This window comes from Paucihalobacter ruber (assembly GCF_006494535.1).
Taxonomy (GTDB): Bacteria; Bacteroidota; Bacteroidia; order Flavobacteriales; family Flavobacteriaceae; genus Paucihalobacter; species Paucihalobacter ruber.
Genome location: NZ_VHIQ01000004.1, coordinates 288,358 through 346,028, shown reverse-complemented (window position 1 = coordinate 346,028; position 57,671 = coordinate 288,358). Strand labels below are relative to the sequence as shown.

The window sequence follows — 57,671 nt, the reverse complement described above, 5'->3', positions numbered from 1 at the left end:
ACATTTGCCACATCATTTAAAGGCTATGAATCGGTACCAACCCATATTCAACAACAATTAATTAGCCAATTTACAACCGAAACATTAGAAGTATAACAATAAAAACGCAAACTTATGGAAACCACAACACCGTATCTAAACGATTTAAAGTTTAATATAGACACATGGAAACGCGAATTGAGATTTCATTTGGACGAAATGAATAATTTTAAAGAAAAATTAGACGAATTGATTGCCAGACAAGAATTAGATGTAATAGAATTAAAGAAATTAGATGTGTTTCAGAATCGGATATTGATAGAGAAAGATGCCATTGCCAAGCTCAAACATCGCTGTAAAAATTTGTTAGCCAGTATTAATAATTTAATCATTACTAGAGATTTAAATAATACCATTTTTGATGATCAACAAGTATTGCGTGAAGATATGCGCAATTACATCCGTTTACATTACGATTTAAAAGAGGAGATTATGGATTTTCTTTTAGAGAATTCTTAAGTAAAATTGATGTAATAAAAAAGGCTGTTTAAAGAACAGCCTTTTTTATTTATGTTTAATTTCAAACAGAATTAAAATCTATAACCTAGACCAATTTGAAAGTAATTTAATTTGGCTTTGACATCAAATCCATCGAAATCGCCTAAATCATCAATACGATCAGACAAACCAAAAGAATAGCGAGCATCAATAATAACATTATCAGTAATGTCGTAAGAAGCACCAACGGCCAGACCAAAACCCAATCGCTTTAAACCTTCAGAATCCTCTTCATTCAACAAATAGTCAAATTGTGGCCCTGCTAATAAACCAAATCTTTCATTTGGTTTATATTTCAATAAAACCGGTATTAGCAAAACGTCTGAGCTTTCACCATCCTCAGTAAATCGCGCATAGGTTAGTTCTGGTAATAAATTAAAATTATCGGAAAGATAAAATTCCGCAAAACCACCTAAATAGAAGCCTGAAACATCTTCATTAACGTTGGTGCCTTCAACATCAACTTTTAAAGCAAGAGAGGCAAAACCACCTTTTAAACCAAATTTTGTGGAAGTGTTCCCATTTGATTCATTTTGAGCTTGTGCATTTAAGGCCATAAATAACATTAACGCAATAAATAATTGAAATTTTTTCATTAGAAGTTTTCTTTTAAATTGAACGACGCAATAATAATTAAATTAATTGATATATATGAATAGGAGAAGCATCAGGAATTAAGATTATTTCTATTTTACATAATATAAATTATAGTGATATTTACAATCAACGGAAATTATGGTGTTTGTTCTTTTGGATCTTGCAAGTTGTTTATATACATTAATTTAAGAAATATAGGTAGAATATAGATTAATTAACAAAATACATTTTTAATTTTCCTCTATTCTTCACATCGAGTTCACCTCTATAATCGCAATTAAAATCGTTTTTTATGATCTCGTAGGTGTTTTCAGAAATATTAATGCGTCCCGGTTCTGAATTACTTTCCATACGCGACGCTATATTTACAGTATCTCCCCAAATATCGTAGGCAAACTTTTTGGTACCAACAACACCTGCTACCACAGGACCTGTGTTAATCCCAATTCTAATATCAAACGTCGCCGTTGTGTTATCATCTATTTTTGCCTGATTTACAAAATCATTCATTTCCTTTGCAGCTAACACCATTTCTTTTGCTTGATCAACGTTATCATAACTCAAACCACCAACAGCCATATAGGCATCTCCAATGGTTTTAATCTTTTCTAATCCATATTTCTCCATAATTAAATCGAACTTAGAAAAATAATGATCTATCGTTTGCACTAATTGCTCAGGAGAAAGATTCTCTGCATAACTTGTAAATCCTTTAAAATCTGAAAACAAAACTGTTGCCGAAGGATACTTCTTCGCCTCTACTTTGCCATTATCTTTAAGTTCTTGTGCGGTTTCTTCTGGTAAAATATTAAGTAATAATTTATCTGAACGGTCTTTCTCTGTGGCAATAATTTTATTGGTCGCTTTAATAAATTTATTCCGTCTAAATAAGCCGAAAGCTAATAAACCTATAAAAAATAAAACACCGGCTATTGAATACATGATGATGCGATTGGTTCTTCCCTTTTGAGTTTCTAGTTCTAATTCTGCTTGTGTTTTGCTGTTTATAGCATTAGAAATCTTCTGGACTTCGGCAATATTGCGCACACTGTCTCGGTAAACAATATGATTTTTAAAATAATCTAAAGCCAAATTTGCATTATCAGCATTTTCATAAAGTTCAGAAAGCTTAAGATTAGCTTCGCTTATTTGTTCTTTTAAACCATAGGCTTTTGCTAGGTCGAGACTGCGATAACCATACTTAAAGGCAACGTCAAAATTACCTTTATCAGCATATATATCTGCTAAATAAGTTAAGTATACGGATATTGGATAATAATCTTTTAGTTTTTCTAAAATATTAATAGCCTTATTTATATTCTCCTCTGCGAGCTCATCCTTGCCTTGTTCTGCATATACGATACCGATATTACCTAAGTTATAGGCAATTCCAATTGGTTTATTTTTATTGTTATAAATACTGCTAGACTCTTCAAAAAACTCCAGAGCTTCTTTATATCTTTGAATCGTTATTGACCAATCACCAGCATTTAAAAGTGCACCGGCTAAATTTGTTGAATCTGGTATTCTCCTCAACATTTCTATACCATTAGTATAATATTGCTCTGCAAATTCATGGTTTTCCATAGCTGCATAGGTGTCCGCAATAGAAATCTGAATTAATGCCATTGATCTTTCATTCTTAGTCTTTTCGGCATATTCAAGCCCTTTCAGAAAAGCTTCTATTGCTTTTGAATTATCCCCTTTTTTAAGCAAAGCATTTCCTTTTGCCAAGTAACCCAGTCTAAACGCTTTTAAAGCAGAGTCTTTTGGTTTTACAGCAATAGCTTTCTCAATTAGAACTTCTGCATAAAATAAAGCAGAGTCAGGATTAGTTTCAAAAAAACTGATTAGATCTAATTGTAGGTATTCAGACTTTTCAGAGTCACCAGATCTTAGCAATTCTTTAATACTATCCGCAACCTTTTGATTTTGGCAGTTAGAATTCTGAATACTGAAAAAAAAGAGACCTATACATAGGATATAGGTCTTAATTTTAATTAACATAGTGCTTAACTTGTTTGTTCTTGCATCCTTATTTTAGGATCAACAGGATATATGATAGGACTATCGTTGATAGAAAAATTAACTGTATAAGGCTCATCTCCATTTATGGCATTACCTCTAACTGTAGCTGTAAGTTTTTTACCTCCACCTTTAGGGTCCTGTATACCAGGTGGGATTGGTGTATTCAAGATGTCGATACCATCTGGATTTTTTTTAACAACACTCAAAATATTTATGATGTCTCTGCCATTCGCAGCAACGCCTTGCCACTCGCAGGTTGCTCCTTTATTTACAGTAGACACATAGGTCTCTGGATGACCCGGATTTTCTAACGGGTCACTTTGATTGTCAGAAAAAACAACATGATTATTGATGTTGTCTGGATCTGTGGTTAGTCCCTCGGTTGTTACAGTTAGCGTAATGATTGTGTTGGCTGGTTTTCCTCCCATGATTAGTCGGGTTTTTAAGTTATTAATAGTTAAAATTATAAATTTAGAATAGTTAATGTTTTTTGTATGCGCTAATCATCGACTTGTTATTAACTAAGATAGTTTTATTTTTTAACATTACAAAAAATAAATAATTTCTAAAACTAAATGCTCAAACTATGAAACTCTTGAAACGTACTCAAAATATCGAGTATTTCCTCTATTACCATCTGGCATATATTTAAATCCAATAAAGCGCAACCAAGAAAGCTGATTATCAATATGCTTTGATTCAGAATATAACCCTAGCGTGCAACCTTTATAATTATTAGATTGCTCCTCGAAGATTTTACGCATTTCAAAACTTACTTTTAAAGCATAGTTTTCCTCTTCCATATGCTTACTTGCAACAAAAAAGCCCTCTAGTTTTTTATCACTAACTATGATAGCTCCCAGAATAGCTAAAGGCAAATTATTTTCGATCTTCCATATTTTAGAATAGCCTCCATTGCGAGTTAATTCAACTTGTTCAATTAAATGGTCTAACGAACTCTTCTTATTATGTTCATTGTGTAACTTCCACTCGTAATGTGTAAATTTCCAGGGATTATTTAGAATATAGGAAATGTCTTTTGAAGTTATTGTTTCGAGTAATTTAGACATATTGTCTTATTTATATTTAAAAAAATTAATCCATCACAGCTTTTGAAGGGTTCGCTAATACTCCTGAAAAAAAATTAATCACCTTACACGCTAATCCTTAACTCCCGGCTGTTTCATTTTCCAGTTGGTTTCTGCCTTAGCCTTATCAACCATGGCCTTCACATCACTTAGCAAACGCTTGGCGTCATAAATAATACCGTCTTTAATGGTGTATTTAACACCACCCACTCGAACCACTTCGTTGTCTTGAGTTAGTTTGATTGCACCTGTGCCATAAAGTACTTTTAAATTCATCAATGGGTTTTCTTCAACAATCACAAAATCTGCAAGTTTTCCAATTTGAACAGACCCAATTTTATCGTCCCAACCAAGCGCCTCGGCGCCGTTTAAAGTGGCCGCTCTTATAATCTCTAAAGGATGAAATCCGGCTTCTCTTAACAATTCAAGTTCTCGCGGATAAGCAAATCCATACAGTTGGTATATAAAACCGGAATCGGTGCCAACCGTAACGCGGCCTCCTCTATTTTTATATTCGTTAACAAAAGTCATCCAAAGTTTATAATTGTGTTTCCATTCCACTTCTTGCTCGGTTCCCCAATAATGCCAATAACTGCCATGGCTAATTTTACTGGGTTCATAGAATTTCCAGAGTGACGGCAAGGTATAATCTTCATGCCATTCGGCTCTTCTGGCACGATGCAAATCTCTACTCGCTTCATAAATATTAAATGTTGGATCTATGGTGAAATCCAATGCCAATAACTCATTCATTACCTTATTCCAGTGCTCTGAGTAGGGCTCAGCAGCTTGTTTCCAGAGTTTCCCGGCTTCCTCAAAACGGTGCTGTTCGTTTTGGTAATTATAATCCAAACGGTAGTGTTGTACAGTTCTATCATTAAACAACGCTTCGGGTAAGCCATACCAATGTTCCATAGAGGTCATTCCTGCTCTGGCAGAATGTAATACATTCCAGCGCGCTACACTTAATTGTGCATGATGCGCTGTGGATCTCAAACCCAACTTTTTGTTTTCGTCTAAGGCTGCGGTCATAATATCGGGTTCAGCACCAAAAAACTTGACACCATCAGCGCCTTTTTTAGCATTTTGCCTTACCCACTCTCGAGCCATTTCAGGCGTGGTAATAGGTTGGTTGCTTCCGGATCCAAAACCGGTATATTCAAAAATTCTCGGTGCAATAATTTCGTTGGCTGCACTTTGTCGTTTTAGCTCCAATGCGTTAATACCACTGGGCTGTCTTACGGTTGTGACACCATGAGCCATCCAAAGTTTAAATACATATTCAGGGTCTGCGCCTTGAGCATTTCCACCTATATGACCATGCATATCAACAAAACCAGGTAGTAAATACATGCCATTGGCATCTAGTTCTTTACCACCGGACTTTAGTTTTGGTCGTTTAGAGTCGTCAATAGGGACACCATCATATCCAACAACTTGTATATTGACAATTTTGTTGCCTTCAACAACAATATCTATGGGGCCTTGTGGTGGTGAACCATCACCATTAATTAAAGTAACACCACGAATAATGAGTTGAGAATGTGGTCCATCGCCTCGATAATTATCTTGAGCAAAACCGTTTAAAATAAATAGGAACGAGAATAGAATGGTTAGTTTTTTCATAATATTTCCTGACTTGATTAGGTTTTTTTAAGTTAAAATACGGTTTATTAATTGCGCGCTCTTGGCACAGAAATATTACTACCAAAAAACAAGGCGTTTAAAAAGAGCTTATTGGTACCATACCAAGCACCTCTAAAATTAGGATTGTCTGCAAACATTACAACCCGACCACTTCCCAACTGACTCACAATAAGGGAAGCGGATGGTTTTAAATAGATGTTGAGGTTATCACCAGAAATGTATCCATCTATATGAGGGTTTTCTGTGTATTTGGCAACAGTACCATATTGGCTAGTACTTGGTGCCAAAAAAACATTATTGTTTTTGTAAACAGGAAGTTTACCGGCTCTGTAACCAAATCCTAAAGGATGCGTGACGTCTAAATCAACTTCAAAAATAGCGCCGCCAACTTGCTCTCTGCCTAAATTTTCACTAGCATCAACATAAGGCAGTCTTTCAACTTTTTCAGATGCTTCCTTTTCGTCTTTGTCTTTCGACTTAGGCTTAGTAGTTAGTTTTTCCTTTACCAATTTTTGGTCAATTACCCATTTTGAAGCAGATCCAATGGTAATTAAGGTATTGCCGTTGGCCGTCCAATCTCTGATAGTTTGACGTTGAATAGAATCGATCGTATTGTAACTTCCTGAAACCATCACAAGGGTATTGTACTTTTCTAACCAATTGCCACGAATGGTATTGGTTTGAAGTTTTGTAATTGGCATTTTGGCTCTGGTGTCTAATAAATGCCAAACTTCACCAGCTTCATAGCTATTAACACCATCACCAATTAACATGGCTGCTTTCGGCTTTTTAACGGCTCTGAAATTGTTACTTCCTAAATCAATACCTTTAATACTAAAACCGGTATTTGCTGAGTAGATTGGGACATTAAATTTATCTTGAGCTTCTTTTACTATTTGGTACACCTCGTCACTTGTTAGTTCTTGTTGTTTGCTTACCGGAATCATAATGCTGCCATAATTAAAATCTTTGTCTCCAGAATTAGTTTTACTGGAAAAAGGCTTAAATGCTGATGCCGCAATGATACCTCTTGACTGCATATAGTATAAGGCTGAAGGCGCATAATAGTCGTCCCAATCCATGATGTATGCATAATCGCTTTTTGGAACAGACACTACCTTGTTAATGCTTTCGGTTGAAGTGACTTCCTCACCAAGATTAGCGGTTTTTAAGCCGCTATAATCCATATTATAAAAGTTGGCAACACTCCAGGCAGAGGCATCATAAAAAACACTATCGCGATATTTACTGTAGGTTTCAAACATAGATTGTACCATTCTGCGTTGTGGTTGTTTTAGTGGTACAGTAAATTTGTTTCCGTTTTTGTATACTTTTATTTTATGTTTTAAAAGGTAATCGACAAAGGCTTTGTTTCTATTGTTGTCGTAAGCATCACCAAACTCATAAGCCGTAAAGCCGGTAGGTATTTTTTCTGATAAAGCGGTTTTAAAAAATGTTTGTTGATATTGTCGTAAGTATGCTTTATTTTCAACAGCTGCTTTTATGGTAGCAAAACTTGATGTGTACTGATTTCTAATGGTGAATGCAAAAGATATGGTGCCATAATCTGTATCCTGAAGGTGACCTCTGGAACTGGCTTGCTCAAACAATAAAGCCAGAGCACCCTGTAAATCCGGATAAGAACTTCCATAACCCGGGTAGGTGCCATCAAAGGCTTCTTTGGTGAAGTAAAACGACCCGATTTCGTCTAGCGCACTCACAAAATATTTAGCAAACATGTCGTTTAAATCTTGATAGTTTTCTTTTGGCATTATAGGGTCTAGTGAGCCATTAGGTTTCATTGGCTCAAAAAAGTGATTGCTATTGGTTCCCATTTCATGAAAATCGGTCACTACATTTGGATACCATTGGTGATACCACTTTAGTTTACCTTGACTTTCAGGATGAACTGCTAATAACCAGTCTCTGTTCAAATCAAACCAATAATGGTTAGTTCTACCTCTAGGCCAGGTTTCGTTGTGTTCTGCATCGGCAGCATCAGATACAATTTCTTTTGCCAAAAACTGATTTGCCCATTGTGTATGCCTGTCGCGCCCATCAGGATTGATGGTTGGATCGATAAAAATAACCGAGTTCTCCAAATAATTTTTTACTTCAGGATTATTGGAAGCCACTAAGGTGTAAGCTGTTAACAGCGCAGCTTCTGAACTTGAAGGCTCATTGCCATGTACATTATACCCCAATTGTATAAAAATTGGAAGTGCATCATAATTTGTGGGATTTTGGCTTGGATCTACAAATTTTAAATGCTCCTGCTTTAAAGATTCTAAGTTTTTTAGATTTTCAGGAGTTGAAATGCGTAGCATTACCAATTTACGCATTTCATGTGTTTGTCCGTAAATTTCAATTTCAGCACGATCTGAAAGCTCGGCCAGCTTGGTTAGATAAGCTACAATCAAATCATGTCTGGTGTGCTGTGCACCAATAGGCCTGCCTAAAAATTCTTCGGGAGAAGGAATCTCCGGATTAAAAGGTCCTTTGTTTTTTAAGAAATAATCTTGTGCCGATAGCGGTAATACCATGATCGCACAAAGCACCATGGTGAACAATAATTTTGAAGAAGTCATTCGGTTGGTTAATTTAATAATAAGTCTCTAAAATAGAAATTTATTCTAATTCCGCACCGATAAACCTTGCCCTTTAACAATTAAATAAGCGTTGGCTGGTCTGTTTATTCAAAGGGAGTTCGTTCAATTCGTTAAACTTTCTTTGAATAAAAGCTAAATTTATTGTTAAGTGAAAAGAATGAAAAATTTAATCGAAGAAATAAGAACAAAAGCAAATTAATTTAACGCCTCTAACGAAGAAGTCAAAATAATATCCTTTTGCACCACATTTAAACCGTCAACAACAGTTGGTTTTAAAATACGGCTTGGATCACCTTTTTTAGAAATGCGTTTACGACATTGTTTAGATAATAAAGGATCTGCATCAAAAAGAAATGAAGGAATTTCATAGGATGTATTATCAGCTTCAGTAATAAACACAAACAATTGTTGTTGCATATTAAAACGTCTGTCGTTACCGGGGATATAGGTGTAAAAGGTGTACATCCCACTGTCATCGGTTTTAATTGAACCACTATTAATGACAGATTTTTTGCCGTTTTCATCAACAACATTAAAATTACCATGTTCATCGGCCTGTTCAATACTTAAAATAACATTTTTAGCAGGTGTCACACCATCGCTTTCATAAACAACTCCTGAAATTTTAAGTTTATTGGGTTTGGAATCAAATCCCGGAATAGTATCAGTATTAATCAAATCCTGAGCAATTAAATTGTGGCTTCCAACCCCAAAGGATAGTAATAAAACAAAAAGTAAATTTAGAGTTTTCATAAGTTTTAAAATTTGAGACACACCAAAAGTCAAAAAATAATGCCCAAACCAATAAAAAAATTGGTAACACCCATAAAATCACGACTAACTGAAAAAGAATGCAAATTATTTCGGTGAAATGTATTTATATAGGTGCTGTTTGATCTAATAAATAGTTATATGACATTGCTCTCTCCTATTAAAAAATTATTTTCAACATACCTATCTACTTAAAATTATAAACGTGAATATGTTAAATTTAAAAATCCTAAAAACGGTTGCTTCAAAAGACTCCAAACCTTCAAATTCTGTTAAACTTTCAGCCAAAACTGTATTATTTATAATATATTTATAACATTATTAAATCCCTCTTAAAATGAAAAATACTATAAGTCTCGAGACTGCTCAAGCATGGGCAAATCGTTGGAAAGAAGCTCAAAACAACAACAAAACACCACACATTGCGGCATTTCTAATTCCCGGAACGGATGTTAGTGAAGCACTTAAGCCCGAAAAAGCAGTTGACGTAAGAACTTATATGGGTATCGATGAAACGAATACAACACGCCTTATTATTGTAGGTGTTGACGAAAAAGGGAACGATTTAATAGACGAGGTCAACGGCTATTATATTTATGATTTTACCTTACCTTGCCCCGAATATTGTAATAATATTCCACCATTTATAGTTTCAAAATAGTACTTAAAATAGTTTTGATTATTTTCAATATATACGATGTTTTTTAAAGAGCTTTTTGATTTCTTGAAGTTTGCCGCATCTCCTTCTACCGTATTATTAACAATAAATACGATTCTATTTGCTTGGTTCGCTCTTAAAACAAAAATAAAAGTTTATAGTATTTTAGCACTGTATTTAGCCACCATTTTTATTATTCAAAATTATGGTGCTTGGTTGGCATTTAAAGGCACTAACAATCTTTTTGGCACACATTATTATTTCATATTGCAGCTATTATGGCTGGCTTATTTCTATCATGAAATTTGTAAGTTACAAATTCAAAAAAAAATTATCCGCTACAGTGTTATTTGCTGCTTAATAGTTTTAGCCGTTCAATATAGTTTAAAACCTGAGTTATATTTTAAATTTAATGAGTTAGAGGTATTTTTGTGTTCGTATTTATTAATTATATATGCGTTGTTTCATTTCTATAATTTACTTGGAGCCAAAAGAAAGTTTTTATTTTTTAACATTGGATTATTCGTTTATTTGTTTGGCAGCACCATTTTATTTTTAGTAGGAAACCTTAATTTAATTTTAAAACTTGACAGTATCAACACTGAACTTAATAAATTGATTTACACAATATTTCAGTTATTTATTTTGGCAGAAGGGATTTATATTTTTTACATGTTAAATGCCATTAATGTTAAATCTAAATTAATCCATGGAAAACATTGAAAACGTTGAAATTATCAGGGTTATCATTTATATATTCTTCGCTTTTATATTGATGGGCAGTGCTGTTTTGGTGTTTGTATACTTCTCTAGAAAAAAAATTATCGAACAAAAAATCAAAAATAGAGAGAAAGAAATAGCCCATCAAAAAACCCTTATCAACGCCATAATTGAAACTCAGGAAAAAGAACGCAACCGTATTGCACAAGATCTGCATGACGATATTAGTTCCGGTTTAAATGTGGTAGCCATTAACTGTTATATGCTGAAAACGCCCAATTTAGATTATAACGAACAATTAAAAATCACTAATACCATTCTGGAATTAACCAATAAGGTTTTACAAAGTTCTAGACGCATCGCACACGATTTGTTACCTCCTGTAATTGATAAATTTGGTTTACATGAAGGCATTAAGGAATTGGTTGAAAACATCAATAATATCGGACAGCTTCAGATTAAATATAATAACCATCTCAATTTTGATGATTTAGCACATGAAAAGCACCTGCATGTATTTAGAATACTTCAAGAGCTTATAAACAATTCTCTTAAACACAGTGAGGCCAATACCATTACTATTGACTTTAACCAAGACTCCGATGGTATTAAATTACACTATAGCGATAATGGCAAAGGTTTTGATGTAACAAATTCGGTCCATAAAAAAGGATTAGGGATGAAAAATATTGAAAGTCGCATATCACTTTTGCAAGCAAAACTGACTGTTGACTCAAAGTTGAATCAGGGCACACATTTTTTAATTCATTTCTAGGTAAGTATGGAAAAACAAATTGAAATTATTCTCGTTGATGATGAGGCCCTATTTAGAAGCGGAATAAAATTTATTCTCGAGCGTGAACCTAATTTAAAAGTGGTTTTTGAAGCGTCTAATGGCAATGAATTACTAAATTACTTAAAACGTGCCAAAAGACTTCCCGATATTATTTTAATGGATTTAAAAATGCCCATGCTTAATGGCGTAGAGACTACTAAAATTTTGAATACTTTATATCCACAATTAAAAGTAATAGCTTTATCCAGTTACGATACCAGATCTTTTATTATCAACATGATAAACGAAGGCGTTTCATCTTACATTATCAAAAATTCTACGCCGCAAGAAATGATTGAAACTATTAATAAAGTTCACCAAAAAGGGTTTTATTACAATAAATTAACATTGAAAATTATAAATGATGAAAAGAAAAACAAGAGCAATACAGCTGTAAAAAGTGTCTTGGACCCCGATTTTCTTACTAATAGAGAATATCAGATTTTGGAACATATTTGCCTTGAATTTAATACTCAGGAAATCGCTGAAAAATTATCTATAAGCCCACGTACCATTGAAGTCCACCGCAATAATTTAATGGAGAAAACCAAATCAAAAAATGTTGCTGGGTTGGTTGTTTTTGCACTTCAAAATGATTTAATCTCTATTGAAACGCTCTTAAAGATGAGTTAGACTAACCTTACAAACAGTAGTAGAAATGATTTCATTTTCTTTATTAAACCAAAGTTATAAAGCACTATTTATAAATAAGCATATATAGATCATATCTATTATTTTATATCGGTCGAGGCCTTTATCGTTTCTAACTATGTCTGATTATAATGTTGGATATGGTAGGTAGTTTATAAATATAATTGAGAATAAAAACCTCATATAAACTCTAAATAAATCACCTTTTAAGGGTAAAATGATTAATCTTGGTTATTCCACTATTAAAAACCGCTTTAAACCAATAATCATTTGAAGGCATCATTTGTCCTTGATAAGTACCATCCCAACAGTCATTTTCATCATCTAATAATTTTAAATTTTTACCGTATCTATCAAAAATATAAACTTTAAACTTTTGATTTGAAATACCACTTAAACTCCAGCAGTCGTTGAATCCGTCACCGTTTGGGGTAAAATATTTAGGATAATCTAATATTGGAATTGGCAGTTCTAATACACCACAACCATTAAGTTCTCGCACATAAATAGTGTAATATCCTCCACTTAAATTAAAAAACCGGTTATTTCTTTGCCAAGATATACCATCAATTGAGTATTCAAAATCAGAATTAGAATTAATATTAACCTCAATTGAGTTGTTATTGCTAAACTCAGTTACAGAAATTTCATAATTTGAGATTTCCGAGCTATTTATTACAGATATAGTTATTTGTGAAACAGCTGTTTCACAGATGCTGCCGGTTACCGTGTAGTTATATTCACCTTGTGAATCTAACTTTGGATTGAAAACACTTGTCCCTGAGGCCAGGTTCGGAGACCAATATCCATCAGTATCTGGCATACCTCCTAGTAATTCAAATAGGTTTATTGGATTTTCAGTTATACAAACTTCAATTTCGGTACCTACACCGGCATTTGGTGGATGTTCTAAAGTAACGAGTACAGTTGATTCATCAGAACCACATGTTGCGCTATCTACTACATATTTGTATACTCCGGCTGTATCTCTCTGAGGGTCGAAAACAGAAGTTCCGCTAATTAAATTGGGAAACCAATAACCATTAGCGTTTGGATTACCTCCTAAAATTTCGAACAAATCTATAGGTTCACTATTTGAACATAATGCTATTTCACCGTCTTCACCTGCATAAGGCAAATCATTGACCGTAATATTAATTTCTGTTGATGAACTACCACACCTTTCTGAATTCACAGAATAAACATAAGTTCCCGGCAAATCAACTGATGGATTAAAAATGCTATTGCCGCTTGATAAAATGGGTGTCCAAAAGCCATAGGTATCCGGAGATCCTTCTAAAAAATCAAATAAATCTAATGGATCTTCGTTAATACATATCTCTAAATCTGTTCCCTGGCCTGCGTTTGGTAAATTGTACAATAACACAGTTACCGTTGAAACATCATTACCACAACTTTCATTATATACGGTGTACAAATATTCCCCTGAACTATCGACGCTTGGATTAAAAATAGATGTACCACTTGACAAACTGGGGGTCCAATAACCATTAGAATCCACATCACCTCCTAATAAACCCAATAAATCTACTGCAGGATCATTAAAACATAGCTCAATTTCAATGTCTTCGCCAGCATTTGGTATTTCATTTATCTTAACCATAACACCATATTGTAAAGACTCTCCGTCGCTATTTATAAAGGTGTAGGTATAAAGACCCGGCGAATCAATAGCAGGATCTAAAATACCTGATTCGCTCGATAGTGCTGGTGACCAAGTTCCATTAAGTAATGGTTCTCCTGGTAATAAATTAAATAAATCTAACGGCGTGTCATTTATACATATATCCAAATGATTTACTTGAATTACCCCACAAATTTCTTCTACTTCGGATAAACTGCTACAAGCTGATGGATTACCATATATATTTAGGTTTCCAATAACACCGTTATTTGTTAAAAGATTACAAATCGCTGAGCAATCTAATAAACTATAGTTTCCCACAATGTAAGAGTCACTATCAGGAAAACCAATTTGCTCTAATGATTCTAATCCTGTTAACGTAGTTAGAGATTCATTATTATTAATTGAGAGAATACCACCAATAGATAAAAGTGAATAAAAGCCACTTATATTTTCTAATGCCTCATTTCCAAAAATTTGAACACTGCCACTAATAGAAGTCAAATTATTAAAGCCATTAATTTGAACAACACTTGGGTTATCGTGGAAAATAAACCAAATGTCTATAGTTTGCAACGAATTAAATCCGGAAACACTCGGAAGGTCTGTATGAGCAATTTCAAACCCACCCGATATGTCATTTATTTTATTAAAATCTGGTATGGTACTTAATATTGGACAAAACATAATTCCAAAAAAGCCATCTACCGATTTTAAATTTGAAAAGCCTTCAACAGAGCGAAGATAAAAATTAGATACTATTCGAAAACTAGTATGAATTTTTTCGAGCTTGTTAAAGCCACTAATAGTTTCTAAATATAAATTGTTAGAAAACACAAAAGCATTATTATAATCATTTTCACCATCCATTCCTGCTCCAACCGTTAATAACGAATCAAATCCTACAACATTTGTTATTTCGCGATTATTAGAAATACTGAACCAACCATCTACTTTTGTTAAATTTTCAAATCCGGTTAGAGATTGCATCGTATTATTATGGTTTAAAAAAAAATTACCTCCAACATTCTGTAAAGCCTCAAAACCGGAAATCGAAATGATGGTTGGGTGATTTTCAGAAATAATAAAATCACCTCCAACAGTATGTAAGTTGTTAATACTGGCAACTGTTTCAACTTTAGAATTACGAATAATAAAGTCGCCACCAACGTGTTCTAGGTTGTAAAAATTCGAAACACCGTTAACTTTTGCATAGCTTAATTCGAGACTGCCACGAATAATAACAATTGAAGTTAACTCAGAAATATCAGTAACATCAAAACCAATTTTTAAATCGCCATCAATTGTATTACAACTACCAAAATTATTTAGAAATTCTTGCACATCACTTTGATTATCTAGAATGACATCACCGCTTGGACATTGGGAATATAAGAATGTATTAAATAATAAAAAGCAGTATAAAAAGGTGTTTTTTAGCATGATTAGATCTGAGGTGCATTATTTTATAAGTGCTAAACTATAAAATATTCTTTACAAACTGTCCATTTTTTATTATCAATAATAACGCCGTCTGTGTATTGGTAAACAACTCCAAATTTTCTAAAGGATTTCCATCGATAAGTAATAAATCTGCCAAGGCACCTTCTTCTATCACTCCTATCCTACCCGCATACGGACTCCGTTTTCCCGACATGGCCAATATATCCGCATTGTTAGAAGTAGCCATTTTTAAAATTTCGTAGTTGTTAAACCATCGTTTCATTTTAAGTAATTGAACACCCGGTTGTGCGGCTTTTTGTCCATCAAAGAGCACATCGGTTCCATAACCTATTTTAACGTTATATTTTTTTGCTAGTGCAAAGGCAGTGTCTGTTCCGTTGTACATTTCTAACTGTTTAGCTCTGCTTTCGGGCGACAATACACCTTTGTCGCCCTCGTCAATAAAAGGCTGTAAACTCCAGGCCACATTGTGTTCTACCATCATTTTAACGGTTTCTTCATCTATCATTTGTCCGTGATCAATGCACTTCACTCCTGCCCTGATTGATTGTTGAATGGCTCGTGGCGTATAAGCGTGCACAGTAACATAAGTTCCCCAATTTTCGGCTGCCTCTACAGCTGCTCTAATTTCAGCTTCGGTGTACTGCGTCACATCTAAAGGGTCGTACATTGATGAAACACCGCCGCCGGCCATTAGTTTTATTTGGCTGGCACCTAACATGAGTTGTTCACGTGCTTTAACTCTTACAGCATCGGGGTTATCGGCAATTGCCGCGGCATTGATGCGCTCGGCATAGGTTAACCCTTTCGTTGGATCGGCGGGTATGTCATTTGGCAATCTGAAATCGCCGTGACCACCGGTTTGAGAAATAAACGCTCCCGATGGCCAGATTCTCGGACCATTAACCAATCCGCGATCTATGGCTTGTTTTAATCCAAATACAGGTCCGCCCAAATCTCTAACACTTGTATAACCGTTCATCAACAAATTTTCAATGTTCTTGGCGGCGGCAATGTTCACAAATCCAATATCTGAAGTCAATAAGGCTATTTGAGGCAAACCGGCAAACATAGCGTGATAATGTGCATCTATCAATCCGGGCATTAAAAATTTACCACCACCATCGATAATGGTTACCAAAGCACTTTTATTGGTAGCAATAGGTTTATTGGAAATTTTACTGATTTTATTACCTTCAATTAGTACATTGCCTTTAATGGTTTTTTGGTCAATGCCATTAAATATTTCAACGTTATTAATAAGTATGGTTTGAGGTTTTTGGGCTTTTAGCGAGATACTCAACAACAGTAAAATAATTAAGCTTACCCGGTAAATTTTCTTTATCATTTTGAGTGTATTTAATTGAGGGTAAGATAACAATAGATGTGGTAATAAACAATGAATATTTTAAAAAAACCAAATCGTCTAAATTGCCATTAATTTAAAAATAGTAATTTCGGGTCTTACATTAAATCGAAGTTGCAGCGTATGCCCCAATGCGCGGTTGATATAAAGTCGTCTGCCATCGTTCAAATCAATTTCACCTTGAGAATAACGTTTGTTTTTAACAGGAAGTATAGGTTCTGATAAAAACGGCAGTTTTATTTGTCCGCCATGCGTATGACCCGATAAAATCCAGCCTTGATAACCGTTCCAAACATCCATATCGCAAACATCCGGATTGTGGCATAGCACTACAGTGGACTCATTTGACCTATGTAAAGCAGTAGCTTTTTCAGGTTCAAAATGCAGTCCCCAAAAGTCGTCTATACCAATAAAACTTAAACCGTTGATATCAATTTTTTCGTTTATAAGAATGTCAATACCGTTATTTTGCAACCTTTCGGATACACCATCAGCCACCCATTGTTCTTCCCAACGGTGTCCGTAATCATGATTACCTAAAATGCCAACTGTACCCAACTTACCTCGAACGGTATATTTTAAAACCTCATCGAGTTGTTCAAACTGGCGCTTACCTCTCCAAGTAACGTAATCCCCGGTATACGCAACAATATCAGGCTTATATACTTGTGCCTTTTTTAAAGAATCTATTATAAATTGGTAATCAAACTTATCACCTACATGTAAATCGCTTATTTGCATCAGGGTCTTGCCATCAAGGTGTGACGGCAAATTTTTAATGGGCATTAACTTTTCAACGAATTCTAACCAAAATGGCTCAACTTGCCAGGTGTAAAAACCTGTAAAAGTGCTAAGCGCTACAGTTCCTAATGCAGATTGTTTGATAAATTTTCGTCTGTTCATTTTATAGGTAAACGAATAAAATATGGTTTTGTTTCAGAATTTCACAAATACTGTACAAACTTGACATTCATCATCTTTAGACATCTTCATTTGAGCTAATTTTGCGATATCTAACCTGAGTTTTTACAAAAGTACAAAGCAATCATGACCACCGAAAGTTTAATCCAAAATCTAAATCAGATTCTTGAATATATCATAGATAATGATTCAAAAATCGATACATCTGTTGCTGAAGTACACCCTAATTACCGGTTGAGCGCCAAGAATCTTTGTAGGTATTTAATGTTGAGAAGTGTCGATTTAAGAACTTATCACGATAGTTTATCAGACTATGGTATTTCTTCACTCGCTACCTCCGAGGGTTACGTTTACAGCAATCTTTTTAACGTGGTTAAAAACTTAAAACTCATTCAAGGTCAACCGGTTCAAGAACCCGCTGCTATTGAAATGATCGGTTATAAAAAGAGCAAAAAAATACTCAAACGCCATACGCGTCATTTGTTTAAGGCCGAGGATAAAAAACATCAGGTACGCATTATGGTAACGCTTCCAAACGAAGCCGCTCACGACAAAAGCATGATTCAACAACTGGCCGATAGCGGTATGCAAATTGCCCGCATTAATCTAAGTCACGGTAATTTGGAAGAATGGTCAAATATGGTGAAATACATTAAACAAATAAATAAAGAAACTACACACAACATCATTATTTACATGGACTTATCCGGTCCAAAGTTAAGAATTGCGCCTATAGCTATTCCTCGAAAGAAAGGAAAGTTTAAAAACAGTATTTCTGTTCGTGAAGGTGAACATATTTGCCTGACAAAAACAGATTCCCGGGGAAAATCCTCTAAATTTAAAAAACACGGCAAACAAACCAAAATAGGTGAAATCGGGGTGCTTCTACCCGAAATAATTGAAGATATAAAAATCAACCACCGTGTGTTGTTTGATGACGGGATGATTGAATCTGTAGTGGTATCAAAAACAACCGAAGCGGCAGAGTTGCTCATTACCAAGTGCTATAAGAATAAATTAGCCTCAGAAAAAGGCATTAACCTACCCGACACCCAACTCAACCTGCCTGCACTTACAGAAAAGGATATAGAAAATTTACCCTTTGTTTGCGGCAATGCCGATATTGTTGGTTATTCGTTTGTTAGAACAGCATCAGACGTTAATTACCTGCATGAGCAATTAAAACTGTACAATGCCGATAATATTGGCATTGTATATAAAATTGAAAATAAGGAAGCCTTTGAGAATTTACCCTTTATTTTATTGGAAGGCATGAAGCGCGCCCCTATGGGCGTAATGATTGCCAGAGGTGATCTGGCTGTTGAGATAGGTTTTGAAAGAAGCTCAGAGGTTCAAAACGAAATATTATGGCTTTGCGAAGCTGCTCATGTTCCGGTTATTTGGGCAACTCAGGTGCTTGAAAATTTGGCCAAAACCGGTATTCCAACACGCGCTGAAATTAGCGATGTGGTGCAAGGTGTTCACGCCGAATGTATCATGCTTAATAAAGGTCCGTTTATCAACGATGCTATCGTACTTCTTAAAAATATTCTCACGCGAATGGAAGCGCACTCCTTTAAAAAGAAAAATGCGTTCCGTGCCTTACATGTAGCACAAAACGCATTGCATCCTATATTGGGAATCTCGAAACCGCTTGTAACGGATTAACCGAGATTAATATATTTTTTTTAAACCAAATTGATCTAACATTACTTTTTCTGAATCAAACGAAAAAGTAAGACCCAATTCCTTCCAGGCTGTACCTTCCAGTCCTTTTAATTCAACACCATTGGCTGTTTTGGTTATAGTAAACAGAAATTTAGTGTATTTATCATCTACTTCTTCCATCTTTTCGTTAACCGTTGTCATCCCGTAAGTATTAACAGCTTGTGGTTGATTTTTTAAAGCAGTAAACGATAAATCTGTCCAAACGGTACCTTCAACACCCTGCATTTTAAAACCATTGGCGGTATTTTCGATAACAATTTTAAAATCTTTTAGGTCTGATGCCTTGGTGTCTTGAGCATTTAGTTTGCCTACGGTAAATAAAACCGCAACTATCATCAAGAGTTTTGTGATTTTTAATCCGGATAAAAATAAACTTTTCATAATTGAAGATTTGGGTTAAACAATTTCAACTTTGTAAATATAATAAAATTCTATTAAACAAGCTATTGCATTTATTCCTCTACTACGGGCATAGGCGTAAATGGTTTGATTCCAAAAGCCGGATACACTTCAGTCGGATAATAAATCGTACCGCCGCGACTTACCATAGCTATGGTTTTTATGGCTTTGATATCTTCAACAGGATTCCCGGGAATTAAAAAGAAATCGGCTAATTTGCCCGCTTCAATGCTTCCAAGGTCTTCATCTCCCATATATTTAGCCATATCATAGCTGGCCAATTTTAAGAGTTCAGCGGGTGTATATCCCAATTGTTGGTACAACTCCAATTCGCGATGGTAAAAGAATGAACCACCCAAATCGGTTCCCGGTACAATAAAAATCCCTTTCTCTTTCATCATTTTTAAAGTCTCCACTATTTTGTTGTAACCTGCCTTATAAGCCAAATCATCTTCAGGTGTAGCCACTTCTGCCAAAGCCATTTTCGAGCTGCGTTGGACATTTGGAGGCATATGGTCTATAAAGTCTTTAGTACCTTCCATAACTTCACCGTTTCTAGCGGTCAGTAAAACTTCATGAATAGCTAAGGTTGGATCTATGGCTGTGTTATTTTTAACAAACAAATCCATGGTTTCTTGAACTTTAGCACTGTTTAAATCTATTTGAGGTAATCGTTTTAAAGCTGTTAATCTCAATAGGGTTCTCGTGTCTTCATCCGGTTCTAGCACCCAGCCCAACATGGTTTGATTGATATGGGTCATTTCGTCAAAACCGGCTCTTAACATGGCGTTGGCGTTTGAAAATGCCGGTACATGTCCACAAACAAACATATTGTATTCGTGCGCCTTTTTAACTATGGCGGGTGCCCAATCACCATTCATAGAGTTGTAAAGTTTCACGCCGTAATAGCCCTTCTCCCGATAGGTATCTACTGCCGCCAATGCCTCAGCTTCAGACCCTACTACAATACCATTGTTGGCGCTGTATTCACTTTTACCTTCAATAAAGCCCAAACGGTGTATTCTTGGTCCGGCCAGAATACCGGATTCTATTTTTTTGACCAATTCGTCAAGCACTTCGTTGTTATTACCCATATCTCTAAACGAAGTAACACCCGCCAACACATTTAACAAACCATCTTCATCACCGGCATGGGCATGCATTTCATACATTCCCGCTACCAAAGTGCCACCTGCCCCATCAATCAGAACTTCGTTTTCGCCTTTGGCATCAGCATCCTCAATGCTTTCAATTCGTTCGCCATTAATTACAACCGACGATAAATCTGAAAGCGATAAAGTCTTAGGATCAAATATTTTTACATTTGATATGCGTACTTTTTTACTGTAATTGTGAGCGAATTCTTTTTGCAGCGATTCAAATCGTTCTGCCGAATACTTCTCAGCATAGGCCCGAAGTTCTTTTTCTTTGGCTTCAAATCCTTCGCGCAAAATAACAAACGACGGACTAATAACAGCGAAAAGACGCATATCCTCATCTGCCATCATGTACGACGGATTCAAATCTGCTCCGGATATGGCGTAAGCCGTAAGATTAACAGTGCTTGAATCAACCGTAACGCTGGTTTTTTCCATTTCGGTTAACTTCAATGTTCCTGCCGGAAGCACTTCAGCTGAATTATCTTCAGATTTTAAAAGACTACGTGCCGTTAGAATCGCTGAATAAGGACTTCCCGATTGGTTCACATACCATTTAGTGGCATCAACTGCGGTGCTGTCGCTTCCTGTGGCGTCTGTCCATGAAGCCGTGGTACCGTTATAAGTGTAATGCTCATCTACGGCATTTCCAAAAGTAGTATTGCCTGTAATTTGCCATTGAATAGGAAAACCCGCTGCATTTAAAACAATGGTTTCTTTCATGGTTGGTCCACGCCCGTTGTCTTTATAATCGTAATCTACTTGAATGGTATCCCCGGAAATTTGAGTTTTTAAATACCCTACAATAGCACTTCCAGAGATGACCGAATAGCTTTCATTGCCTTGGTAATTTATTAAGGAAGACTCCTTTGATGGTTCCTGTTTGCAGGAAGTGAGCAAGAATAATAATAGAGATACATACAAAAAAGACGTTTTCATAATGGTTGGTTTAAGAATATGCATAAAGATAGCAATAAAGATGTTTAATGCAACAAGCTATATATTTTCATTGTATTAAAAATACCCTAAATTAATGTAAACTAGACCCTTATCAATTCTGTTTAAATTTTCACACTATAAAGCCCCGGGTATGAGACTAAAAAAAGCATTTTTTCGTAAATTTAGGGTTCTGAAATTAATTAACTTCAATACATATCCTCATGAAACATTTTAAGTTTTTGTTTGTTCTATTACTATTACCGCTATTCACTCTGGCACAATTAGACCTGAGTTATCAAACGCCTCACGATAACATTAAAAGCCTGGCCGATGTGACCATGCCACCAAGTATTAGCATTAATAACGATGGTAGTAAAGCACTCCTCATTTCCCGTGACCAGTATAAAACCATCGCTGAGTTGTCTGAAACCGAACTGCGTCTGGGTGGATTGCGTATCAATCCGGTAACCAATATTTCAAGCCGAGTGCGCTATAGCACTCAACTGGAATTGTTTGATCCAAAAACAAAAACCAGCTCCCAAATAGCCAATATGCCGGCAAATCCCAGAATTGCCAATATCAGCTGGTCTCCAAAACAAAACTACATTGCCTTTACCAACACCACCGAAACAGGCGTAGAGTTATGGGTGATTGATTACGCAGCCAAAAGCGCTAAAAAGCTTACCGATGACAACCTCAATGCCAATATGGGTGGCGCTATGGAATGGATTCCTAATGAAAGTGGATTTTTGGTAACAACGCTGCCTGCAAACCGACCTAAATTAATTGACACTTCTGTGAGTATCCCCAAAGGCCCAACCATTTCGGTTAATGAAGAAGGCCAAAAAGCCCAAAATCGCACCTATCAGGATTTACTGCAAAATAAAGCCGATGAAGCTAATTTTGAAACCCTGGTTACCAGCGAAATCTATAAGGTAAATTTAGATGGCACCACTACCCTATGGAAATCAGCCGGTATGTATTCAGGAATGTCATTCTCTCCCGACGGTAATTATGTGATGGTAACCGAAATCAATAAACCCTTTTCCTATATAGTACCTTATTCAAGGTTTCCTACCAATTATAACCTTTATGATCAAAACGGAAATTTTATAAAAACCATTACCGAAGTGCCGCTGATTGAAGAATTACCCAAAGGTTTTATGGCAACACGCACGGGTATAAGAAACGTGAGCTGGCGCAGTGATCAGCCGGCAACGTTGTACTGGGTGGAAGCCTTAGATGGTGGCGACCCTGAAACGGAAGTTGACTTTAGAGATGAAGTATACCAGTTAAAGGCACCTTTTACGGGTGAAAAAACGCCAATGGTAAAAACTAAATTACGTTATGCCGGGGTCACCTGGGGCAACGATCAACTGGCCGTGGTTTACGAAAGATGGTGGAACACCAGAACCAGTAGAACTTTATTTTTCAATCCTTCAAATGTTAATGAAGAACCTCAGCTGTTTGTAGAACGCAATTATCAGGACACCTATAGCGATCCTGGTTACTTTGTTACTACCAGAAACCAATTTGACCGCTCGGTTCTTGAATTCGCCAAGGCGAACACGCTTATTTTGATGGGTGATGGTTACTCACCGGATGGTAAATTCCCATTTATTGATGAATACAATGTAAACACCCAATCTAAAAAGCGATTGTATCAAAGTAAAGACGATGATTATTTAGAAGATTTGGTGAATATCATCGACATTAAAAAGGGACAGGTTTTGGTGCGATTGGAAAATGCGACTCAGTTCCCCAATTACTATATGAGAAACATCAAAACCAAAAAACTGGAGCAAATTACCAATTTCAGCAACCCGTTTAAAGCACTGCAGGATGTGCATAAAGAAATCATTACCTATAAGCGCGATGACGGATTAGAACTTTCGGGTACGCTGTATTTACCTGTGGGATACGATAAATCCAAAAAGGAAAAAATGCCAATGATTATGTGGGCTTATCCGGTCGAGTACAAAGACCGCAGCAGTGCAGCTCAGGTGACTTCCAATTCTAAAGAATTTACCTATCCGTATTACGGCTCTCCCATTTATTGGGTCAACCGCGGTTATGTGGTATTAGACGATGCGGCTTTTCCTATTATAGGCGAAGGCGATGAAGAACCCAACGACAGCTTTGTAAAACAATTGGTTGGCAACGCTAAAGCGGCTATAGATGCCGTTGATGCTATGGGTTATATAGACCGAAACCGCGTGGCTGCTGGTGGACATAGTTATGGTGCTTTTATGACGGCTAATTTATTGAGTCATTCCGATTTGTTTGCTGCTGGTATTGCCAGAAGTGGTGCTTATAATCGTACGCTAACGCCATTCGGATTTCAAAGTGAAGAGCGCAACTATTGGGAAGCACCGGATGTTTACAATACCATGTCGCCATTTATGAACGCTCACAATATGAAAACCCCCTTATTGCTCATTCACGGTGAAGCCGATAACAATTCGGGTACCTACCCTATGCAAAGTGAACGCTATTTTAATGCCCTAAAAGGCTTAGGCGCACCGGTAAGGTTGGTGATGTTACCTAAAGAAAGTCATGGTTATGCCGCCAAAGAAAGCATTATGCACATGCTCTGGGAGCAAGATCAATGGTTGGAGACTTATGTAAAGAATAAGCCGGTTGAGTAAATAATCGAATTTTATGAAATTGAAAAAGACCCGTATTTTTTAATATGGGTCTTTTTTATGAACTGCTATTTGATATTCTATTGAAAAACAAATGGCATGCACTCCTTTCTCCAGAACGCTATTGGAACGGGTGCACTCGGAGTGACAAATGAATGACGTTTATTTTGTCATTCCGACGAAGTGCCAGTCCGCCTTAGGCGGAAGGAATCGCATCACCTTAGGTCCAAATTTCCCGATTATTAGGACCCATTCAATGAGACTCCTCGTCGCTCGTGCCTTGCTGCTTTAGGGTGATAAAAATATATAGTATTGGATTTTAAATTATTAATACTGACAATGGCAAACCATTAATTTAAAATTATTCAGTAAATAGGTGTCTATAGCAATTATTTATTTTCCATGTGGTTCTATATGACATTCAAGCTTTACATTAATAAACTAAACTCACCACATTCATTTGAATCCAATTTTTAGAATCTAACCAAAAGTCCGCCACCCCAACCGTATTGGTTATTATAATTCCCTTGAATGGAGAAATTACGTGAAAGAATATACGACAGTCCAATAAGCCATTCTGTTTCTTCCTCGAAATCTGCGCCATTCTCAAAATCATTAACCCATCCAAAATCTGCCCGGTATTCATATTCTCCCTCCAAAAATATTCGTGGAAATAAAAGAAATTCTCTGTCGAGTCTAATTCTTGGTCGTAGTTGGTGGTCGATGCTCAAATCAAGACTAAACATATAAGGAGAAAAATATTTAATCCCCGATACAACCACTGTGTTGATTCTATCAAATGAATCAGGACTTTCGTTTTCTGCATTTACTCCCACATATAGTCTGACCCAGCTGTTTAAGTACCTATTGTAGCTTATTTCAATTTCTGCATTTTCTTTGTAATCAAATTCACCACGCAAACCAAACTCATTTCTAATGTTGCTTGACGTTAATACTACTTCATTAAAGTTAGACCCCAAACGAGCTAATCCCCAATGGAAATATTGATTGCTCTCGTGTATTAATTTTTTTACAGGGTAGGCTTCCATTCGTTCATCACGTGGCGTGTCGTAACTAAAAATGCGAGCCATTCCGCTCATCATATGGTAGAGAACGTGGCAATGAAAAAACCAATCTCCGTATTCCTCATTGTAGAATTCTATGGTTACTTGTTCCATTGGCGGTACATTCACCGTATGTTTTAGTGGTGAACGTTCTCCATTTTTATTAACCACCCTAAAATAATGACCATGCAGGTGCATTGGGTGGTGCATCATTGTAAGGTTATTTAAGGTTATCCTTGTAACCTCTCCGCCTTTGATTTTAATTTTATCAGTCTCGGACAAGGGAACACCATTAATACTCCATACGTAGCGGTTCATATTTCCCGTAAGGTTGAGTAATAATTCATTCACCTGAGCATCTACAGGGAATGTAGTTGGCTGGGTTGCTTTCAGAAAATCGTAATTGAAATATGTTTTTCGTGTATCGTAATCAAATTTGGCCGTGTCTTTAATTGAATTATCCTGATGCTGCATATGTTTATGATTTGTCTTCACCATTGGCATTTCAGATACTTTATTCGTATCCTTTTCCCTATGACCATTAATTTCATGATCATCTTCCATATTCATATGGTCGTGCGACATGTCCATCTTCATGCCGTACTTTTCCTTTAAGTACTTTGGCGTATTGCGTTTAAGGTTTCCTATGATAGCCGGTGCACCCATCTTCATATCCATATTGGCCATTTGCTTCATCATGGCCACTTTATCAGGTCTATCAATAACGGTTGCCGGAAATAAAACTCCACTTCCTATTTGAATTGAAGTATGCCCCGAACCATCTTGAGCTGTGGCGGTGATTTCTAAGGTTCCATTAGGAATGCTTACGATGATATCATACGTTTCGGCGATTGCAAAAAGAAAACGGTTTTTAGAAACAGGTTGAACGTCTACACCATCACTGGATACAATTTGTGGGTTACCCCCTCCAAAGTCTAGCCAGAAATAAGTGGAGGCAGCTGCATTGATAAATCTCAGCCTTACTTTCTCACCCGGATTAAATTCAGGATACTTGGCCAAATCTTGTCCGTTACTTAAAAAAACAGGATAATAAATATCAGCAATATCTGCGCCTTCCATTCGGTCTCGCCACATTTTAAGTTGTGCCCCAAAAGCATTTTGACTAATAGCACGGCTTAATGGCACGCTTGTACCCTTTCTTACCTGATACCATTCATTACCTCTTTTCAAATTTTTTAATACATTCTCAGCCTTCTCATTTGTCCAATCAGATAAAACTACCACTAATTCTTTATCATAGCTGAGAAGTTTTTCTTTTGGTTGTATAACTATCGATCCATAGACACCTTTTTGCTCCTGAAGCATTGTGTGTGAATGGTACCAATAGGTTCCCGTTTGATTGATTGGTATCCGGTACTGAAAGGTTTCATTAGGCTTTATGGGTGGTGTGGTTAAATAAGGAACACCGTCATAAAAATTAGGAAGAATTATACCATGCCAATGTATTGAAGTTTCTACTTCCATCTTATTAGTAACATTTATAATGGCCAGGTCACCTTCTACGAACTCCAGAGTTGGTGCCGGAATGCCGCCGTTAACCGTGATGCCATTAGCCGTTACACCAGCCAATGTAATATTACTTTCAGCAATGGTTAGGTTATATTCTTTAACCGGCCTTCCCTCTTCTGTTCTGTCTTGTCCGTTTGTTCCAACCTGGGAAAAAAGTATGTTTGTTGTGAATATTATTATGATTAAACAGTATGTTTTTATTATATTTTTATTGTTCATTTTTGAGTCTTTCTATCATTCTTTTCATTTCTGCAATTTCCTCTTCCTGTGCTTTAATTATTTCTTCTGCCAACTTTTTTACCTCCGGGTCTTTTATATCTGCCTTGTTACTGGTAAGAATAGCAATGGAATGATGTGGAATCATTGCTCTTAACCATTTCACATCATCTATTGGGATTTGTTGCCTTACCAGAACTGTTGAAACTGCCATTAATAGCAGGCTGCCAACAATTAACATCGTGTTTTTAAGTTTACTGGTGTACATGTTACGCATAAACAAGAACATGATTATTGCCATTCCACCAATACCTATTAAGGTCATATACATTCTTGTCCAGCTAAAAAACACGTGACTTAACTCATAAGTATTGAAATACATAGTTATGTACATGGAGATTGCCGAACAAATTAGCATGAGGATAAATTTGGTATAGTTTGATTTATTCATTTTACTATTTTTTTAAAGATTACAACCAAAGATTGGCATTTTAACTCGTGGTGATTTGGTGGACGAGTTTTTTCGAAAGAGTTATAAAGGTATGAAAAAAATCGGACTTTATTTTTAGCATGCTCGATCCAAATTTTCAGATATCAAGACGCATTGCAATGAGACTCCTCGTCACTCGTGCCTCACTCACTCGGAGTGACATATGACGTTTGTTTTGTCATTCCGAGATCAATTAAAATCCATTCATCTTCCATCTTAAACTTCTAATATCGTATATCGTAAATCAAATCCTCTCTTCTCCCTGCCTGTCGTCAGACAGGTCTTCTCTCTTCTCTCTTCTCTCTTCTCTCTTCTCTCTTCTCTATTTTCTATTTTCTATTTTCTATTTTCTATTTTCTATTTTCTCACCCAAAACAAACCCCAAAACATGACCAATATCATATTTTTTCACTAACTAATTCACTACCTTATAACCGATTTAAAAGGAAGTTTAACTTAAATCTTTCAGTTATGTCACTTGTAAAATTTAACAACAGAAACCGTTTATTCCCATGGAATAACGCAAGCTTAAAAGATTTATTAAGCACTGACACATTCTTTAATGACGACTTTTTTACTGAAGACGGATTGATGCCTGCAATGAACATCAAAGAGCATGAAACCGACTTTGAGATTGAATTTGCAGCTCCAGGTTTCTCTAAAGAAGATTTTGAAGTGAGCATTGAAGACAACGTACTCTTCGTTAAGGGTGAGAAAAAACTTGAACGCGAAGAAAACGAAAAAGACTTTATGCGAAGAGAGTTTAATTACAGCGCTTTTAACCGTTCCATCAAGCTGCCAACAACAGCTAACTTGGAGGAAGAAATTAAAGCCACCTACAAAAAGGGTATTTTAAACCTTCGTATCAACAAGCTTGAAGCCTCAAAAACAGCTCCTAAAAAACTGATTGAGGTTAATTAGATTTCTTGACAGCAACAGGGCGACGTAAAGAGCGCCGCCCTGATTGTCAAAACTTAAAAACTAGAATCATGACACCTACAGATTATTATCCAAAGTTGATGAAATGGCTAAGTCCGGACGATTTGAACGACATTTGCAAAACGTGGTTGTCTGAACTACAATTTATTAAAGACGAACAGCGGTTCTTTCAAGAAGTGATTCGAGATCACAACAGAGAATTAACCACCAAATCTAACTACGCACACAGTAAAGAATTACTTGAGCAACTTGCTAAAAGCAGTGCCAAAACGTTTCAATTAATAAGAACTGTAGAACATCAGTTAAGGGACCTTGAAATATTGGTAGACGGCGTAGACCAGCTTAAAGAAGAACAAAATTTTAAAAGATGTCAAGCCGGTTTACATGACGAAATGGATACACACAAAAATGCCTTTAAAAACTTAAAACGCGAATTATTTAAACACATCGCACACATTCTCAAAATCGAAAAAAGTGTATCTAAGGTTTGAAATTTAGCAAGTTGCTTTAATTTAAAACGAAAACACCCAAAGCTTTGAAAAATAAATCTTAGCTTTGGGTGTTTAATTTTCATAACATCTCACATGAAACACTTATGCTACTTTTTATGCCTTATCGCACTAAGCTTCACCCAGGCTCAGCAAACCTTTTACGGCACTCAGGAAATCACCTATCACTACGAAGGCGAAAGTGCCGAAATGATGGCACAATATATGCCCAAAGGCATGACCTCTTACTACGGAAAAGATAAAAGCGCCGTAGATTTTAACGGTGCTGCTATGGAAGCCATGATGAACCGCGTGGTGACCACCCCAACCGAAAGTTTTGCCATAAGCCATAATAATAAAGCAGTATATACTATGGATAATGATTTTGTAGAACAAAATCAGCCTAAGATGGAAAATGTACAGGTTGAAAAAGTTGAAGGTGAAACCAAAGAAATATTAGGTTTAACTTGTGATAAATACACAGTGAGCATGAGCCAAATGGGCATGGAGATGAAAATGGTCATGTGGGTTTCAACCAAATATAGTATGCCCGAATACAAAGTAACTTTTAACCAGGATGCTTCAATGGAGCTTCTTAAACAAGCCAATATCAACGGTATTGTGTTGCGCTTAGAATCCGAAATTCCTTTGCCAGGTGCCAGTGTTACCATGATTATGGAAACTACCAAACTGGATCCATCACCCGTAGCCGACAGCGTTTTTGAAAAACCCGAAGGCTATGCTCTAAAGAATTTCGCAGATATGCCAATGCCCGGCTATTAATTTTGCGTTAACAAAATTTTAAAAAGACCTTGACATCGAGGTCTTTTTTTATATTTGCAACCGTGAATCCAAATCTTAAACTACATATAACCAAATATTTTAGTCTGTTCATGGGCTTATATATGCTTAATATTAGCGTAGATGTGCCCAATTATATTTTTAACGCCCCACAACCCGATGCGGCGTTTAACCTTCAAGAGAGTATTATTGAAATTGTAGTTGAAAAGGTTCTGGGCTTCGAAAATGCAATCCCAGAGACTCAGGACAGCGATGCAGACTCCAAAAGCCAAATAAAACCATCTTTTAAAATTGATGTTTATTTATCGCTTTATGCCCTAAGTTTTTCTGATTTTCAAGAAACGGTTAGAAATAACAACTATAACCATTATAGCATTCCGCTTATAGCCGAGCCATTTAGTGAGGTGACTTCTCCTCCACCCGATTTTAGTTAACATCATACCCAAGAATCAACTGAAGCTTTACTAGAAAGCTTCATTATCTGTATTGTTTAACTAAAATCATAAATCATGTTTAAATACTTAAAGCATTGGTGTTTACTATTTATTTTGTCGACACCGGTCATCTCAATCTACTCACAAACCGAAACTGAAACCAACAAACAAACCTTAGATAGCCTCTATATTGCTGAAACTGAAAACAGACCTAAAGAACGCCCCAAAGTACTGCACGCCGAACCTTTGTATATTGATTTAATTAGAGATTTGGGTGCCCGTAAAGGTGAAAAAGAATGGAACTTCGGATTTGGAATCACCGACAAACGCAATTTTGACGAATACCTGGCGCTGGTAGAATACGAATGGGCTCCGATTGACAGACTCGGACTGGAAGTAGAACTGCCGTTCTCCATTTTTGAACCTACCGAAAATGGCACGCAAGCACCCGGTAGCAAGTTGCAAAGCTTAAAACTCGCAGCTCAATATACTTTTTGGGTGTCTGAGGAATACAAAACCTCTTTGGCAATTGGTTATTTGCACGAATTTGAACTCACCGAATTCCGTAATTACAGCAGCAGTCGTTTTTATGCGGGTAACATCTATAATCCGTTTTTTATTGCTGCCAAACGATGGGGCAATAACTTTCATACCTTGCTGTATACCGGTCCGCAGTTTTTTGAAAACTTCAACAGTAATTCATGGGAAACCGTCTGGCAATTTAATACCAACTTTCACTACATGATAAGTGGTACACGTAACTTTCTGGGAATAGAACTCAATAAGGAATTAAATGATGCCGGTAAATTAGATATGGTGATGCGCCCACAAATGCGCGTGAGTGTAACCGATAATTTATTAATTGGTATTGTAACTGGCATTCCCATTAGCAGAGAAAACGAACGACTAAGCACCTTTCTTAGGATCATTTATGAACCCGGACATTAAATAAGCGTTGGTTAATGGTGTTATTGAGTTTTGACGTAAGATTTGAAGACGGAAGACGGAAGACGGAAGACGGAAGACTGAAGACCGAAGACTGAAGACTGAAGACAGCAAGATTTGAATATCTCATCTGAAAACTACACCATAAAAATGGCTCAAAAACAACAATATCTCATAAAAATAAAAAATATCGGTGAGCCCCTCGAACCCGATAAGATCTTGTGCGCTAAATACATCATGTTAACATTGTCAAACCAGAAGTATTCTATAAATCATCTTAGTAATATTAAAATTGACTTAAGAAAAAAAGCCCGCGTTGCGCAGTCCCCAACTCGTTGGTAAAGAGCCTGCCGCGAGCCTGTCGAGCGGTCTTGATCAAACAAAAAATGAATGAATAAAAATTAAGACTGCGAATCGGTCATAAAGCAAACGACATCCACTTTAAGTTTCTAATAAGACCGCATTGCAAATGCTTCGTTCATTCCTGATGATATAGATAAGCACTCGTTAAAAACGAGCGCTAGAATAACCATTTTAGACACTTGTAATTCAGGAAGATTAATCGTCGGCTTCGTCCACTGTTGCATCACCGCCATTACCAATAATTTTCAGGTACATAAAACCGCCTAATCCGGCTATAAACGAAGCTACCAGAATACCTATTTTAGCTTGGGTATGATACATATCACTTTCAAAAGCTAATTCGGTGATAAAAAGTGACATGGTAAAACCAATAGAGGCCAAAATACCGACACCTAAAATATGTTTTAGGTTAACACCTTCGGGCAATGCACACAGTTTAAACAATAGCATTAATCGTACAAAAAGGTAAATGCCTGTTATTTTTCCTACTATTAAACCTAGAGCCACGCCTAGTGTTATTGGACTTAAGAAATAGCCGAAGGATTCAACATCTATGGTGACGCCGGCATTGGCAAAGGCAAATATGGGCAGCACTACAAAACTCACAAAAGGATGCAAGGCGTGTTCAAGCCTTTGCAACGGTGGCGTGGCATCTTCGGTGAGCAGTGAAAATTTTTCTATGTTTTCCGAAATTTTATCGAAGTCTTCATGCGGGTCATTTATAGATTTTTGTTTTAAACGCTTTATTTTAGAGGTGAGCTGTCTCACCTTTCTTAAAAATAAAGAGGTATTTACTTTTTTATTGGTGGGTATGGTGAAGGCCGCTAAAACGGCGGCAATGGTAGCATGAACACCCGACAGCAAAACAGCCAGCCACAAACCACCAATGCCCATAACCGCATAAAACAAAGTATTTCTAATACCCATTCTATTAGCTGTAAATAATATGAGTAAAAAGAATCCACCCATAGCCAGATTATTCATTGAGATTTCAGATGTGTAGAACAATGCAATAACCAGTACAGCGCCTAAATCGTCAACTATGGCAACGGCTGTTAAAAATATTTTTAAGGATAGTGGTACTTTGTCTCCCAGTAAATACAAAATACCCAATGCAAAAGCAATATCGGTTGCCATGGGAATACCCCAGCCCGTAACGGCATCGGTTCCCTGGGTAAACATATAATAAATCAAGGCGGGAAATAACATACCACCAACAGCCGCAGCTACCGGTAGCAAAGCGCTTTTAAAGCTTGCCAACTCGCCATGCATCAACTCTCTTTTTAATTCTAAGCCAACCAGAAAAAAGAACATAGACATGAGTCCGTCGTTAATCCAGTGCAGCAGGTTTTTTCTAATGACAAAATCTTCAATGCCTATATAAATGTATCGACTCCAAAAGTTATGATAGCTTTCAGATAAGGCAGAATTAGCGAAAATCATCGCTAATACCGCCGAAAAAATAAGTAATAAGCCAACGGAGGTTTTCTTTTCAATAAAATTTTTGATGGGTAATAACAGAAGGATTTCTAAACTTGATTTTTTCATCTCAGTCTTATTTCACTTAAAAATAAAGATAATTTTTTTATTGAATTAAATCATTAAGTATTTCTGTAAAACTTATGAACTGATCAAATTAAAAAAGCCTATGGAGTGTAACATGTTAAAAAGAATAATTTTTAGTCTTGCATCAAGATATAAAGAAATAAGATTTTACACTTGAAACGGTAAATAAGAACGATTAATACACCTAATCTGTCATAAACTGAAAATAAACAACTTTAAGAACTACCCACCCCTAACCCCTCCCAAGAGGGGAATAGTTTCGTTATTTATTGTAAAATTCGTCTGATTTTATCCACACTGTACACTTATTTACAATGAAAATCATCAAACAAACTAACTATATCAAATTAAAAATTCATAAACATCCCCTCCTGGGAGGGGACTAAAGGGGTGGGTTGTTCTTTTAAAACTAAAGACTTTAATACCTAAAACTTGAAGACTTCACGCTTAAATACGTTTTTTTATCAAGCAACTGCGAAGCAATCATGAATACCTTATTATCAAATAAAAAATCATGAATAAAAAAATGAACAAAACATCATGAACATTAACTAAAATATACCGACAATCCCAATCTTCAAAAACAAGTCCTAAAACAAAAAAACTTACTATCAAAACACTCAATTTTAACCACTAATTTACAGCATCTTAAAACATCCTAAAATTCCCTATTGAGGGAATGATTATTCGATGCTGAGGAAATTTTCGTCGGAAACTAAGGGAATTTAAACTCCCTTCAATATAATCGCAAATAACTCAGCAACTCAATAACTCAATAACTCAATAACAAAAAATATCTGTGAAAATCTTTGTCATCCGTGTTGAAAAAACCCACTAATACCGCCACTTATTCGCCAACGCCACCAAACTCAACATCACCGGAACTTCCACCAACACCCCAACAACGGTAACCAACGCCGCCGGACTCCCAAGTCCGAATAAAGCAATAGCCACCGCCACCGCCAACTCAAAAAAGTTACTGGTGCCAATCATGGCTGCCGGTGCACAAACGGCATGACGCAGCTTTAGTTTTCGGCCGGAAAACCAAGTTAAAAAGAAAATAAAATACGACTGAATAATCAATGGTACCGCGATTAACACGATAATAAGCGGATTGTCTAAAATATTGCTGCCCTGAAAAGCAAATAACAACACCAAGGTTAGTAACAAAGCCAAGATACTTACCGGTTTTAATTTGGGTAAGAATTTATTTTTAAACCAATCTTCACCGTGTTTTTTAACCAGTAGTTTATTGGTGATCACGCCTGCCACCAGCGGCACCACCACAAAAATCAATACCGAAGCCACCAAAGTATCATACGGGATGGTAACATCGGTAATGCCTAATAACAATCCTACCAACGGTACAAAGGCTATTAAAATAATTAAATCGTTGATAGATACCTGTACCAATGTGTAATTAGGGTCGCCATCGGTAAGGTACGACCATACAAACACCATCGCAGTACAAGGTGCCACACCCAGCAAAATAGCACCTGCAATGTACTCGCCTGCCAGTTCGGGTTGTATAAAGGCCGAAAAAATATGGTCAAAAAATATCCAGGCAAAAAAGGCCATGGTAAAGGGCTTGATCAACCAGTTCACCACCAGTGTTAACATTAGGCCTTTGGGTGCTTTTCCCACATTTTTAATACTGCTAAAATCTATTTGCAGCATCATGGGGTAAATCATTAACCAGATTAAAATGGCAATGGGGATGTTCACCTTATAAATCTCGGCATCGGCTAAGAGCTGCATGCTATTGCCTGCCAGTTGCCCAATGCCTATACCGGCGGCAATGCACAAAGCCACCCATAAACTCAGGTAACGCTCAAAAACGGGCAGTTGTTTTTTAGTGGTGGTCATGGCTTGCTAATATTAGAAAACACATAACACAACTCTGTGGCAATTTGAGTACTGCGCTCTGCGTACTTAGCGGCTTGTTGCGGCGTGCCGTCAAAGGCCTTGGGATCTTCGTAAGTCACCGGAATACGCGCTTCGGCACCGGCGATGAACGGACAACCGGCATCGGCTTGCGAACAGGTTAATACGGCTGCAAAATTGCTTACCGGATTAAACGCATGGTCGTACACCTTAGAAAAGGCTATTACAGGATGTGCATGGTCTGAAAACTTAATGGCATACACCGGATTCTTACCTTCAGAAAGCGCCATCACGTTAAAACCCTGAGCCTTTAAAGTCTCGCCAACCATTGGAAACATGGCCGTAGCCTCTGTCCCACCTGAGTAACAACTCACCTTTGGAATCTCAAAATTGGCCGCCATTACCTGCGCCCAAATCTGGCTCAAATGACTGCGGCGCGAATTATGCGTGCATATAAAGTTTAAGTTCACCGCCTGATTGTTTATTACCTTATGTTGAATATAATCAATGAGGAGTTGTAAGGTACTTTTTCTGTTGGCCGGAATATCACTTAGGTTAATACCGGCTATCAATGCAGTAAGTTGTGGATACATACAAAAGGCTTTAAATTAACAAGACAAACAATCACCGGGACGATAGCCATCAAACAACTCCGAAAACCTGGCCTTTAACTCCAGCCATTTCTCGGGATTGATACAATAATTCACCGAAACACCTTCTACGGTGCCCTGAATAATACCCAGTTGTTTCATTTCTTTTAAGTGCTGACTTATGGTAGCCTGCGCCAAACCCAAATCATCTACCAGGTTGTAGTTACAACAGGTATTGGCCTTTAACAAATACTGTAAAATAGCAATACGGGCAGGATGCCCCAACACCTTGGCAAAAGCCGCCAACTCGTTTTGCGTGTCGTTAAATAAAGTGGTTTTTGTAACGCCCATAGTTATGTGGTTTTAGTAACAAGACTGTTATATTGCAATATTACGATATATGTAATTATAGCACAAGTGTTATTAACATATTTTCTTAAATAAGAATAAACTGCTATCAAATGAAATTATCTGACTTTAAATTTCATTAATTCGGATAAGGTGGCAGTAAATGGAATACCTGAGCTTCTGCCGGATGAATAATTTGATAATTTTTTAAAATCCCACTTTTTGTTGTCAAATTCAGGATCTGTAACTTTTTCTATTTGAAAAACAAGATAATTTTCTGAGCTGGGTGAAGGATAACCCATTTTTAATAAATCTACTTTAGATAAAACCTTAGGCCCTTTACTCACTATTTTCCATAACTTACCTGAATTAATCTCACCATGCGAGTGAAGCAACAGATATTTGGAACCTACCGTTTCAGGGTCTAAAATTAACGACCCACGACTGGTTCCCATTCTAAAATTGTATAGTTTCTTATTCTGAATCCAGTTATATTGTTCCTCAGAATTATAAAACCCAACAAGAACGTAGGTTTCATCCGGAATTAGTCCCCGGTTTAAATGATACACCTCAGGTAAATGTTCGTTTACTATGTCATCAGGTTTTGGCGCATTTTTATAAACATCAAACGTTCTGTAAGCCATCTTTTCTCTTTGAGACGTACGGTTAATAAAATGCTCAATAATTTCAATGATAAATGCCTTAAGTTCTCCTATGCCACTATCTGTTTTCGATGGTTTTACCGGAAATGCACCAAGCCCTGGTATAATTTCGTGAAATCCTTTTTGTTGTATGGATTTATCTCCGGGATATAATACATATGCACCACCAGTTCTTCTTATGGCATCTTTATAGGCATGCATTTTAAGCAAGTCTGCATTTTTATAGATTCCCTTTCTATTCTCAGTTTTTTCCTCATTAAGTCCAATTTCTGTATTCTGTTCCAGAAAATGAGCCATGTTGGCTATTTTATATTTGGCATCAAAGTGTATATGAACAATTAGCTCTTGTTTTTCTGCCTCTTTTTCTAAAATGCCTAAAGGCCATATAGAAAGCGTATAATCAGGTCTCAGAGTTGTGGTCCAGCTACCTGAATCAGGGTAGGATTGTTTACCATTAAATGACCGGTTGTAATTAAACCTGATGTTTAATTTTCTGGTACCTGAATTATAAACTCCGCGAAGTGCCGTAAATTTTCCCTGTTTTATCTGAAGGTTTAAACCGTCAGGAGTTTCTTTAATTAAATCAGATATATCTTTGGGTTCTATTTCAAATATAGATTGAAACAAATCCAAAAGTTTGAAGAAAAGCCAGTATTCGTATAAAGTGGCTATATCTTTTTTACCTCCGCTGTAAATATCGTCCCCACCTTTCCAAATAAGCTTAGCAGCAAGATCGAACATGAGCCAAACTCGCAAAACATCTCTGTATCCTTCTTTTCGTTGCAATACAGGACTATTGATTTTTAAGGTTGTAGGTCTTGATATGTCTTTAAAAATGCTGTGATGCAGTTGACCTTCCAGTTCACGAATCATTAATTCCGATTCGTTTTTCATTTTTTTATGATTAAATTCTACAGCTTTATTATTAATATCACCACAAAATTTCAGGAAGTTTTCAAGTGCATGTTTTATAAAACGGTTTTCTGGCGTATCAACTGAATCTGTTTTTCTTATGGTTGTAATTCGCTCCGGCAAGGTATCAATGCCGTAACTTCTCATATAATGATCTTCTGGCAGACTTGTTCGCTTACCGCCTTTTAGTATTTCTTTAATATTTGTGTTTGAAAATCGTCGCGCATTACGAATATCTTTTTCTTCAGTTGTTTCCTTCCATCTCGTTACTGGTGCAGTAACTATTCGGTGAATAGCTTCCGAAAATTCATCGGTGCCTATAACGGATTTAATAAAGGCAAATTTTTGATAGAGTGTCTGACTATCTTTGGTATAATCAATTTCAAAATGTTGCGAAACGGGAGAATTAGCCTGCAATAAAAGGTCTGTACACTTTTCGGTAATTAGTTCCAGCATATCACGGTAATCATCGCGATAACCCGATTTTACAGATTGAACCTCTAATTCAATTTTGCAGCATTCCTCAGAGGTTTCTTTCATCAATAATGGAATTGAGAGGGTTCCTACAAAAATATTTGGAGCTATTGTGCCTAGATTAGTTTTTCTGATATGTGGTTGGATGATATTTTCTCCTACGTCACCTAAAATAAACTTGGCATCACTAATTTCATAATTGTAATTACATCCTTCAACCAATTGATAACTTGCTTCATTATTTTCGGCTGCATTTTCTCCCGCATCAAACAAAGAATCAGGCCTGCGGGCATCAATCCAGAGCCGCAAATCTTCCTGAATGGAATCAAGGTTAATTTCTATATTAGGTAATGACTTCATTTATTACGCCTCAGCAAAACTCGCGAAACCATTGTCTATTGCACCACGGTACATTCGAGTAATTTTTTCAAGTGAAAGCGGGTAAAGTACATTGGCTCCATTGAAATTAAATTCAGCCTTCTCAAAAACATCTTTAATGATTTTGATCTCTCCGATAATGCAGAAAGAACCCAGCGTTTCCAAAACCGGACAGAGCTTTCTTCGTGAACCATGCAGCTTGGGCAATAGTTTCTGCATAATAGCTATATCAATCTTTTGATTGGTCGTAAGGGCATTATCCAAAACCGAAAGCTGATGTATCAATCGAAGAATTTCAGTTGCGCTACGATAACCAAATTCCGCCCCTGTCTTTTTTAATTCGTCAAAGAACTGAACCAAAGCAGTGTTGATTATATCTATATCTTTTGTTTCAAATGTTTTATTTGCAGACATTTCCAGAAAACTTTTTGCCATACCTGCACCCTTACCTTTTAAGGCGTCCATATTGATGTCTTTGATATTACCCAAAAAGTCTTCCATTTCATCCTTAGTCACACGAAACTCGATAGTGTTGGCCCTATCGAGCACTTTTGGGCTGAACATATTAGTAGTTTCATCAATGTTAACGGTGCCAATAATAAACAGGTTAGATGAGACTTTTAGTTTTGCAGGCACACCATTTTCTACCGTACCTTCGGCATATAAGGGTATTTCTTCCTTCGATTCCATAACACTTAAAAAGTCTGCAAAATAGCGTTCTACATGGCTTAGATTCATTTCGTCAAGAATTAGAAAATGCGGAAGTTCAGTCTGATTATTGGCCTGAATAATTAAGTCAAGCACTCCACTATCGGGCTTTACATATTCTTCCGGTTTCAGTGCATTGGGATAACCCAAAAGGGGCTCACGATTAGTCCAATCTGCGCCAACGGGAATCATACGATACTGGCTTTCTTCTTGACATATCCATTGCACAAATGCTTGGGCTAATTTTGTTTTACCGGAGCCTGACAGGCCGGTAAGAATCACAAAGGGTTTTGTTAATAAAGAGGCTGAAAATCTTGTTAACAATTGATTAGAATATACCAGCCCAGTAACTAATAAATCTTCCTTTAAAGACTTAAGTCCAAAATTCATTTCAGAAAAATTAATTTTGGCCTGAGACTTTTCACTCGATTGTTCAGAGTAAATTTTCAAAATCATATTTAAGTCATTTTCTATAACCATATCAGACGGCAAATCATTAACATTATAAACTTTAAAAACAAAGGAAGAACCATATCTGTCAGGTTTTTTTGAAAATTCTTGGTAAAAATAATCTGAAATAGATTGTTCGTTTTTAATTTTCCAGAATGTATTAGGAGCCTTTGTCTCACTAATTCCATATGCTAGTATTAAAATTTCATATTCCTTGTAATAGAGAAAGACTGGATAAATTCCTCTGCTTGTTGTATTTGGTTCTGTAAGAAAGGAAATCCAAGGGATTTTTGCTGCGTTTCCCTGTCCAAAACTAACTTTAACTTCAAATTCCTTGTAAAAGGAAATAAAATGCTTTGTTTTTAGATTATCTGTTTTTGCTTGCTCAATAAATCTGAGAAGTTCCGGATAAAAAATATTATTAGTTTTATTCATCTTTTCAACAATTTCAAAACCATTAGTCTCTAACAAGTTAAAACAAGGAGTGTTTCTTCCACCCCTAAATGAGTTTCGGTCAATCTCATTTCCATTCGCAAATATATTTGCATAAGAAACCACTAATTTGGGAGGATATTTGTAGCCATTATAAATAACATCGTAATATTTAGAATCTGCATCTTTTGGAATTCCTTCTTTATCAATTTTATCTATTGCTTTCAATAGATCTGGTTTAGAAATATTTTGAGGTATTGACATTTTAGAAAATTGATGATTTATTTCAAAGTTACTTTAATTAATGTAAATAAACATTGCCTAAATTTAATTTATCTTATTGATTCACTGATTTTATAAGGTCAATTTTTTAAGATAAAGTTCAAAATTATAATATTTCATATAACCATTTTACGGTTTTCCGTAAAACCAAAAAAAAGTCCATTTTCAGGACTTTTGTTCGGGTGTTGTTCGGGGATCCTTCGGTAAAACGGGGTTTTTAGGGCCATTTCCCGAACAATCCTCGAACAAGTCCCGAAGAACACACACAATTTATAAGGTTGTTAGTGATGGTATTTAAAGTTTAAGCGTTTCCGTATTTAAGTATGATGGCCATTTGTCCGGCGTGGTAAGTGGTATGCGAAATAATTCGGCCAAAGGCTTCTGCCTTGGTTTTGGTGCCAAATTCTTTGGTGCTGATGCTGTCTTCCCAGTCGGTGTCGGTTTGTTGAGTGACGATGGCTTGCAGTTTGTCTTTAGAGGTTTTAACGTAAGCTCGGAGTTCTTCTAAATGGGTCCACTCGCCGGTGTCGGCTTTGGCAATTACTGTTTTGGCGGTTACTTTAACGCTGTCGTCGCCAAATACATTTTTGGCAAATAGCAATTCAACATCACCTATATGGCGCATTAAAAACCCAACTGTATTTGGTGAATCGCCCAACCTTTTACGCAAATCACTTTCAGTTAAAGCCTCCAACTGGTTACTAAACCGCGTACGCGCTTCTAACCAGAGTTTAAGGAGTGTTTGTGTTTTGTTTTCCATATAGGTTCTAAATTTTAAAGATGAAATACCAGCGTTGGTATGTCTAAATGGTTAATCACGGCCTCGGTAACGCTGGGTGAAAATAATTGTGCCAGACTTGATTTTCCGGTGGTGGCAATGGCCAACACATCGGCGTTGGATTGTTTCATAAAATAGGCCACGCCGCGTTCTTCGTTTAAAGCATCTACATGGTGTATGCTACAACTTCTTTGTGCACTATGTTCACAGAAATTGTTGAGCATGGCATTGATATCTTCAGATTCTTTGAATTTGTAAGGGGTGTTCACATAGAGCAAATCCAATTCGGTTTGCAACTGCTCGCTCATGTCAAACAATGCCTGGTGAAAACTTTGTTGTTTGGTTTCAAAATTAGAGGCAATTACCATGCGTTTAAATCCGTCGGGCTTGGGTGCTGCTTTAACGATTAAGGTGGGTACCTTGGTTTGTCTCACCACTTTTTGAGCATTAGAGCCAAGCGCCACTTCTTTAAAGCCACTGGAACCGTGAGAACCCATAATCACCAAATCAAAATCTCTGTGGTTGATAAAACTCGGTATGTTTTCTACACCTATATTATACAACAAAGATTCGGTTGTTTGTAAACCATTTTTTGAAAACTCAATTCCCATAGCCGACAGTTTGGCTTTGGCGTTGCCTATTTGTGCTTTGGTTTCGGGATAGTACTGTTCGTGCTCCAGTGGTAGTTTTACCCAATCTACAGGTGTATTGATGACGTGTAAAAAGGTAACCGCCGCACCGGTTTTTTTTGCGATTTGCAAAGCGTGTTGGGTAGCGTAGTCAGACAATTGAGAGAAGTCTGTTAGAAGTAATATTTTTTTGATAGCAGCCATAACCTTAAGTTTTAGTTTAACAAAAGTGCTTTAAACGCAATAACCACTATAAGTTGCAGATATGTCTATAATGCTCACACCTGCCATGGCTTATGCAGGTTTAAAACTCCTTAAATATAAGGTTTACAGGGCGAAAAAACATTGATAATTGTCATGTATAGGCGACGGGAGACGGAATACAATATTAAGATATACGATATAAGATTTACAATATAAGATATACGATATTAGAAGTATAAATGCTGTAGTACACTTAAGAATATAAAACAAAAGATCAAAGGCTAAAAAACCACAACTAATAATACCGCTTTGCGATCTTAGCGTAAAACCTTGGCGGACCCTGCCTGACCGGCAGGCAGGTTTGCGGTAAAAAAAGACTTTAGGGCTACTACAAAATCAACCACAAAGTTCACAAAGAAGGCACAGAGTTTCACAAAGAAATTCGTTATAAACTATTAATGCTTAGTGTCCTTTGTGACAACCTTGGTGCGCCCTGCCTGACCGGTAGGCAGGTTTGTGGTTTAGAAAAACTCCGTGAATCTCTGCGCTTCTCCGCGGAGTTATGTGAAATAGTTATACCACAAAGTTCTCAAAGAAGGCACAAAGTTCACAAGGAATATAACTGAAACAACTTCTCTGTGACCATTGTGTAACATCTTTGTGGCCTTCGTGGTTAAAAGAAACGAGATAAGACTTTAAGAGTTAAGACTAAAAAACCACAAAGTTATCAAAGAAGGCACAGAGTAACACAGAGAAATTCAAAAGAACTACAGAAAATCAGTATCTAAAATATAAAGCTTCCTTAGTGTTAAAAACACAGAACAATCTAAAACAACAAAAGGCGCACCATGACGATGCACCTTCTGTCTCCCTAAAGGCAATCTTCACTGCCCTTATAATTAATAGCACTACAAGATTACAACAGGGTTTTGAGTAATTTTTACGGAATTCCGTAAAATGGTGATTTTTTTAAAAAATAAATTATTCCTTCAAACCCCCCAGAAAATATTAAAATAATTATCGAAACTGCCTTTTAAAACTTCAAAAAACGGTCTTATTTGTTAAAATTATTTTAAACACTCTTCAACTCTCTATGTGTTGTTTATAATTGTCGCTGATAGTGTAACACAATTGGTTTGTTATTTAAATGCATTGTGTTTTAACCTTAAATGTTCTTTAGTTTATTGGATGTAAAACAACACATCCGCAGAACTACTTTCTTGAAGTTAGAATCAATGAAAATGCGCTAATTCAGTCGCAACTCACGTTGCCTTATTTTATTGGTACGTTCAAATGAATAAGAATGCCTTACCTGTTTGAACAACACCTCTTTTTAGCCTTGTTTTAGTTTTAATTGCACGCATCTATAGCAACCAAAAAAAAATATTGGTGTTGTACTTAAAAAGTACAACTCACATTTGTTTAATTTAATTAATTTAAAAATCAGTTTATTATGACTAAGTTAAAATCAATTAGTTTGATGTTCATTTCATTTATTACATTCGGTACTGCTGTTATGGCACAATCGGACAACAAAGTAACAGATGACGAACTAAAACAATTTGTTGCCTCGGTGCAAAAAATTCAAATTCTTAATCAGGAATCTCAACAGCAAATGATAAAGATAGTTGAAGATAATGGCCTTAAGGTTGAGCGCTTCAACGAAATTGCAGAGGCAGCCCAGGACCCAAACAAAGCATCGGATGCCAGTGAGAATGAAATGAAAAAGTTTACAGACATTAATACCTCAATTGAGAAAATTTACGCCAGCTCACAGAAAAAAATTGAGGAAATTATTAAAGTAGAAGGTCTAAGCATTGAGCGGTATCAAATAATAGCCTCTGAAATACAGTCCAAACCTGAATTACAAGAAAGAATTCAGAAGTTTATTAATAATTAGTTTTGTTGTTTTTGTTTGAAAAACAAGCCTTAAAAATTCAATAAATTATTTTAAAGTATAACACCTGCCGGACGGTAGGTGTTTTTTTTGATTTAAGCTACTCTGATAAACTACTTGAATTTTTATCGTTATCTAAAACATCTTTTTCAAGAGGTTTGTACATGGTTTTTAAATGTTTTTTAAGTTGGTAAAAACGCACAACTCCAATAATTAATAGAATAACACTTAAAACCAGAGAGAAATAACCAAGGTTTTTTAATTGTTCTAAGTCTTTCATTCCTAAAAATGCAAATCCGCCCAAAACAAGATATAAAGACGTTCTTAAATAAGATAAAAGTGTTCTTTCATTCGCCAATTTTGTGCGCTCCATAGCAAGATGATCTCTTAATATAATTTGCTCTTTATTTTCGTAGCTATCAGTAAAGGTTGTGATTCGTTTCAGTAATTTTTTCATGATTTTTTAGTTCTCTAACTATTTATGGTTTCTATGTTTCTAACTAATAATTTGGTGTTATTTAATGTCAAAAAGGAAAAAAGTAAGGTATACTAAATGAAGCAACTATCCATATAATAATATTTAATGGCGTCCCCACTTTTAAATAATCATTAAATTTATAATTTCCCGGCGTATATACCATAGTATTTGTGGGATTGCAAACCGGTGTCATAAAAGTAAAGGCACATGCAAACATGACTGCAACCAGAAAAGGTCTTTCGCTTACCTGCATTGCCGATGCCAGGCTAATTACAATTGGCGTCATTAACGCTGCCGAGGCTCTACTAGACAAAATATTGGTAGAGAGAAAGGTAACCAAAAACACAAAACTAAGTGTTAATCTTGGGTCTAGTTGTCCTAAATACCTAAATATATAATGCGAAATAAGTGCTGATCCACCGGTTTTTTCTAGGGCCATACCCATAGAGAGTACACCGGCCATCATAAAAATTACCTTCCAGTCAATAGCTTCATAGGCTTCTTGTGGCTTGAGGATATTAGTGGTTAATAGCAGCAAACAGCCAATTAAGCCACTCATTAAAATAGAAGTAAAATTAAGTGATGCAGCTGCCACGACACCTATCGTTATTAATACTGCGGGAATGGCCTTTTTTAAATTAGTAGTCTTTTTTTGATAATGCGAAATTACAAACACCAGGTTTTGAGAGGTTAGCTTTTGCAAAGGTGCCTGTGAGGTATGCATTAAAAGTAAATCGCCCTCTTTTATTTTTATTTGATTTAGATTTTTTAAAATGGTTTCATCTCGCTGACGCATTGCCAAGACGGTTGAATCATACGCATTTTTAAAATTGAGTTCTTTTAAAGATTTTCCGGCCAGTTTAGAGCCCACAGGTACAAGCACCTTAACAATTTGCTTAATGATTTCATTCGGAACATCATCTGTATGTGCAAAATTGTTTTGTCTATTAGTGTTTAGTAAATCGTTTATAACATTATATCCATTAATTGAGAAACCTTTAGCTTGTTGTAAATTCACTAACTCCTCCGGACTTATTAAAATTTTTAGATTGTCTTGTTCCTTTAATATAAAATCGCCGGAAAGGTCGTCTAAAACTTCAGATTGACGTGTAACGGTGAGTATTTCTGCTTTAAAGTCGTTAACTAGTTTAGACTTGCTAATAGTTTTATCAATATCAGGACAATTGGACTGCAAGGTTATTTCAGTAGTGTAATTTTCAGCATCCTCCTCCAATTTATTTCCTTCATCAGAAGTCCGTTTTGGTAATAAAAATGGCGCAATCAAAAAAAGATAAACAAAACCAACGGCCGAGAGTACTAAAGCGGCTTTTGAAAACTCAAACATTCCAAAGCCTTCAAGACCACTCTTTTCTGCGTAACTACTTACAAGAATATTTGCACCTGTTCCAATCAAAGTAGTGGCACCACCAAAACAAGCCGCAAATGAAATGGGTATTAAAAGTTTTGATGGTGTAATATTTGTTTCTTTACAAACCAACAAAGCCAAAGGAATCATAATTGCCACAACAGCGGCATCATTAATAAATGCCGACAACACAGCCGTTACAACTGAAAACACCAATAAGGCCATTAGATAATGTATTTTTGCTATTTTGATGATTTTAGAACTTAAACCATCAATAATTCCCGATTTAAAAATGGCAGAACTTAAAACAAACATACACCCTAAGGTAAGGGTAGCGGGATGTATAAAACCGTAAAATCCTTCTTCGGGACTTAATACACCTGTTACTATAAACATCATCATGATTAACAATGAAGATGTATCAATAGTAAAGTATTCTTTTACGAATAAAAAAATCCCAAACGCAATAATACCGAAAGTAAGATAAAGTTCCATCTAGTGCTACGTTAAACACTAAAATATAGAATTTATACTAATTAGACTGGGTTTACGATCATTAAAAAACGATTATGGTTGTAGAATGATTTAAGTGAATAAACTTTTAAGGTTAATTTTGACTGGTAACATTATAAATAATGGAAATTGAATCAAGGTAGCTTTCACGGCAAACGTGAATAAATTAGGTGTTTAAAGTGTTTTATCTTTTCAGAAAATTAAAAACTTCAGTCATATAATCTTCACCGTAATGTATCATAAATTCTCCGGAGGATTTTAATAGAAAAAAAGCCGAACAATTCTCGTTGAGCTCAAAAATATTCTTTTTAAAATATCCTGAATCGAGATGATAATCAGGATGATTTTCAAAATGTTCTGCAAAAAAACTATTGGCATTATAAACCCAAAAGGGTATTGTTTGAAATTTAGCTAATCGTACCTTATCTGAGTCTGCAATGTTTTTGATAACAATCGGTTGTCGTTTGCCGTAATCGTTGTAGGCAATACAATTAGTAGCGCTTTGTTCATACTGTATTAAAATATTACTGTCATCCGGGATGATAGTTTTTAACTCCTTCTGAATAAGCAACCTAATTGTGGTATGGGTTTCATTAGGAAAGCTACCTTCAAGCGTTTTTCTGCTCTTTACATATTTACGGTTATACTTTGTATTAACATTGGTGATTTCCCGGTCTTCTGACTGCCCAAAACTAAAGCCAGCCATACAAAACACTAAAAGTACCAATAGAAACCTCAAAATTTTTAACTTAATATACCGGATTAAACCCATTTGGTATCACAATGGTGTCGCCACCGCTTACCTCTTTATGTTTGATTTTTTCGAGTAAGAGCTCGGTGGTTTTAAAACCTATGGCTTCGCCTTTTTGCTGTATAATGGCAATTTTATTATTCACCAGTAAAGGGGTTTCGGTGTAGCCAAAGCCTACAATATCTATATCGGTTGGAATGGATTTACCCAGAGATTCGGCCATATTAAGCGCCACAATACCGGTTAGGTGATCGATAGAGACAATGGCATCGGTATTTGAATGGGTTTTTAAGTAGTCAAGAATTTTACCATTCAGATTGTCAATAGCCTTTAAATCAACCACATCAAAAGTTAAACCGGCGTCTTTGAGTGCATCCTGGAAACCCTGTGAGCGCAATTTGCCAACACTTAAATCGGCTATATTGCTAAAGAGTACAAAGTGCTGTCTGCCTTTTTCTATTAAATTTTGGGTAGCGTTGTAAACAGATTCGTAGTCGTCTACCACCACCTTGGCACAATTGATTTGGTCTACTACCCTATCAAACATCACCAGCGGAATTTGATTGTTGAGTATACTTTGTAAATGTGCTATTTTTTGTTCCATTTGCGTTTCTCTGGCGGCTGCAACAATAAAGCCGTCTACACTGCCGCGCGCGAGCATTTTAATAGCGCGTTGTTCCTTATCGAACGATTCGTTTGAAATGGTGGTGATAATGTCGTATTGATGCGAATCGGCATAATTTTCAATACCGTGTAATACTTCGGCGAAAAACGGATTGATAATGGTGGGAATAATCACCCCAATGGTTTTGGTGGCATTAGATTTAAGCTGCTGGGCCAAGCGGTTGGGCTGATAATCTAATTCGGCGGCCAGTTGCTTGACGCGCCGTTTGGTATCTTCACCTATTTCCGGACTGTCGTTTAATGCCTTGGATACCGTAGACACCGATACGTTTAAAATAGTGGCTAATTCTTTTAAGGTAGTCATTGTTTAGTTGGTGTTAAACGCAATGGCAAGATACAATTTTTTTAAATCCCTTTTTAACATTTTACAGACGAAATTAGCAGATCGTGATTGTGATTTTCGCCTTACCTTCAAATGCAATCATTTAAAAAAAAAGCTGCCCCTAAGGACAGCTTTTCAAACCACTTTTAAATTGGTCTTCCTAATAATCAATAATAATCTTTAGTTTTTAATCAACTTAACAGTTTGGCTACCATTTTCAGTTGAAATTTTAGCCAGATATAAACCATCTCTTAAGTTAGAGGCGTCAATCACGGCTTCTGCAGCGTTAGGATTGATATTAACCACTTGCTTACCTAAAATATCAAACACAGTGATGTTCGTGATATTTTGATTAGCCGTTTTAACATTCCACAGCGAGTTGGTTGGGTTTGGAGAGACTTTAAGAGCATCTTTTGTAAACTCGTTAGTACTTAAAACAGTTCCTTTGTGTAAATACATGTTATCATACCAGGCATTGTTTAAGTTTGAAGTAATGTGTATTTGTGCTATATCGTCTCTTTTCACGTTACCGGCTATCATTCCGCCTGCTGAGGTTATATTAACATCTATAGACACCCATTGATTTGATACCAACGGAATCGAAGTGCCAGTATTACAATTAATCTCCAGGCCTGTTGCTCCCGCATCGGTCTCATTGCCGTCCCAATCTACTAATTTTATATTAAAAACTTTACCAATTAAATTGGCATCATCAGTATAAACATCAACATGAAACCTTGTGAATTCTGATGCATTTTGTCTGTTAGTTTGAAAATCTATGCCTTGACAACCCGAACCTGAATATAGTATCGTTGGATTATCGGCAATCAATACTTCTGATACGGAAAGATTTGGAGTACCACCATTACACAAACCAAAGTCGAAATTATCAATAGCAATATCGGTATAAGCATCACTGTATATTGAAATCACATCGGCGGCTGGTCTTGCCGGTGGTGTTGGTGCGGCAAGCGTTGGCGGACCTGTACATGGTGCACAATTTGGGCCACCGCAATCTATGCCGGTTTCGCCTTGGTTTTGAATGCCGTCATCACAGGTTCCGGGATCCTTATACAGGTATAAATTATCATACCAGGCATTAGGTAAATTAGATGTGATGTGTATTTGAGCAATATCACTTCTTGTAAGGTTACCGGCAATCATTCCACCTAGAGATGTTATATCTACGTCTACTGAAACCCATTGATTTTCTACTAATTGCGGATTAGTACCGGCGTTAAAATTAATTTCTAATCCTGTTGAACCGGCCTCAGTTTCGTTACCTGCCCAATCTACCAATTTAATATTAAAAACCGCACCAATAATGGCATCGTCGGTATAAAAATCAAAGTGAATATTGGTAAATGTTGACGCATCTATTCTGTTATTCTGAAAATCGATTCCCTGACAACCAGGTCCAAAATAACGAAGTGTTGGATTACCTGCTATTGAAACTTCCTCAACCCCAGAACTGTTACCACATAATCCAAAGTCTAAATCTTCAATAGTGATATTTGTATAGGCATCGCTGTAAATAGAAATTACATTCTCAACTGGTCTTGCAGGCGGTGTTGGCGCCGGTGTTGACGGACCTTCAGTGACAAAATTAACTGTATAGGTTTTAGTGGTGGTATTATCTTCTGCCGTTACCTCAACAGTAGCACTGCCCGGTACGGATGATGCTTGAGTGATTACTGCTGATGCATTGGGATTAGAGGTTGTAGCCCCTGTAATTTGTGGCACAGCTGCACCAAAAGATACACCAACGGTATAACTGGTTGTAGCGGCGTTAAATCCATCTAAAGCTGCACCATCAACCTGTAAACCGGTTAAGTTGGCATCGGTAGCAGGATCTACAGGTGCTCTGTAAAAATAAATATTATCAAAATACAAAGTAGCATTAGCCGAAGTTGTAACGGGTACAATCCATCTCAAACTTCCTAAGTTAGGAGCAGGAAAATTGGTAAGGTCTATATCGTAAGATAACCATACACCGGTAGCCGGGTTGTTAGCGACCGATATTTCAGTAGCGCCCGGACCACCTGTAATATCCTCTAATTTAATTCTAAAATCACCAGGAGGTGTAGCAAAGTAAACGTCTATGTGTAATGTTTCCATAAGACTGATATCGTAAGTACCACCACCAATTCCTGAGAAATTATGGCTGGTGTATTTTTTTACGGTGTTACCATCGGCCAGAGCCAAATCGGTGATAACAGCGGCGCTTCCAAAATTATTAAAAGTAACGCCGGGTATGTTCACGTAGTCGTCACCTGTAGGGCTCGCAATACCATTGTAAAACGATACCACATCGGCAGTAGCTCTTGCCGGCGGATCGGTAGGTCCGGAAGCCGGATCTTGAGCATAGCCGAAAGCAGCGGCTATGAGAAAAATAAAAACTGTAATTTTTTTCATAATAAATAATTAATTGTTGTAATTCAAAATCGAATTCTATAAAGTTAGGCATTAATAATAAGGAATCGTTAACAATCAACACTTCAATTTGCATACAACACAAAGAATTTATCAATATCTTATGAAAGTATCAATACCACAGACCAATAAGAGTTAAAAAATTAATTATTATAAAACTTAAGCCATTAATTTTCAATAAATTTTAGCAAATGTATTGGTGGTGTATTGTTTTACTTGGTCGAAAAAAAATCAACATACTAGCAAAGCAGAAAACTATGAATCTTAAAACAACAAATAAACCAAGCCAATAAAGGATATAACGACTAAAATGAAAACAAATAAGGTTTTAAATTGAGAGATGCATTGATTTTAAATCAAAAAAAAACCAGTACCGCGAGGGTACTGGTTCTTTAAAAATTAAGTTTACTTACTTTTAGTTTTTAATTAACTTAACCGTTTGACTTCCATTTTCGGTTGAAATTTTAGCCAGGTATAAACCATCTCTTAAGCTAGAAGCATCAATCACAGCTTCTGCAGCGTTAGGATTGATGTTAACAACTTGTTTGCCTAAAATATCAAACACAGTGATGTTGGTGATGGTTTGACTAACAGTTTTAACGTTCCAAAATGAATTTGTTGGGTTTGGAGATACTGTAAATGCATCTGCACTAAACTCATTAGTGCTCAACACAGTACCTTTGTGGAGATATAAATTATCATAATAAACAGTCCCCAAGTTTGAACTAATAATAAATTGCACAATATCATTGATGCTAGAACCATTAATATTAGTAAAACTTGCAATTGGTATATCTAAAGAAATCCAGGTACCAGGGTTTGGAGTTGTTAAAAAGTTAGCATTTGTTACAGAAAATTCAATAGCATTAGCTTCCCCAGTTCCACCGGCCCAATTTGAAAACTTAACATTAAAACTTTTGTCTAAGGTTTCTGAATCGGTGTATATATCCATATGAAAGAAGGTAAAACCGGTTGCGTCTATGGTTCTTGCGCCTTGCCAATCAACACCTTCACAACCTAAACCAACAACTTTTTTAGTTGCATTGCCTTCAATTAACACTTCTGTTGTAGTAGCGCCACACCAAGGTGTATCAAACGTATCAACAGCTATATTATTGTAGGCGTCACTAAATATAGAAATTACATCTTCAGCAGGTCTGGCTGGTGGTGTTGGCGCAGCAGTTGAAGGACCTTCTACAATAAAACTTACGGTGTAGGTTTTGGTTGTAACGCCATCTTCGGCCGTCACAACTACCGTTGCATCACCCGGAACTGTAGTAGCCTGAGTGATTAAAGCTTCAGCATTAGCATTCGATGTAACTGCGGCGGTTACTTGAGGTATTGGAGCTCCAGAACCCACACCAAACGTATAATCAATTGTGGTTGGACTAAAGCCGGGAATAGTATTATTATCTATTTGTAAATCGCTTAAATCGGCATTCGTAGCAGGATCAACAACATTAAGCTCTAATGCAACGTCATCAATAAAAACATCGTTATTACTTAAACCCATTTCAAAACCTAGCTTCATTGCTCCAAAAGTTTGACCCACTATAACAGTAGCTTCGTAAGCATCCATAGTTGTGGTTAACTGATAATCTTCAATAATTAAAGAAGTAAAGGCACCACCGTCTTGACCAAAATACAATCTTAATTGTCTGCCATTAGCGTTAGAACGGGCATTGAATGAAATTTTATAAGATTCTCCTACTACTAAAGAAGATATTTGACTAGCAGTCAAAATCTGATTTAGTTGCACATGCCACACTTGTCCGCCAGCCCCGGCAATGTTGGTAATATTGGCTTCGTTATTCGCAGCAGTAACTGTTGCAGAAACTCCTGCAAAATCAGCAATAAAAGTGCTCCAAGAATTCAGTCCGTTACTGAAATCTCCGTTAACCAAGACGTTCTGTGATATTCCCAGTTGTCCCAGGAAAAGTAAAATAATAAAAGTAGTTTTCTTCATAATAAAATAATTTTAGAGTTTTGTTAATTTGTAATTATATAAAAATAGCACTATATAATGAGAAATTGAAATTTCCCACCTAAACAAATCATATACACCGTAAAAAAATTGATGTAATTATGAATTATTCTCAATATTTGTTGTATTTATCGGGCTTATCACAGAAAAACACGAGTTAATCAATATTTTAACCAATGAACTTTTTCTAAAATTGTTGTGGTAATGTTGTGTTCCTTTTAACATTTGTTTTATTTAGCATTTAAATTTCTGGTAGTAATAATGATCTTACATTGCATTACTTGTGCTTTTTAAAAACAACTTGTTATTCGGTTTTTTGGCTGTATAAATCTTGCATCACCAATTTAGGCTGACGGTTTTCATAAAATAAACCCCAGTGCTTTTCGGGCTCAAAAACATCAGAAGAGCCCTTCCATGGTTCATCAAACGCTTCGAATACAAAACATAAAACATCGTCTTCCCTGCACCAATTTACCAAATCGTTGTAGTATATGGCCTGCAGTTCTTCACTTACATTGTTTGGATGAATACCCATACCATTGGCATTGGTTGCCCAACCGGCTTCTGTGATCACCACGGGTTTGTGAGGATACATTCTTGCTACTGAATAATAGTTTTGTTTGGTGTATTCCAAGCCTTCGTGAATGTGTTTGTGCTCCCAAACCGGATAGGTATGAATAGAAATAAAATCTACCACTTCAACCAACGGTTTTAACTTGTTGTACCAAGGCACGTAATTTTCGCAGAACGTAACAGGCTGCTTACTATTGGCTTTAATGTTTTTTACAAATTCAATCACCCGTTCAACCGGCACATAATGATCAGTCCAGTCTACACAAGCTTCATTACCCGCCGATGTACAACAAATAATGTCGGAATATTGATTGGCCAGATTGATGAGCTTTTGAATCATCAATTCGTTTCTTGATTTGTTAAAATCGAGTTCTTCTTCAGAAAAAACGCCACCGCCCCAAGGGCAGCCAAAGTTGTTCATCTCGGCATTGATGTAAACACCTTGCATGACTTTAAGGTCTAATCCTTCGTTTTTAATAACTTCTAAAACTGTTTCGGCATGTGGGTCGCAGTCGTAAAGTCTTAAATATTTCCAGTTGTTGCTAAGTATTAATAAATCTTCTTTAACCTGTTCATAAGTAGGATAAGGTCCGCCCGGTTTTTGTCCGTCTCTAAATCCCGAATAACAAATGGCCGGGCCCGGCGGTATGTTGAGTACTTGTGTATATTTCATAGGCAATTTTTAGATTAAAATTTTAGTTGTTCGTTTTTATCCCATAAGCCCCAGTAAGCACCAACATCGCCTTCGGCTCCAACTTTCCAGGATTCATCAAACGAGGAAAAATAAAACATCTCAATATTAGCTTGAGCAGACCAAGCCTGAGAATTGATAAAGTACCTCATGGCATTCTCTTCTGATGGATGTGCGCCCTTTAAGGGTTCGCCTTGACTTGGCCATCCTGTTTCGGTTATAATCACACGCTTTCCTCTACCGGCATCAAAAGCCTGACCATACATTTGCTGCATATGGTTGAGCGAATACTCAATTGGGCAACCTTCCCAGTAAGGATAACAGTTACTTAAAATCACATCGCATAATTCGGTAATTCTTGGACGGTGCGAAAACTCGTAATAGGCATCTACATAACCAATAGGAATGTGCGGTATGGCTTCTTTAACGCGCTTCATGTAATCTATTAACTGATCTTCGGTTAAATCGCCTCGGTACATCACTTCGTTGCCTACCGCTGCAATATCTACACAACCTTCTTTGGCCAACATGATGAGATTTTCAATTTCCTTTTCATTCAATTCTAGATCATGACCCAACCAGGCACCCACAAGAGTTTTCATACCATGACGGTGTGCAATACGCGGTACATTTTCGTTGCCTTCAATGCACGAAAAAGAGCGCACCCATTTCGTATAAGGTTTTATAATTTGAATTCTGCGCTCCACTTGTTTAGAGGTAATGATATCGCCCGGTCCTTGGCCGTCTTCATACATACTAAAGCACAAACCGTGCATACCTTTGTTAAGCGTTTCACGCCATAATTTTTTTAAATCTTCAGATGTTAATTCTGAAAAATCAAGACCCACATCTTCACTAAAATGTTTGTAGTCTTGTAATAAACTGTGTTCACCTCTATATGACATATGATTAAAATTTTAAATTTCCTTTACTATCCCAAATACCCCAATTAACGCCTAACTCGCCTTCTTCAGTAACTTTCCAAGCTTCATCAAACGATGAAAAATGGAATACCTCTATATTTTTCTTTTTTGCCCATAACTGTGTGTCAACAAAGTATTTCATGGCATTGATTTCAGAAGCTTCTGCATCATCAATAGTGCCTCCATCGGTTGGCCAGCCTGTTTCTGAAATAATCACTTTTTTATCAGGCACCATGTTTTTTAATTCGTTGTAAGCTTTTTCAAGTTGTAAACCTGCTAATTTGATAGGGTATCCTTCCCAAAACGGATAGGCATTTGCAAGGATAACATCGCAAACCCCCACTAAATCAGGTCTAAGCAACAGCTCGTAATAAACATCGGCTGTGGTAACCGGCACCTCCACTTTTATAGCCGACTTTACTTTTTGAATGTATGCTATCAGTTCTTGCTCTGTGACATCACTTCTGTATAAAGTTTCATTACCTACAACGGCGATATCTACATGACCATTATTAATATTTTCGATTAAATTTTTAATTTCCTTCTCGTTTGATTCCTTATCTTGATTAATCCATGCAGCCGATATGGTTTTCATACCCAATTCTTTGGCAATTTTAGGGATATTTTCATGACCTTTGGTATTTGAAAACATTCTAATCCATTCTGTATGAGGATGAAGTGTGGCAAGTCTTTTTCTAATTTGATCTTCAGTTATGTAATATCCCGGCTTTTGTCGGTTTTCATATGGACTAAAACAAATGCCTTTCATTTTATCATTTAAAATTTCATGGAATTTTATTTTTAATTCTTCTGCTGTCAACGAATTGATATTTAACCCTGAAATAAATGGAATTTTATGATCTGGAATAGATGCAAATTCTGAATGAGACCAAAGCGTGTTTTTTCTGTAAGCGTAAGGTGTTTTCTGATCCAAGGCTTTATGTTTGGCCTCTAATTCTAACTTAATCTCTTCTACCCTGTCTTCATTAAGGCTGTATCTAACCATAATAAGTGCTGCCAAACCCGCCGTTAAGGTGGGAATAACAATATCAAACACCCTTAAACTATGCATAGTTTCAGCCGTTTGAAAAGCTTTACTGCCGTCAAAACCTACATAGCTTAGTACAAATCCGCCCAATGCCAAAGCGATAGACTGACCAATTTTAACCATCCACCAGTAGATAGCAGCAAAGGTACCTTCTCTTCTGGGCAGGCCATTTTCAAGTTCATCTAAATCGCATACATCAGCAGTCATAGACATCATTAAAGTAAATAAGCCACCCAAACCAAAAGCCATAAAAGGTATTGGCAATAGGAGTCTTAATGGCATGGCTAGTGGAAATTCTACAACCCCAACATTGATAGCTGTATCTTTAAATAATATAACCGTGTTTTCATCGACTTCAAAAAATCCCCACCATTTTAAAATATAACCAACCATTGATAACAGGGTTGAATATATAAAAGCCTTTCTCTTACCAAATTTGTTGGCCATCCAGGTTACAATAGGTATAATAATAGTTGCTGTTAAGAATGCTGTAATAATCGAAAAGAAGGGCGGTACGGTACCGGCAGCCTCATAACTACCATTAAACATGTAATAAACTATAATAAAAAAGCTAAAGGAGGCCACCATCTGAAATCCGTTAAACACCAAAAAGGTAGCGCTACACAAACGCACAAATGGCGTATTTTTGGTCATATTCAGCATATCTCGCCCCAAAATTCTTAAATTCTTAGCCAGACTTTTAAAGGTTAATTCAGCTTGATTCTCAGAGGCTACCGGAGGTTCTTTAGAAAAAATAGCCGGTAATATTCCAAAGATTAAACAAATAAATCCTACAAATATGGATAGGGTGCGAACACCGTCGGCCTGAGAATCAAATAAATCTTTGTTGGCAATTAACGACCAAAACAATGGCACAATCATCCAAGATATTTGACCAATGGTATTGGCCAATCCCATTAAGTTATTTCTTTCCTTGGTATCAGATGATAATTCATATCCCAATCCCATTAAAGGCGTCGAAAAAATGGTGTTTGACAAAATGAATAGAACAGAAAAGGTCATGAAGTACCAAAAATTATAAGTAGCCCCATTTTCCTCAAACATTTGCCATTGTACCGCAAATAAAATAGAACATAAAATAGCACCAATAAATATATAAGGTCTTCTTCTTCCCCAGCGCGTGTTGGTATTGTCTGTAACAAATCCCATAATTGGGTCTGAAATAGCGTCAAATAATCTTGGAATAGCCGCCAGAAGCCCTGCCAGAGCAGGGTTGATACCAAATGCCGTTATTAAAAAGAAAGAGAATACACCTAAAGCACCTGGCAATAAATTATTAACTAAATGACCCGATCCAAAGGCTATTTTTTGAATTAATGGAACCTTTGCTTGGGCTTGCACGGTTGCTGTTTTGACCTCTTCCATGATTGATTTTATTTGGTTAATTTAAAGCTTTATCACAATAGTTTGTAAGGCCTGTGAATTTATTTTTACAGTGGTTGATTGCTCCTGTAATTTAATTTGAAATGTTTTGGGTGTTTCAAATTCATTGAATACAATAACTACAACAGAATTATCGGTATTTTGAAATGCTGTTACTTTAAGGTCTTTATCCGTCACTTCAAAACCAATGCGTTTGGCTCCCGGACGCAAATATTTACTAAAATGCTTCATCACCTGATACAAGGGGGTAAAATATACCTCGTCGGCCTCGGGATCTACAATCACCGGCGCCACACACCAGTTTTCAAACCAATTAGGACCACCTTGTTTGTCGAGCACCATATTCCAATCTACCCAACCATCTACCCAATTGTTAAAACAACCTATCATATCGGTGGCATAGCGCGTTACAGGTGCATATTTGGGATGCAAATATTTATCTTCTTCTCTGGCCCAGGTCCAGCCCCAATCGGTAGCTTCTTTCTCCCAATACCAGTCGTCATTTTTCCAAACGGGCACTTCGGCATCTACACAACCTTCTGTTTGTATTAAATATTTGCCTCCCGATTTTTCATGAGCATATTGTAAAGATTCAGGGAAATAATCGTAAGTACTGGCATACCAGTGCACCG

46 protein-coding genes (2 of these 46 only partly in view) are annotated in these 57,671 nt (G+C 36.5%); 14 read left to right on the top strand and 32 right to left on the bottom strand.

Annotation, left to right across the window (positions count from 1 at the left end):
* A protein-coding gene (locus tag FJ651_RS10120) for an elongation factor G (RefSeq protein WP_140990395.1) crosses the window boundary here: on the top strand, nt 1–96 show its 3' end. It extends 2,031 nt beyond the left edge of the window; the window shows 96 of its 2,127 coding nt (coding positions 2,032–2,127); the start codon falls outside the window, past its left edge; it ends in the stop codon at nt 94–96.
* Nucleotides 97–114: 18 nt separating this feature from the next.
* Nucleotides 115–498: a hypothetical protein gene (locus FJ651_RS10115; RefSeq protein ID WP_140990394.1), complete on the top strand. Its 384-nt coding sequence runs from the start codon at nt 115–117 to the stop codon at nt 496–498.
* 71 nt (nt 499–569) lie between these two features.
* Here FJ651_RS10115 and FJ651_RS10110 read toward each other — a convergent pair whose 3' ends face one another.
* From FJ651_RS10110 to FJ651_RS10080, 7 genes are all read right to left on the bottom strand, one after another.
* On the bottom strand, nt 570–1,133 hold the full coding sequence (locus tag FJ651_RS10110) for a porin family protein (protein ID WP_140990393.1): 564 nt from the start codon (nt 1,131–1,133) through the stop codon (nt 570–572).
* 211 nt (nt 1,134–1,344) lie between these two features.
* The gene (locus FJ651_RS10105; protein WP_140990392.1) at nt 1,345–3,141 is read right to left on the bottom strand and encodes an adenylate/guanylate cyclase domain-containing protein; all 1,797 of its coding nucleotides are present in this window, start codon (nt 3,139–3,141) and stop codon (nt 1,345–1,347) included.
* A gap of 5 nt (nt 3,142–3,146) precedes the next feature.
* Nucleotides 3,147–3,590 (bottom strand): hypothetical protein, encoded by a 444-nt coding sequence (locus FJ651_RS10100; protein WP_140990391.1) that lies wholly within the window; start codon nt 3,588–3,590, stop codon nt 3,147–3,149.
* Nucleotides 3,591–3,746: 156 nt separating this feature from the next.
* Nucleotides 3,747–4,232 carry a hypothetical protein gene (locus FJ651_RS10095; RefSeq protein ID WP_140990390.1) on the bottom strand — a complete coding sequence of 162 codons (486 nt, stop codon included), beginning with the start codon at nt 4,230–4,232 and terminating at the stop codon, nt 3,747–3,749.
* Between the two features lie 90 nt (nt 4,233–4,322).
* Nucleotides 4,323–5,876, bottom strand: coding sequence for an amidohydrolase family protein (locus tag FJ651_RS10090; protein WP_140990389.1), 1,554 nt, complete (start codon nt 5,874–5,876; stop codon nt 4,323–4,325).
* Nucleotides 5,877–5,923: 47 nt separating this feature from the next.
* On the bottom strand, nt 5,924–8,485 hold the full coding sequence (locus FJ651_RS10085) for a M14 family zinc carboxypeptidase (protein ID WP_140990388.1): 2,562 nt from the start codon (nt 8,483–8,485) through the stop codon (nt 5,924–5,926).
* A gap of 216 nt (nt 8,486–8,701) precedes the next feature.
* Complete coding sequence (locus FJ651_RS10080) at nt 8,702–9,259, bottom strand: peptidase associated/transthyretin-like domain-containing protein (protein WP_140990387.1); 558 nt, start codon at nt 9,257–9,259, stop codon at nt 8,702–8,704.
* A gap of 355 nt (nt 9,260–9,614) precedes the next feature.
* Here FJ651_RS10080 and FJ651_RS10075 point away from each other — a divergent pair, with 355 nt between their 5' ends.
* Genes FJ651_RS10075 through FJ651_RS10060 form a run of 4 tightly spaced genes read left to right on the top strand, consistent with a single transcriptional unit; the run spans nt 9,615 to nt 12,123 of the window.
* The gene (locus FJ651_RS10075; RefSeq protein ID WP_140990386.1) at nt 9,615–9,938 is read left to right on the top strand and encodes a hypothetical protein; all 324 of its coding nucleotides are present in this window, start codon (nt 9,615–9,617) and stop codon (nt 9,936–9,938) included.
* A 36-nt stretch (nt 9,939–9,974) separates the two neighbouring features.
* Nucleotides 9,975–10,658: a hypothetical protein gene (locus FJ651_RS10070; protein WP_140990385.1), complete on the top strand. Its 684-nt coding sequence runs from the start codon at nt 9,975–9,977 to the stop codon at nt 10,656–10,658.
* Entirely contained in the window at nt 10,645–11,430 is a 786-nt protein-coding gene (locus FJ651_RS10065; protein WP_140990384.1) for a sensor histidine kinase, read from the top strand. The genes FJ651_RS10070 and FJ651_RS10065 overlap by 14 nt, the downstream gene beginning before the upstream one ends.
* Nucleotides 11,431–11,436: 6 nt before the next feature.
* Nucleotides 11,437–12,123 (top strand): response regulator transcription factor, encoded by a 687-nt coding sequence (locus FJ651_RS10060; protein ID WP_140990383.1) that lies wholly within the window; start codon nt 11,437–11,439, stop codon nt 12,121–12,123.
* 217 nt (nt 12,124–12,340) lie between these two features.
* Here the strand turns inward: FJ651_RS10060 and FJ651_RS10055 are convergent, their stop codons facing one another.
* The 3 genes from FJ651_RS10055 to FJ651_RS10045 all read right to left on the bottom strand — a co-directional run bounded on the left by FJ651_RS10055 (nt 12,341) and on the right by FJ651_RS10045 (nt 17,519).
* Nucleotides 12,341–15,229, bottom strand: coding sequence for a T9SS type B sorting domain-containing protein (locus FJ651_RS10055; RefSeq protein WP_140990382.1), 2,889 nt, complete (start codon nt 15,227–15,229; stop codon nt 12,341–12,343).
* A gap of 37 nt (nt 15,230–15,266) precedes the next feature.
* Complete coding sequence (locus FJ651_RS10050; RefSeq protein WP_140990381.1) at nt 15,267–16,598, bottom strand: metal-dependent hydrolase family protein; 1,332 nt, start codon at nt 16,596–16,598, stop codon at nt 15,267–15,269.
* 78 nt (nt 16,599–16,676) lie between these two features.
* Complete coding sequence (locus FJ651_RS10045) at nt 16,677–17,519, bottom strand: metallophosphoesterase (protein WP_140990380.1); 843 nt, start codon at nt 17,517–17,519, stop codon at nt 16,677–16,679.
* Between the two features lie 144 nt (nt 17,520–17,663).
* On the opposite strand from FJ651_RS10045, the gene FJ651_RS10040 reads away from it, so the two are divergent.
* The gene (locus tag FJ651_RS10040; protein ID WP_140990379.1) at nt 17,664–19,205 is read left to right on the top strand and encodes a pyruvate kinase; all 1,542 of its coding nucleotides are present in this window, start codon (nt 17,664–17,666) and stop codon (nt 19,203–19,205) included.
* Nucleotides 19,206–19,211: 6 nt separating this feature from the next.
* On the opposite strand, the gene FJ651_RS10035 is transcribed toward FJ651_RS10040, so the two are convergent.
* Nucleotides 19,212–19,646, bottom strand: a complete 435-nt coding sequence (locus FJ651_RS10035; protein WP_140990378.1) for a hypothetical protein — start codon at nt 19,644–19,646, stop codon at nt 19,212–19,214.
* A 71-nt stretch (nt 19,647–19,717) separates the two neighbouring features.
* A complete protein-coding gene (locus tag FJ651_RS10030) occupies nt 19,718–21,760 on the bottom strand; it encodes an amidohydrolase family protein (RefSeq protein WP_140990377.1) in 2,043 nt (680 codons plus the stop codon).
* Between the two features lie 221 nt (nt 21,761–21,981).
* Between FJ651_RS10030 and FJ651_RS10025 the strand changes: the two genes are divergently transcribed.
* Entirely contained in the window at nt 21,982–24,408 is a 2,427-nt protein-coding gene (locus tag FJ651_RS10025) for a S9 family peptidase (RefSeq protein WP_140990376.1), read from the top strand.
* A gap of 470 nt (nt 24,409–24,878) precedes the next feature.
* On the opposite strand, the gene FJ651_RS10020 is transcribed toward FJ651_RS10025, so the two are convergent.
* Nucleotides 24,879–27,218: a multicopper oxidase domain-containing protein gene (locus tag FJ651_RS10020; protein ID WP_246085347.1), complete on the bottom strand. Its 2,340-nt coding sequence runs from the start codon at nt 27,216–27,218 to the stop codon at nt 24,879–24,881.
* On the bottom strand, nt 27,208–27,666 hold the full coding sequence (locus FJ651_RS10015) for a DUF305 domain-containing protein (RefSeq protein WP_140990375.1): 459 nt from the start codon (nt 27,664–27,666) through the stop codon (nt 27,208–27,210). The genes FJ651_RS10020 and FJ651_RS10015 overlap by 11 nt, the downstream gene beginning before the upstream one ends.
* Before the next feature lie 510 nt (nt 27,667–28,176).
* On the opposite strand from FJ651_RS10015, the gene FJ651_RS10010 reads away from it, so the two are divergent.
* The 5 genes from FJ651_RS10010 to FJ651_RS09990 all read left to right on the top strand — a co-directional run bounded on the left by FJ651_RS10010 (nt 28,177) and on the right by FJ651_RS09990 (nt 31,315).
* Nucleotides 28,177–28,626, top strand: coding sequence for an Hsp20/alpha crystallin family protein (locus FJ651_RS10010; protein ID WP_140990374.1), 450 nt, complete (start codon nt 28,177–28,179; stop codon nt 28,624–28,626).
* A 68-nt stretch (nt 28,627–28,694) separates the two neighbouring features.
* Nucleotides 28,695–29,135, top strand: coding sequence for a hypothetical protein (locus FJ651_RS10005; protein WP_140990373.1), 441 nt, complete (start codon nt 28,695–28,697; stop codon nt 29,133–29,135).
* A 93-nt stretch (nt 29,136–29,228) separates the two neighbouring features.
* The gene (locus FJ651_RS10000) at nt 29,229–29,915 is read left to right on the top strand and encodes a DUF4412 domain-containing protein (RefSeq protein WP_140990372.1); all 687 of its coding nucleotides are present in this window, start codon (nt 29,229–29,231) and stop codon (nt 29,913–29,915) included.
* A gap of 110 nt (nt 29,916–30,025) precedes the next feature.
* Nucleotides 30,026–30,367, top strand: a complete 342-nt coding sequence (locus FJ651_RS09995; RefSeq protein WP_140990371.1) for a hypothetical protein — start codon at nt 30,026–30,028, stop codon at nt 30,365–30,367.
* A gap of 75 nt (nt 30,368–30,442) precedes the next feature.
* On the top strand, nt 30,443–31,315 hold the full coding sequence (locus FJ651_RS09990; protein ID WP_140990370.1) for an HAEPLYID family protein: 873 nt from the start codon (nt 30,443–30,445) through the stop codon (nt 31,313–31,315).
* Nucleotides 31,316–31,870: 555 nt separating this feature from the next.
* Here the strand turns inward: FJ651_RS09990 and nhaA are convergent.
* The 8 genes from nhaA to FJ651_RS09950 all read right to left on the bottom strand — a co-directional run bounded on the left by nhaA (nt 31,871) and on the right by FJ651_RS09950 (nt 41,972).
* Complete coding sequence (gene nhaA, locus FJ651_RS09985; protein ID WP_140990369.1) at nt 31,871–33,223, bottom strand: Na+/H+ antiporter NhaA; 1,353 nt, start codon at nt 33,221–33,223, stop codon at nt 31,871–31,873.
* Nucleotides 33,224–34,075: 852 nt separating this feature from the next.
* A complete protein-coding gene (gene arsB, locus FJ651_RS09980; protein WP_140990368.1) occupies nt 34,076–35,107 on the bottom strand; it encodes an ACR3 family arsenite efflux transporter in 1,032 nt (343 codons plus the stop codon).
* Complete coding sequence (locus FJ651_RS09975) at nt 35,104–35,718, bottom strand: arsenate-mycothiol transferase ArsC (protein WP_140990367.1); 615 nt, start codon at nt 35,716–35,718, stop codon at nt 35,104–35,106. Before FJ651_RS09975 ends, arsB begins: the two co-directional genes overlap by 4 nt.
* A gap of 15 nt (nt 35,719–35,733) precedes the next feature.
* Complete coding sequence (locus tag FJ651_RS09970) at nt 35,734–36,066, bottom strand: ArsR/SmtB family transcription factor (RefSeq protein ID WP_140990366.1); 333 nt, start codon at nt 36,064–36,066, stop codon at nt 35,734–35,736.
* Between the two features lie 116 nt (nt 36,067–36,182).
* Nucleotides 36,183–38,471, bottom strand: coding sequence for a DUF2357 domain-containing protein (locus FJ651_RS09965; RefSeq protein WP_140990365.1), 2,289 nt, complete (start codon nt 38,469–38,471; stop codon nt 36,183–36,185).
* 3 nt (nt 38,472–38,474) lie between these two features.
* Nucleotides 38,475–40,307, bottom strand: coding sequence for an MrcB family domain-containing protein (locus FJ651_RS09960; protein WP_216746123.1), 1,833 nt, complete (start codon nt 40,305–40,307; stop codon nt 38,475–38,477).
* Nucleotides 40,308–40,662: 355 nt separating this feature from the next.
* Nucleotides 40,663–41,121 carry a DinB family protein gene (locus FJ651_RS09955; RefSeq protein ID WP_140990363.1) on the bottom strand — a complete coding sequence of 153 codons (459 nt, stop codon included), beginning with the start codon at nt 41,119–41,121 and terminating at the stop codon, nt 40,663–40,665.
* A gap of 14 nt (nt 41,122–41,135) precedes the next feature.
* Nucleotides 41,136–41,972: a universal stress protein gene (locus FJ651_RS09950; protein WP_140990362.1), complete on the bottom strand. Its 837-nt coding sequence runs from the start codon at nt 41,970–41,972 to the stop codon at nt 41,136–41,138.
* 1,453 nt (nt 41,973–43,425) lie between these two features.
* On the opposite strand from FJ651_RS09950, the gene FJ651_RS09945 reads away from it, so the two are divergent.
* Nucleotides 43,426–43,872, top strand: coding sequence for a DUF4168 domain-containing protein (locus tag FJ651_RS09945; RefSeq protein WP_140990361.1), 447 nt, complete (start codon nt 43,426–43,428; stop codon nt 43,870–43,872).
* A gap of 97 nt (nt 43,873–43,969) precedes the next feature.
* Here FJ651_RS09945 and FJ651_RS09940 read toward each other — a convergent pair whose 3' ends face one another.
* The 10 genes from FJ651_RS09940 to FJ651_RS09895 all read right to left on the bottom strand — a co-directional run.
* Nucleotides 43,970–44,326, bottom strand: a complete 357-nt coding sequence (locus FJ651_RS09940; RefSeq protein ID WP_216746122.1) for a DUF202 domain-containing protein — start codon at nt 44,324–44,326, stop codon at nt 43,970–43,972.
* A 67-nt stretch (nt 44,327–44,393) separates the two neighbouring features.
* A complete protein-coding gene (locus tag FJ651_RS09935) occupies nt 44,394–46,208 on the bottom strand; it encodes an SLC13 family permease (RefSeq protein WP_140990360.1) in 1,815 nt (604 codons plus the stop codon).
* 202 nt (nt 46,209–46,410) lie between these two features.
* Nucleotides 46,411–46,932, bottom strand: a complete 522-nt coding sequence (locus FJ651_RS09930; protein WP_140990359.1) for a hypothetical protein — start codon at nt 46,930–46,932, stop codon at nt 46,411–46,413.
* 43 nt (nt 46,933–46,975) lie between these two features.
* Nucleotides 46,976–47,965, bottom strand: coding sequence for a LacI family DNA-binding transcriptional regulator (locus FJ651_RS09925; RefSeq protein WP_140990358.1), 990 nt, complete (start codon nt 47,963–47,965; stop codon nt 46,976–46,978).
* Between the two features lie 198 nt (nt 47,966–48,163).
* Entirely contained in the window at nt 48,164–50,398 is a 2,235-nt protein-coding gene (locus tag FJ651_RS09920; protein WP_140990357.1) for a T9SS type A sorting domain-containing protein, read from the bottom strand.
* A 433-nt stretch (nt 50,399–50,831) separates the two neighbouring features.
* Nucleotides 50,832–52,382: a T9SS type A sorting domain-containing protein gene (locus FJ651_RS09915; protein ID WP_140990356.1), complete on the bottom strand. Its 1,551-nt coding sequence runs from the start codon at nt 52,380–52,382 to the stop codon at nt 50,832–50,834.
* Nucleotides 52,383–52,704: 322 nt separating this feature from the next.
* Entirely contained in the window at nt 52,705–53,646 is a 942-nt protein-coding gene (locus tag FJ651_RS09910) for a glycoside hydrolase family 17 protein (protein WP_140990355.1), read from the bottom strand.
* A 14-nt stretch (nt 53,647–53,660) separates the two neighbouring features.
* On the bottom strand, nt 53,661–54,569 hold the full coding sequence (locus tag FJ651_RS09905) for a glycoside hydrolase family 17 protein (protein ID WP_140990354.1): 909 nt from the start codon (nt 54,567–54,569) through the stop codon (nt 53,661–53,663).
* 4 nt (nt 54,570–54,573) lie between these two features.
* Nucleotides 54,574–57,021 (bottom strand): MFS transporter, encoded by a 2,448-nt coding sequence (locus tag FJ651_RS09900; protein ID WP_140990353.1) that lies wholly within the window; start codon nt 57,019–57,021, stop codon nt 54,574–54,576.
* Nucleotides 57,022–57,042: 21 nt separating this feature from the next.
* Nucleotides 57,043–57,671, bottom strand: the 3' end of a protein-coding gene (locus FJ651_RS09895; protein WP_394348090.1) for a glycoside hydrolase family 30 protein. Its footprint extends 877 nt past the window's final position; the window shows 629 of its 1,506 coding nt (coding positions 878–1,506); the start codon falls outside the window, past its right edge; it ends in the stop codon at nt 57,043–57,045.

Excerpts from the sequence above, each read along its gene's own strand:
- FJ651_RS10115 (WP_140990394.1), top strand. The coding sequence starts at position 115 with ATGGAAACCACAACACCGTATCTAAACGATTTAAAGTTTAATATAGAC.
- FJ651_RS10110 (WP_140990393.1), bottom strand. The coding sequence starts at position 1,133 with ATGAAAAAATTTCAATTATTTATTGCGTTAATGTTATTTATGGCCTTA.
- FJ651_RS10105 (WP_140990392.1), bottom strand. The coding sequence starts at position 3,141 with ATGTTAATTAAAATTAAGACCTATATCCTATGTATAGGTCTCTTTTTT.
- FJ651_RS10100 (WP_140990391.1), bottom strand. The coding sequence starts at position 3,590 with ATGGGAGGAAAACCAGCCAACACAATCATTACGCTAACTGTAACAACC.
- FJ651_RS10095 (WP_140990390.1), bottom strand. The coding sequence starts at position 4,232 with ATGTCTAAATTACTCGAAACAATAACTTCAAAAGACATTTCCTATATT.
- FJ651_RS10090 (WP_140990389.1), bottom strand. The coding sequence starts at position 5,876 with ATGAAAAAACTAACCATTCTATTCTCGTTCCTATTTATTTTAAACGGT.
- FJ651_RS10085 (WP_140990388.1), bottom strand. The coding sequence starts at position 8,485 with ATGACTTCTTCAAAATTATTGTTCACCATGGTGCTTTGTGCGATCATG.
- FJ651_RS10080 (WP_140990387.1), bottom strand. The coding sequence starts at position 9,259 with ATGAAAACTCTAAATTTACTTTTTGTTTTATTACTATCCTTTGGGGTT.
- FJ651_RS10075 (WP_140990386.1), top strand. The coding sequence starts at position 9,615 with ATGAAAAATACTATAAGTCTCGAGACTGCTCAAGCATGGGCAAATCGT.
- FJ651_RS10070 (WP_140990385.1), top strand. The coding sequence starts at position 9,975 with ATGTTTTTTAAAGAGCTTTTTGATTTCTTGAAGTTTGCCGCATCTCCT.
- FJ651_RS10065 (WP_140990384.1), top strand. The coding sequence starts at position 10,645 with ATGGAAAACATTGAAAACGTTGAAATTATCAGGGTTATCATTTATATA.
- FJ651_RS10060 (WP_140990383.1), top strand. The coding sequence starts at position 11,437 with ATGGAAAAACAAATTGAAATTATTCTCGTTGATGATGAGGCCCTATTT.
- FJ651_RS10055 (WP_140990382.1), bottom strand. The coding sequence starts at position 15,229 with ATGCTAAAAAACACCTTTTTATACTGCTTTTTATTATTTAATACATTC.
- FJ651_RS10050 (WP_140990381.1), bottom strand. The coding sequence starts at position 16,598 with ATGATAAAGAAAATTTACCGGGTAAGCTTAATTATTTTACTGTTGTTG.
- FJ651_RS10045 (WP_140990380.1), bottom strand. The coding sequence starts at position 17,519 with ATGAACAGACGAAAATTTATCAAACAATCTGCATTAGGAACTGTAGCG.
- FJ651_RS10040 (WP_140990379.1), top strand. The coding sequence starts at position 17,664 with ATGACCACCGAAAGTTTAATCCAAAATCTAAATCAGATTCTTGAATAT.
- FJ651_RS10035 (WP_140990378.1), bottom strand. The coding sequence starts at position 19,646 with ATGAAAAGTTTATTTTTATCCGGATTAAAAATCACAAAACTCTTGATG.
- FJ651_RS10030 (WP_140990377.1), bottom strand. The coding sequence starts at position 21,760 with ATGAAAACGTCTTTTTTGTATGTATCTCTATTATTATTCTTGCTCACT.
- FJ651_RS10025 (WP_140990376.1), top strand. The coding sequence starts at position 21,982 with ATGAAACATTTTAAGTTTTTGTTTGTTCTATTACTATTACCGCTATTC.
- FJ651_RS10020 (WP_246085347.1), bottom strand. The coding sequence starts at position 27,218 with ATGAACAATAAAAATATAATAAAAACATACTGTTTAATCATAATAATA.
- FJ651_RS10015 (WP_140990375.1), bottom strand. The coding sequence starts at position 27,666 with ATGAATAAATCAAACTATACCAAATTTATCCTCATGCTAATTTGTTCG.
- FJ651_RS10010 (WP_140990374.1), top strand. The coding sequence starts at position 28,177 with ATGTCACTTGTAAAATTTAACAACAGAAACCGTTTATTCCCATGGAAT.
- FJ651_RS10005 (WP_140990373.1), top strand. The coding sequence starts at position 28,695 with ATGACACCTACAGATTATTATCCAAAGTTGATGAAATGGCTAAGTCCG.
- FJ651_RS10000 (WP_140990372.1), top strand. The coding sequence starts at position 29,229 with ATGAAACACTTATGCTACTTTTTATGCCTTATCGCACTAAGCTTCACC.
- FJ651_RS09995 (WP_140990371.1), top strand. The coding sequence starts at position 30,026 with ATGGGCTTATATATGCTTAATATTAGCGTAGATGTGCCCAATTATATT.
- FJ651_RS09990 (WP_140990370.1), top strand. The coding sequence starts at position 30,443 with ATGTTTAAATACTTAAAGCATTGGTGTTTACTATTTATTTTGTCGACA.
- nhaA (WP_140990369.1), bottom strand. The coding sequence starts at position 33,223 with ATGAAAAAATCAAGTTTAGAAATCCTTCTGTTATTACCCATCAAAAAT.
- arsB (WP_140990368.1), bottom strand. The coding sequence starts at position 35,107 with ATGACCACCACTAAAAAACAACTGCCCGTTTTTGAGCGTTACCTGAGT.
- FJ651_RS09975 (WP_140990367.1), bottom strand. The coding sequence starts at position 35,718 with ATGTATCCACAACTTACTGCATTGATAGCCGGTATTAACCTAAGTGAT.
- FJ651_RS09970 (WP_140990366.1), bottom strand. The coding sequence starts at position 36,066 with ATGGGCGTTACAAAAACCACTTTATTTAACGACACGCAAAACGAGTTG.
- FJ651_RS09965 (WP_140990365.1), bottom strand. The coding sequence starts at position 38,471 with ATGAAGTCATTACCTAATATAGAAATTAACCTTGATTCCATTCAGGAA.
- FJ651_RS09955 (WP_140990363.1), bottom strand. The coding sequence starts at position 41,121 with ATGGAAAACAAAACACAAACACTCCTTAAACTCTGGTTAGAAGCGCGT.
- FJ651_RS09950 (WP_140990362.1), bottom strand. The coding sequence starts at position 41,972 with ATGGCTGCTATCAAAAAAATATTACTTCTAACAGACTTCTCTCAATTG.
- FJ651_RS09945 (WP_140990361.1), top strand. The coding sequence starts at position 43,426 with ATGACTAAGTTAAAATCAATTAGTTTGATGTTCATTTCATTTATTACA.
- FJ651_RS09940 (WP_216746122.1), bottom strand. The coding sequence starts at position 44,326 with ATGAAAAAATTACTGAAACGAATCACAACCTTTACTGATAGCTACGAA.
- FJ651_RS09935 (WP_140990360.1), bottom strand. The coding sequence starts at position 46,208 with ATGGAACTTTATCTTACTTTCGGTATTATTGCGTTTGGGATTTTTTTA.
- FJ651_RS09930 (WP_140990359.1), bottom strand. The coding sequence starts at position 46,932 with ATGGCTGGCTTTAGTTTTGGGCAGTCAGAAGACCGGGAAATCACCAAT.
- FJ651_RS09925 (WP_140990358.1), bottom strand. The coding sequence starts at position 47,965 with ATGACTACCTTAAAAGAATTAGCCACTATTTTAAACGTATCGGTGTCT.
- FJ651_RS09920 (WP_140990357.1), bottom strand. The coding sequence starts at position 50,398 with ATGAAAAAAATTACAGTTTTTATTTTTCTCATAGCCGCTGCTTTCGGC.
- FJ651_RS09915 (WP_140990356.1), bottom strand. The coding sequence starts at position 52,382 with ATGAAGAAAACTACTTTTATTATTTTACTTTTCCTGGGACAACTGGGA.
- FJ651_RS09910 (WP_140990355.1), bottom strand. The coding sequence starts at position 53,646 with ATGAAATATACACAAGTACTCAACATACCGCCGGGCCCGGCCATTTGT.
- FJ651_RS09905 (WP_140990354.1), bottom strand. The coding sequence starts at position 54,569 with ATGTCATATAGAGGTGAACACAGTTTATTACAAGACTACAAACATTTT.
- FJ651_RS09900 (WP_140990353.1), bottom strand. The coding sequence starts at position 57,021 with ATGGAAGAGGTCAAAACAGCAACCGTGCAAGCCCAAGCAAAGGTTCCA.